The following is a 57385-nucleotide window of genomic DNA, read 5'->3' as shown; positions in this document are numbered from 1 at the left end:
ATGGCTGATTCGTGTAATATATGTGACTTGTGCACGGAAGCCAAGTCTTCCGGTGGGAACATTCCTGCGTAGCTCAGTTGGCAGAGCATCCGACTGTTAATCGGACGGTCACTGGTTCAAGCCCAGTCGCAGGAGCGCAGTTTCGGGTACCCCGGAACATATTCCTGCGTAGCTCAGTTGGCAGAGCATTCGACTGTTAATCGAACGGTCACTGGTTCAAGCCCAGTCGCAGGAGCTTCTTAGCCCTTGGTTTTCCAAGGGCTTCTTTGTTTCCGTAAGAACTTTTCGCTGCTATTCCAACGAATCGAGCACGTCGTCAATGAGTGTGCGGTCGTGTGCCGCATCAGCCTTGAGTCGAGGGAAGCGACGTATGACGTTGTCGGGACTTGCGTTGGCCGCACGTGCCACATTCGATTTTGACTCGCCATGCGCCACGGCGATTTCCGCGAGCCGATCCACTAGCGAATCCGAAACCTGCCGTATTTGCTCGCCAACCCATAACTGGGACAATTCGGGTGAAAGCGTGTAATCGTCCTGCAGCTCGCTTGAAGCCTCCTGAATGGCGGCCCATAGCACCATGAATGGCTTGCGGTAGTAGGCGATGCGTTCCTCGGACGGCTCGCTCTCCAACTGCTGCAATGCCTTGCGTTGCGTAGTGTTGTCACTCATGCGTCCCATCGTATGCCACGTTCGGTGGCGTTTTGGCATGTCATGGCGCGACACGCCCGGCATCTGTGGATAAGTGTTGTTCTCCGACCACAAGGTCGTTCCAAGTCGACGGGCGGTCTTCGAACGTGCCATGATATCGATTCCCGGATAGAGACGCGGACCACAGGAGGCCTCATGAACAAATGGGAATACCGTCGGCGTGTTCGACACAATAAGATGTCCGATGACATTGACAAGCGCAACCGGCACCGGTGCGCCGCGGCGATGGCCGTATGCGTATTGGCGAACATCGCGTTCACGATATGCTGCGCGCAACCTACGGCGTCGGCATACGCGCAATCGGCTGATGACGTGGCGCATGAAGTCGCACAAGAGGCATGCCGCACATCAATGCAGTGGCCTTTGGATCACGCGCAAATAATCGGCGAATATGATGCGCCGGCTAAACAATGGTTGCCTGGGCATCGCGGTTTGGATTTGCGTGCACGGCCGCAAGACGCCATCATCGCGCCCGCGGATGGTGTGGTCGCCTTCAGTGGCAAAGTGGCGGGCAAATCCGTGGTAACGCTTCGCCACGGTGCGGAAACGGGAAGCCTGACGTCGACGTTTGAACCCGCGGTCACTACGCGACCGGTCGGGGCCGTCATCGCCAAGGGGGAGCGTTTCGCTCGTGTTGAAGGTGGCTCGGAACATTGCGCCGATGGATGCCTGCATTGGGGCCTCAAGAGCGGAGGACGTGATTATGCGGATCCGTCGGGCAGAGTGAGGCCGATGCGGGTTGAACTGAAACCGTTGTAACGGCCATATCCACGGGTGTTGTCGTTGTCCTGGGGTCGTGGCCTTAAAGAAAAAGTGCGGTATTCCGGCTATGATGCTGTCTGTACATTAGATTTCGAGAAGCGAGAAGCTTATGATCAAGGAATACACGCGCCCTTTGGAACAGGGAATTGACTCGGACAAAAACATCTTCTCAGTACTTGAGGAGCGTGTGGAACGCACTCCTGACGACAATCTTGTCGAATACAAGAACGCTCAGGGCGAATGGGTGGCGTTCACCGCTGCGGAGTTCAAAAACAAGGTCGTCGCCCTCGCCAAAGGACTTATCGCTCGTGGCGTAATGCCTGGAGATTCGGTATCCATTATCGCGCATACCTGCTGGCAGTGGACCGCGCTTGATGTGGCCATCATGTCCATCGGCGCCCTTACCGTTCCGGTCTATGAAACGAATTCGCCGGCGCAGGTGAAGATGATTTTCAATGATGCCAATGTCAAGATGGCGTTCGCTGAGGATGATTTCCAGCGCGACAAAATCGAATCCGTCCGTGATCAGTGCCCGGATCTTGGCGACGTGTACGTCATCGGACTTGGTGCAATTGACACGATCATCGAATACGGCCGCGCGGTCTCCGACGCCGAATTCCTTGAACGTGAACAAGCGGTCAAAGGCTCCGATCTAGCCACCATCGTATATACGTCGGGATCCACTGGCACCCCGAAGGGCGTTGAACTGACGCATGCCAATTTCGTGTTCATCACCTATTCCGGCGTCAACTCCATGCCGGACATCGCCATGAAACCGAATCGTCGACTGCTGCTGTTCCTGCCGCTCGCCCATGTATTCGCCCGATATATGCAGTTCTTCTGCTTTGCCGGAAACGTTTCACTCGGTCTGTCCAGCAATCTGAAGACCATTCTCGCCGATTTCAAGGCGTTCAAACCGACGTTCATCCTCGCCGTGCCGCGGATTTTCGAAAAGATCTACAATGCGGCCTCGCAGAAGGCCGGAGCCGGTTTCAAGGGACGTGTTTTCGCTGACGCCACCCAGACGGCATACGATTGGTCGCATGCTCAGCAGTCCGGTGGGAGCATTCCACTCGCGCTGAACGCAAAACATGCCCTGTACAACAAGCTGGTGTATTCGTCAATCATGGAAGTGTTCGGCGGCCACGTCGAGTATGCGGTCTCCGGCGGAGCGCCGCTTGATTCCTCTATCGCGCATTTCTTCAACGGTGTCGGTCTGCCGCTATTGGAAGGCTACGGCATGACCGAAACGTGCGCCCCCTCGAGCGTCAATCCGACCGAAGGCTACAAGATCGGCACCATCGGCTTGCCTCTGCAAGGCGTGACCATGGGGGTCGACGAAGAAGGGGAGCTGTGCATAAAGAGCCCTGCCGTATGCGCCGGATACCACAACAATCCTGACGTTACCAAGCAGCAAATTGTCGATGGATGGCTGCATACCGGTGATCTCGGCTCCATTGATGATGACGGCTTCGTTTCCATCGTCGGGCGTAAGAAGGATCTCATCATCACCGCAGGCGGCAAGAACGTCTCCCCATGCGAGATGGAAGCATCCATCATGACTTCGCCGGTGGTGAGCCAATGCGTCATGATCGGCGATCGCAAGCCATTCATCGCCGCAATCATCTCCCTTGATTTGGCGGAGACGAACCTATGGCTGGAATCCAAGGGAGCGGAACAGGTCGCTGATTTGGATGAAGCCTCGAAGAACCCCATTGTGCGTGCGGAAGTGGAGCGTGCCGTCAACAAAGCCAATGAGCTCGCCTCACGTGCCGAATCAATCCGCAAGTTCGAAATCGTTCCCGACGAGTTCACTGAGGAGAACGGTTTGGTCACGCCGAGCATGAAGGCCCGCAGGCAGGCAGTGGTTGAACATTACCGGACGTTGATCGACAAGGTCATCTACGTGCCGAGGAAGCCGGAGGCTCACGCCGAATGATGTTCGAAATATGGTGGGGGCCGGTGACATCCGAGTGATGCCATCGGCCCCCACCATATCCGGAAGAATCCCGGAAGAATCATAGGCCCGCATCCGCCAGCGAAATGTAGCCGGGTTCAATCAGCGTTTTCTTGAGATTGTCGGCGCTGATCGCCAATGTCTCCTCATGGATGGTCGTAATTTTCTTCCCCTCGACCGTTGCGGAACGGATGAAACCGAGTTTGGAAAGTTTGCCCGAAGTGTTCAGTCGCACGCATGTCTGCGCGATGTCATCGGCCAACGCCTTGCGGTTCTCCATGGCGGTCATCCATTGCTTGCCGTTGACGATGTTCGGCATGGAACTGATATAGGCCCCATAGCCGGTGATGATCGGCCATTTTGCGTTTTCCTTGTTATCGGAATCGCTGTCGTCATCCGATGACGACGTCTTCGCAGGGTCAGGCACTGCCTGCCGTTTCAGGTCTTTTTTGCCCGTGATGCTGTCCACGATGCCGGAAATTGAGATGGAAGGGTTGTTATCGGCTGAGGAACCTGTGTAGCCGAGTTTGTCCAACTCGTCGGCGATGTTCTTCGCCACATAGTCGTTGCAGGAGATGACGCCATCAAGGTGGACAGGGTGCGAATCGTCCTTGTCTGCGTCGAGACGTTCGGCAAGCACCGATTTGATTTGTTCGGCTTTTGACGAATCGAATGCCACGGACCGCCAGTCATCCTTGGTGGTCGAAACGGTGAGCGTCTCGGAAGGAGATGCCGCTTTGCCGTCCTTGAAATACGGTTCGAGCACTTTCCAGATGCCTTTGAACATGTTCTGGGCGAAGGACGTGTCCGTTTTGGCATCATGTCCGTCGGCCGCGTCGTAGGGGAGTAGTACCTCGATTTGCTTGGGGGCATCGGACGATGCCTTGTCGAGCTCGAGCTTGTTGACGAGCTCTTTGGCTTGCAGTTCTCCAATCTGCTCGGCCGTGGTCATCGGCACGTACACGTCCGGCGCATACCCTTGAAGCGTATTGGAGATCAGAACGACCTTCATTCCTTCATTCTGCGCAAGCTGCAACGCCGAAACCAGCCGTTGCGCTGATTGCGCATAATCCTGTTCGTCCTCATCCGACGCGTCGGAGTTCCACGTGATATCATGCCGTGCATAGTCGCCGTATTGCCTGTCGGATTCCGGCATCTCGGCGACAGGCGCCACCACCAAGGTGGTTTTGGCTTTCGTGGACGAATGCTCGGTTCCGTTGATGTGATTCACCACATAGTCTTGGACGCTTTGACTTTGTTTGTCGAGGTTCGAAGCGGTTTTCACGGTGATGTCGCCGCTTTTGACACCGGTCCGTTTCAACGAGGACACGATTTCGGGAACGAGTTTTTCCCATTTGCTCAATGGCGTCTGTTGAGAGATGGTGATGCTGTCTGTCGGAGCGAAAATCGCCACATTGCCGGCATCGGCTGTTGCGCTGGATTGTGATGACGGCTGTTGCTGCGATTGCGAATCACCGTTGGGCGAGCAGGCCCCCATGGCTGTTGCCATGCAGACCGATGCCAGCAGAGCGAGCAGACGTTTCGCCGGGATTGTGCGATGCAGAATCATGCCATGTCCTTTGCTGAAGAATAGACGTTCCTTATACTGACCATTGATTGTAATATCCGGACGTCAAAAAGCCCGTACGCGTGTGTGATTGCGCATACGGGCTTTCGACAGCTCAGATAGATTACTCTGCCAGAGCCTTTGCCAGATTCTCGTCGAGGGCGTTCATGAAACCCTCGGTATCGAGCCAAGGCTGGTCCGGTCCGATGAGCATGGCCAGATCCTTGGTCATCTGTCCGCCTTCGACGGTGGAGATGATGACTTTCTCCAAAGTTTCGGCGAAATGCTTGACTTCCGGAGTGTTGTCAAGGTCGGCGCGATGCTTCAGACCGCCGGTCCATGCGAAGATGGAGGCGATCGGATTGGTCGAGGTCTTTTCACCCTTCTGCCAACGGCGATAATGGCGGGTCACGGTGCCGTGCGCGGCTTCGGCTTCGACGGTCTGCCCGTCGGGAGTCATCAGCACGGAGGTCATTAGGCCAAGGGAGCCGAATCCCTGTGCGACGGAATCCGACTGCACGTCGCCATCGTAGTTCTTGCAAGCCCAGATATAGCCGCCATGCCACTTGAGGGAGCTTGCCACCATGTCATCAATGAGTCGGTGCTCGTAGGTCAGGCCAGCCGCCTCGTACTTGTCCTTGTATTCGTTTTCGAACACCTCGGCGAACGTATCCTTGAACTGGCCGTCGTACGCCTTGAGAATCGTGTTCTTGGTGGACAGGTACACCGGATAGCCGCGCATCAGACCATAGTTGAAGCAGGCGCGTGCGAAACCTCGGATGGAATCGTTCACGTTGTATTGCACCTGGGCAACTCCGCCGTCAGGGCCATAATTGTAAACGACGTGCTCAATCGGCTCGGAGCCGTCTTCCGGAGTGAAGGTTACGGTGAGGGTGCCGGCTCCCGGAACCTTGAAATCAGTGGCTTTGTACTGGTCTCCGAAGGCGTGACGTGCCACGACGATCGGCTTGGTCCATCCCGGGACCAGGCGAGGCACATTGCTCATGACGATCGGCTCGCGGAAGATGGTGCCGCCGAGAATGTTGCGGATGGTACCATTGGGGGACTTCCACATCTTCTTGAGGCCGAACTCCTTGACGCGCGCCTCGTCCGGGGTGATGGTGGCGCATTTGACGCCGACATGTTCGCGCTGGATGGCCTTCGCCGCGTCGACGGTCACCTGATCGTCGGTGGCGTCGCGGTTTTCGATGCCCAGATCGTAATAATCCAAATCCACGTCGAGGTACGGCAGGATCAGACGGTTCTTGATGTCTTTCCAGATGACACGGGTCATCTCGTCGCCGTCGAGTTCGACGACTTTGCCTTCGACCTTGATTTTGGCCATGGTTTGTCCTCCCTGTCGGAATTGAAGGTGATGGGTTCCGTCTTATTACATGTGTGTTAATTCCGTATGGAAATGTCCAAAACCGTGGGGACACGCGCGAAGGCACTGTCATAGCTGAGCATTAGCCTTGAAACCATGTCTCAGGAAATTGAAATCGGTTTGGGCAAGAAGGGCCGTCTGGCCTATTCGCTGGACGATGTCTCCATCGTTCCCTCCCGTCGTACCCGTGATCCTCAGGATGTGTCCACCTCTTGGCAGGTCGACGCCTATGAATTCGACGTGCCGGTCATCGGCGCCCCGATGGATTCCGTGACCAGCCCGGCCACGGCCATCGCCATGGGCAAGATGGGCGCGCTTGGCGTGCTTGACCTAGAAGGATTGTGGACCCGCTATGACGATCCCCAGCCGCTGCTGGACGAAATCGCGCAGCTGCCTGCGGACAAGGCCACCGAACGCATCCAGCAGATTTACGCTGAGCCGATCAAGCCGGAACTCATCGTCGAACGTCTGCATGAGATTCGTGATGCCGGCGTCACCGTAGCCGGCGCGCTGTCTCCGCAGCGTACGCAGGATTATTATTCCACCGTGCTTGAGGCCGGTGTCGATCTGTTTGTCATTCGTGGCACCGTGGTGTCGGCGGAGCATGTCTCCAAGGACCATGAGCCCCTGAACCTTAAGAAATTCATCTATGACCTGGATGTCCCCGTCATTGTTGGCGGCGCGGCCAACTACACGGCTGCGTTGCATTTGATGCGCACGGGAGCCGCTGGCGTGCTTGTCGGCTTCGGTGGCGGTGCGGTATCCGCCAACCGCAACACGATTGGAGTGCACGCGCCGATGGCCACAGCCATCGCCGATGTCGCCGAGGCCCGCCGCGATTACATGGACGAATCGGGCGGACGCTATGTGCAGGTGATTGCCGACGGCGGTATGGGTGATTCCGGCAGCTTCGTCAAGGCATTCGCGCTGGGCGCCGATGCGGTGATGCTGGGCTCGCCTCTGGCACGCGCCTCCGAGGCTCCTGGCAAAGGCATGCATTGGGGCGCCGAGGCCCGCCACCAGACGTTGCCGCGCGGATTCCGCACTAACGTGGGCACCGTAGGTTCCTTGCAGGAGGTCATGTTCGGCCCGAGCCATAACGCCGACGGAACCACCAATTTTGTTGGGGCGCTTCGCAGAGCCATGGCCACGACCGGTTATGTCGATTTGAAGAGCTTCCAACGTTGTCCGGTTACGGTCGCTTCGAGCCACTGATCAGATAGCTTCGTCCTGTGGATAAAAAAAGTTATCCACAATCCCTCCGTCGACTTGACGGGGGGATTGTCTTTATGTATTAATGTTTTTGGTCCTTCTCAGTGAAGAGAGTTGGATGACATTAAATAGGTAAAGAAATGAGGGATCCATGGCAATGGACGACTTATCTGACGATGGCGTTTCACCTCCGGAATGGCAGTCCGGCTCTGAGCGGGAGCCGGAAGACGACAAGGAGATAGAAGGCAATGAGCCTGACGAAATCCCACCGTCAGACCCTGATTCGTATGTCGGTCTTAAAGAAGCGGAAAACAATGGCCAATGGCTGCAGTGCATAGGAAAATCCGTCGAGAAGCTTCCTTCATATGATGGGTTTTTGGAAACACAATTATCCGGCATGCGGGTGCCCTTCCATGTTATCCGGTCCGATTCCACACCGTGGGACGCGAAGCAAGCCTATTCCTTGGCGTTATTGGGCGCGCGCATGTCGTGCGATGCCATCGACATCTTCCGTGGTCGGCAAAAGCCGGCGCATGTAGAGCGTATTCTAACGGAGGACTGTATGCGTAGGCTTAAAATCGCAGCTTCCATAATAGGCCATTATATGAAGGAAGACGCAAATCTATATGCCAAGATTGGTCTGCTTCCCATCAACGTGTCCGCCATTAACGGCTGGTTGACTTCGACCACGAAATTCGAATGTGCGGCTTTGCTCAACATCGGCGAAACGCGGTTGAGATGCAACACCGCATTCAGGCTCAAAGGCTCCACGTGGAAGTGCGTCTTGGCTGATTTCGGGTGATCGCATTGATGCGATGATACGGTAGGAATCTGCAAAAAGCCCTTGGCGTCGATGTTCGCAGTCGATGCCAAGGGCTTTCAGCGTGCCTTAAGCATACGGGAACTACTATAGAGAACCATGTTGAGAGAATTTGTACCAGAGCCGGCCTACAGCACCACGGATGATGACACGGTATATGCGTTGCTGTCGCGTCGTGCGCAGAAGAATCCGGATGATCTTATCGCACAATGGCAGGATGATGAGACTCGGCAATGGCATGATGTGACGGCAGGCCAGATGCTCGCTCGTGTGCGCGCCGTGGCGAAGGGCCTTATCGGTCTTGGAGTCAAGGCCGGAAGCATGGTGGTCATTTACTCTCCCACCTGTTACGAGTGGGGTGTGGTCGATTTCGCATGCGCGGCCATCGGCGCGGTAAGCGTTCCGATTTATGAAACCGATTCGGCCAAGCAGGCCGCTTCCATCGTGGAAGAGGTGGAGCCGGTTATTGCCTTCGCTGGAGATTCCGTCCACACGCAGACGCTCGAACAGATTCGTGACATGCATGAAGGGCTGCGTTACGTGTTCAATTTCAAAGCGGACGGTCTTGACGCAGTCGCCGATTTCGGAGAGGGCGTCGATGACGATACCCTTGATCAGGTCATTGCCCGGATCAAGGCGGACGACATGCTCACCATCGTTTACACATCGGGCTCCACGGGACGTCCGAAGGGTGCGATGCTGTCCCATCGCAACTTCACGCATATCGTGCTCAATGGCTACATCATTCTTGACGAGATGCTGTACCAGCCCAACAGGTTGATGCTGTTCCTGCCGTTGGCGCACTGCTTCGCCCGCTATATCCAATACGTGGCGATTGGCGGACAAGGCGTGGTCGGCTATCTGCCTGGAGCCAAGCATCTGCTCGCCGATCTGCGCAGTTTCAAACCGACGTATTTGCTTGGCGTGCCACGTGTGTTCGAAAAAGTGTACAACGCTGCCTCGCAGAAGGCCGGTGCGGGTATTCGCGGCAGGGTCTTCGCCAAGGCGTTCGATCATTTCGTGCAATGGTCCAAGGACGAGCAGGACGGGGGACATCATTCGATGGTGGCCCGAGCCGAGCATTCCTTCTTCATGTCCGTCGTCGGCAAGTCCATTCGTTCTGCGCTTGGTCCGAACCTGAAATATCTGGCATGCGGCGGCGCCCCGCTGAACGTCGACCTTGCCCACTTCTTCAATGGCATGGATGGCATCACGTTCATTCAGGGGTACGGTATGACGGAAACCGCGGCTCCGATGATCGTCAACTGGCAAAATGCGAATCGCGTCGGTTCCGTTGGTAAGCCCGGGCCGGGTATGGGTGTGCGCACCGATGATGATGGCGAGCTGCAGGTCATGGGCCCCAATGTTTTTCTTGGCTACTATAAGAATCCTGAGAAGACCGCTGAAGTCAAAATGCCTGATGGTTGGCTGAGGACCGGCGATCTGGGGGCCATCGACGATGATGGATTCGTGTATATCACCGGCCGCAAGAAGGACATCATCATCACAGCCGGAGGCAAGAACGTCAGCCCCGCCCCGATGGAGGACATCATCGACACCTGTCCTATCGTGTCCCATGCTGTGGTCATTGGCGATGGCAAGCCGTTCATCAGCGCTTTGATTGAACTGGATTCTGATATGACTCGTTCTTGGCTTTCCCAGCAGGGTCTTGATGCCGATATGTCCATGAAGCAGGTAGCGGAAAACGATGCCGTGCGCGCTTTCGTGCAGCAGTATGTCGAAAAGGCCAACGCGAACGTTTCCCGTGCGGAATCCGTACGAAAATTCGAGATTCTCGATGAGGAATTCAACCAACAGGACGGCACCTTGACGGCAAGCCTGAAAGTTGTTCGTCCCAAGGTGCTGCAGCGCTACGCAGACGTCATCGAAAACGTGATTTACGCGCCAAAACCCTCCAACAGGCCGTTGCCGAAGACCGTCCAGATTCTCGACCGCACCACCGAAACCGTCAAGCAGGCGTCGGAAAGCATGCGGCAGGCTTCTGAATCCGTCAGCCCGAAGGTTCGGCAGGCATTTGATACCATGCAGGAGAGAATCAAGAAGCAGTCCGATGAACCGGATGACGAGACGGCACCGTCCGTCGAGCCTTCCGCAACCAAGAACAACGAGGAGCGTTAATTTTGGCAATCCGTGAGATTCGAGTCGTACCTGATCCAGTGCTGCGCACCCCATGCGATCCCATCAAGGAGATCACGCCCGCGGTGCGCCATCTGGTGCAGGATTTGTTGGATACCGTTGATGACCCGGGACGCGCCGGGTTGTCCGCCAACCAAATCGGTGTGAGTCTGCGTGCGTTTTCCTACAATATCGACGGCAAAATCGGCTATGTGCTTAACCCGGTGTTGGAGGAGACCAGCGGAGAGCAATATGGCGATGAAGGCTGCCTTTCCGTTCCAGGATTGTGGTACAAGACTCGTCGCGCCGATTATGCTCGCGTGCGGGGCATTGATTTGGACGGCAAGCCGGTAGTGTTGGAAGGTCATGGCATCATGGGCCGCATGCTGCAGCACGAGACTGATCATTTGGACGGTCACGTCTATCTTGATCGTCTGGAAAAGGAAGAACGCCGCGAGGCGATGCGTTACATGCGCACCCATCGCAAGTGATCGAAACAGCGAACGACGATTCAACCATGGGGCCACGTCAGAAAGACGTGGCCCCATGGTATTTTTAATATTTGTGCGCCAATTTGGTGAGAAGCGCTGCCGCGAGTGCTTCAAACCGCCCAATTATTGTCAACCGGTGCGCAACCAATTCGCGTCATGCTCGCGACGACCTGTGTCGGTCGGCTGATGCCTGCAAGGCATTGGCTGCACGCAGGAACGCATGACCAGGCAAGAACCGACAAAGAAAGAGGTAGCAATACCATGGCTCAGATCACTATGAGCGACATGCTGAAGGCAGGCCTGCACTTCGGCCACCAGACCCGTCGTTGGAACCCGAAGATGAAGCAGTTCATCCTCACCCAGCGCAACGGCATCCACATCATCAACCTGTTCAAGTCGCTCGACATGATCGACAAGGCCTACGACTTCATCAAGGCCACTGTTGCCCACAACGGCACCGTGCTGTTCGTCGGCACCAAGAAGCAGGCTCAGGAAGCTGTTTCCGCTCAGGCCACCCGCGTGAACATGCCGTATGTCTCCGAGCGTTGGCTCGGCGGCATGCTGACCAACTTCCAGACCGTGTCCAAGCGCGTCTCCCGCCTCAAGGAACTTGAGGAAATGGACTTCACCGACGTGCACGGCTCCGGTCTGACCAAGAAGGAGCTGCTGCTCCTCGAGCGTGAGAAGGACAAGCTGGCTAAGCAGCTGGGCGGTATCCGCAACATGAACCGCACCCCGTCCGCCATGTTCGTGGTCGATGTGAACAAGGAAGCTCTGGCCGTCGAGGAAGCCCACAAGCTGGGCATTCCGGTTGTCGCCATCGTCGACACCAACGCCGATCCGGAATCCGTTGAGTATCCGATCGCCGCCAACGATGACGCCATCCGCGGCATCGAACTGCTGACCAGCCTCATGGCTGACGCAGTGGCCGAAGGTCTGCTGGAGCGTTCCGGCAAGGCCGCCAAGGCCGAAGGCGAAGCCGAGCAGCCGATGGCTGCTTGGGAAAAGGAGCTCCTCACCGAGGGCGCTCCGGCAGCTGAAGCCCCGGCTGAGGCTGAAGGCGAAACCAAGGCCGAGTGAGACCATGCTCTATGATGGGAGGTGCTATGCCTCCCATCATCGGGGCATCACCAAATTTTCAGAGGAGACAAATCAATGGCAGCAATCACTGCAGCTCTGATCAAGCAGGTGCGCGAGGAAACCGGCGCCGGCATGATGGACGTCAAGAAGGCCCTGACCGAAGCCGAAGGCGATGTGGCTCGCGCCAAGGAAATCATCCGCGCCAAGGGCATCCAGGCCGCTGGCAAGCGTGAAGGCCGCAAGGCTCAGGAAGGCACCATCGCCTCCACCGTTGTCGAATCCGCCAACGGCCAGACCGGCTATGCGGTCGAGCTGAACTCCGAGACCGACTTCGTGGCCAAGACCCCGAAGTTCGTGGAATTCGCCGGTAGCGTGCTCGATGACGCCGTCAAGGCCGAAGCATCCTCCGTGGATGAGGTTCTGGCAGCAGCCTCCGGTGACACCACCGTGAAGGAAGCCGTCGAGGAAGCCGCTGCTCTGTTCGGTGAGCACGTCAAGGTAGGCCAGTTCGCCAAGGTCGAGGGCCCGCATGTCGAGGTCTACGCCCACAAGAAGTCCGCTGAGATGCCGCCGAGCATCGTGGCCATGATTGCCACCGATGAAGCCGGCGCTGCTGTGGCTCATGAGGCCGCTCTGCAGATTTCCGCGATGGGCGCCCAGTGGCTGACCCGCGAGGATGTTCCGGCTGATGTGCTGGAATCCGAGCGTCGCGTGGCCACCGAGAAGACCACGGAGGAGCTCAAGAGCAAGGGCAAGCCGGAGGCCGTGATCGAGAAGATCGCTCCGAAGATCGTGGAAGGCCGTCTCGGCGCATTCTACAAGGAGACCGTGCTGCTTGAGCAGGCGTACGTCAAGGATCCGTCCAAGACCGTCGGCGACCTGTTCAAGGAAGTCGGGGGAACCGCGCTTTCCTTCGCTCGTGTGGAGGTCGGCAAGGGCGACGCCGAGTGAATCTGATGTGAATTGAGCTCACGCTTTCGAACGTGGGCTTGGCATATCTCCAATGTCCGCAATCCAACAGGATTGCGGACATTTTTTTGCACTAAACCCCATCGTGTTTTTGGTGTCTGTGTTTGCCGATAGTCTTGAAAACGGTAAATTTCATGGGTTTTCGGGTAAGAAAGGCATTTCATGACTGGCGAAAACACTGGCGACAATCCCCGCAGGGTACTGCTCAAGCTGTCCGGAGAGGCATTCGGCGGAGGCAAAGTCGGCATCGACACCACCGTCGTTCGTCGTATTGCGGAGGAAATCGTTCCCGCGGTCAAGCAAGGTGTGCAGGTCGCCATCGTTGTTGGTGGCGGCAACTTCTTCCGTGGCGCCGAACTGCAGCAGGCCGGCATCGATCGTTCCCGCGGCGACTATATGGGCATGCTGGGAACGGTGATGAACTGCCTCGCTCTGCAGGATTTCCTCGAGCAGGAGGGACAGGCCACGCGCGTGCAAACCGCCATCACCATGGGACAGGTCGCCGAGCCGTACATTCCGCTTAAGGCCATTCGTCATCTGGAAAAGGGACGCGTGGTGATTTTCGGCGCCGGAGCAGGCATGCCGTATTTCTCCACTGACACCGTGTCCATCCAGCGTTCTCTGGAAATCCACTGCGATGAGGTGCTGATGGGCAAGAACGGCGTGGACGGCGTATACACTGCCGATCCGCGCAAAGACGAGAACGCCAAGCGCTTCGCCACGCTGAGCTATAACCGTGCATTGGTCGACAATCTTGCGGTCATGGATGCTGCGGCGCTTTCCATGGCGCGGGACAACAAGCAGCGCATCCGCGTCTTCGGACTCGAGGGCGCCGGCAATGTGACCCAGGCTTTGCTGGGCGAGGAGATCGGCACCATGGTTTCCACCGCGGAATCCGCCCTCGCCGAGTGACGACATTCAAAGCCGAATATCGATTAAACCAACAATATTAAAGGAGCAAACAATGGCAACTATCGTCGATCAGGCCAAGGCGCAGATGGCCAAGTCCGTGGAATCCACCAAGGAGAACTTCTCCGGTATTCGCACCGGTCGTGCGAATCCGGCGCTGCTTAACGGCATCACCGTTGACTATTACGGCGCACCGACCCCGCTGAAGGCCGTTGCCACCATCGGTGTTCCGGAGCCGCGCACCTTGGCGGTCACTCCTTTCGATGCGTCCCAGGCCAACGCCGTGGAGAAGGCGCTTCGTGATTCCGATCTCGGAGCCAGCCCCCGTCGCGACGGCAACGTCATTCGCCTGACCATGCCGGAGCTGACCGAAGAGCGTCGCAAGGAATACGTCAAGATTGCCAAGGGCAAGGCTGAAGACGGCAAGGTCGCGGTGCGCAACATTCGTCGCAAGGCCAAGGAATCCCTTGACAAGGCCATCAAAGACGGCGACATGGGCGAGGACGAAGGCGATCGTCTGCTCAAGGAACTCGACAAGGTCACCAAGCAGACCACCGACGAGCTTGACGCTCTGCTGGAAACCAAGCAGAAGGAGATCATGGAGGTCTGATTCCTTCGAATCTCCATAATCATCAATCGACGCACGGTACCACAGGAGAGACCACGATGGAAAAACAGGAGCAACGCGAAAAAGAAGCCGAAGAGGCCATTAACGCCATCAACAAGAAAACCGGACGCAACATGCCGCAGGCCATCGCCACGGCGGTCGTCCTGATCGCCATCATCTTGGCATGCCTGTTGATCAGCGTTGATTTGTTCGTCTATCTTGTCGTGCTGTTCATGGTGCTCGCATTGTGGGAGCTGCGCGTCGATTTCGCCACCGCGGGATTGCATATTCCCGTGGTGGCGCTGTGGGCATGTTCCGCGGTGACTTTGCTGGCCACCTACTACAGCAAGCATCATATTGTGGCTATGACGGTCTGTGTACTGGCCTCCTTGCTGCTTGTAGCGATCGCCGCAAGTGCCAAGGTGACGTTCGGCAGTCGGCTTTCCCTGGCCGTGGCGGACAAACTGTCGCACACCGATGCAGGTGCTCGTCTCGAATCGTCGTTCAATCATGAACAGGGTGAAGTGCGCCACAGCCGACTGAGCCATGTGGCAGTCTCCATGTTCACCGTTTTGTACATTCCGCTGCTTGCCTCCTGCCTGATCATGCCGTTGACGTTCAACGGTCATCCGGTGGCACATGCCATCATGCTTGTCTTCATGCCCGCGCTGAGTGACACCGGTGGTCTGTTTGCAGGTGCATGGCTTGGCAAACATAAACTCAGTCCCCGTATCTCACCGAAGAAATCATGGGAGGGCCTGGCAGGATCCATCTTGTTCGCCATGGCCGGTTCTTTTGTGGTGATGTTTTGCACTTACGAGCCATCCGTTTGGACGGTTCGATGGTGGGTGCCTATTGTCGCTGGTTTCATGATCGGTATAGCCGGAACCTTCGGCGACCTATGCGCTTCCATGCTGAAGCGTGACATTGGTATTAAGGATATGGGCCATCTGCTTAAAGGTCATGGCGGAGTGATGGATCGTGTCGACTCCATCCTCCTGTGCGCTCCTTTCGTGTGCGTGCTCCTGTGGGCCACCGGAATGTGAGAAAGGGCCAATAACCGTGAATTCCATGAATGATCAGCCGGAAACAGGCATCACTCCTGGAGGCACTTCGGGCGCCTTCCGGGATGTGCTGTCGAAAGACCATGCCCGCCGTGGCAAGCCGCCACTGCATTTCGCCGATATGTCCGAAGAGGAACGTATCGGTAAGGCCAAGGAACTTGGATTGCCGAAATTCAGGGTCAAACAGCTGGCTAATCATTACTATGGCCATTTCGATGTCAATGCGGAAGAATTTTCCGATTTTCCGGCGGCAAGACGCTCCGACGCGGCTGAAGCTTTCTTCCCGGAACTCATCCATGAGGTGACACGCCAAGTCGCCGATGGAGGCACCACCATCAAAACGTTGTGGCGCCTGTTTGATGGGTCGCTGATCGAATCCGTATTGATGCGTTATCCCACCAGAACCACGCTTTGCATTTCCAGCCAGGTCGGCTGCGGCATGGGTTGCCCATTCTGCGCCACTGGACAACTGGGACTGACCAGGAACATGTCCGCAGGTGAAATCGTTGAGCAGGTTCGTGTGGCCGCGAAGGCCATGCGTGACGGTGAAGTGGCCGGAGGCTCCGGACGACTGAGCAACATCGTGTTCATGGGCATGGGCGAACCAATGGGCAACTATAAATCCGTCTTGAGTGCAGTCCGCCAAATTAGTTCCATGCCTCCCGAAGGCTTCGGCATCTCCGCACGTAACATCACGGTTTCCACCGTTGGCGTGGTGCCTGGCATCAGGAAACTGGCCGAAGAAGGCATCCCAGTACGTCTCGCAGTATCCCTGCACGCGCCGAGCGATGAATTGCGCGATGAACTTGTGCCCATGAACAAGCGTTTCAACACCAAACAGGTGCTCGACGCTGCGCATGATTATTATCTGGCTTCCAAACGGCGAGTCAGCATCGAATACGCCTTGATGCGCGGCATCAACGACCAGGCGGAACATGCCAAATTGCTGGCGAAGCGTCTGAACCACTATGGAGATGATTGGGCGCATGTCAATCCGATTCCGCTCAATCCGATCGAGGGATCGAAGTGGACCGCGTCCAAACCAGAAGACGAGCGTAGATTCCTTGAGATTCTCCATAACGCTGGCATCACAGCCACGCTGCGTGATACCAGAGGACAGGACATTGATGGCGCATGCGGACAGCTTGCAGCCAAAGAACGTGACTGATTCCTCCGAAAGGCCCGGTTCTGTCCGCTACTCGGAATCCGCATGAACCGACGTAACGTATTGCGGTTACTCTTGCAATCATTGCAACCGTTATGCGTGAAGGAGTAGAGCAGCATGTCACTGGCGGTCCGAGTCATTCCATGTCTTGATGTCGATGCGGGACGAGTGGTCAAAGGCGTGCATTTCGAGAATCTTCGCGATGCAGGAGACCCGGTCGAACTCGCCGCGGAATACTACCGCCAGGGCGCGGACGAACTGACGTTCCTTGATGTGACGGCGTCAAGCTCCCATAGGCAGACCATGGTCGATGTGGTGAGCCGCACCGCCGAACAGATTTTTATTCCACTGACTGTCGGCGGCGGCGTACGTACCCCTGAAGACGTCGATTCCCTGCTTCGTTGCGGTGCGGATAAGGTCGGCGTCAACACCGCGGCCATCAATGGCCCTACCCTCATCAGTCGTGTCGCCGAACGATTCGGCAATCAGGTGCTTGTGCTGTCCGTCGATGCACGTCGCGAACAGGGAGAACGACATACGCAGTCAGGTTTCGAAGTCACCACCATGGGCGGGCGCAAATCCACTGGCATTGACGCCATTTGGTGGGTCAAGCGCGCCCAAGAACTTGGTGCGGGGGAGATTCTCCTTAATTCAATGGATGCCGATGGCACCCAACAAGGCTTCGATCTGGAGATGATCAAAGCTGTCCGCAAGGAAGTCAAAATCCCGATTATCGCTTCTGGCGGCGCCGGCAAAGCCTCGGATTTTCCGCCGGCAATCGAGGCGGGCGCCGATGCCGTGCTCGCTGCCTCGATTTTCCATTACGGCAAAGTCACCATCGGTGAAGTCAAAGACGCCATCAAGGCAGCCGGATACACCGTACGCTGAATAGAACCACGGAAACTACGCAAACCAACCCTGTAGTACTGAACAACGAATCGCAATACCATCATGACCAACGAAGCATACGACAACACCACCACTCTCGACCCGCGCATCGCACAGCGTCTCAAGCACGATGACAAAGGCTTGGTCGCGGCCGTCATCCAGCAGTTCGATACCAAAGAGGTACTGATGGTCGGCTATATGAACGACGAAGCCATCAGACGTACCCTCACCACCGGACGCGTCACATTCTGGTCGAGGTCCAGGCAGGAGTATTGGCGTAAGGGCGATACGTCGGGACATGCCCAGTATGTGAAGTCCTTCGCGCTGGATTGCGATGGAGATGCCATTCTGGTAGAAGTTGACCAAGTGGGAGCGGCTTGCCATACCGGCAAACGTTCCTGCTTTGAAGAAGGCGGACAGCTGCCTGTGGTCGTGGGCCATCGAACCAAAGAACAGGAGGGTCAGCGGTGAGCGAATGCAGCGTACAGACCCTCAAGTGGGGTGCTACATGGCCAAGCCGTGAGCAGTTCCATGAATTGGCCGACCAAGGCTACCGTGTCATCCCCATCGTACGCCGTTTGCTGGCTGATTCATTGACCCCAGTCGGCTTCTACGAGCGTCTCGCAGGAGGCCGTTCCGGTACGTTCATCCTCGAATCGGCTGAATTTGGCGGAGCGTGGAGTCGATACAGCTTCATCGGCGTGAATTCCATGGCGCAGCTGCGTTCGAACAACGGCAAAGCCGATTGGCTGGGACAGGTGCCTGTCGGAGTGCCCACCGACGGTGATGTTGTCGAAGTGGCACATGCCGCGCTGAAGACATTGAAGGCTCCGCACGTCGAGGGATTGCCGAATCTGACCAGTGGCCTCGTTGGTACTGTCGGATGGGATTCCATCCGACATTGGGAACCGACGCTCCGTGCCGAAGCCCCGAATGAGACCGGACAGCCGGAAACCGTTCTGGCTCTCGCCACGGACATCGCAGTAGTCGACCACGTGTCTGGCTCGGTATGGCTGATTGCCAATGCCGTGAATGTCGATGACCGTCCGACTCGTGCCGATGCCGCCTACGATGAAGCGCTGGCACGTCTGGATGATATGCAGCGCAAGGCTGCCGCACCCGTCGAAAACGAAGCCCGGGTCAATGTGCTCGACGAGTCGGTCGGCCAGCCCCAACTGCGATTCCGCACGGAGAAAAGCGATTACGAACGTTCCGTTGAAGAGGCCAAACGCCATATCATCGATGGCGATGTGTTCCAAGTGGTCATTTCGCAGCGACTGGATATTGATTCTCCCGCCGATCCGTTTGATGTGTATCGTGTGCTGCGTACCCTCAATCCGAGCCCGTACATGTATTTCATGGCACTCACCGATGCTCAAGGACGTGATTTCAACGTCATCGGTTCCAGCCCGGAAACACTGATCAAGGTGGACAACGGCCATGCCATGTCTTTCCCAATCGCCGGTTCCAGACCACGAGGCGCCACTCCTGAAGAAGATGAACGTCTCGCCAAGGAACTATTGGCAGACCCGAAGGAACGCAGCGAGCATATCATGCTGGTCGATCTGGCCCGCAACGATCTGAGCCGCGTGTGCCGTCCGGAAAGCGTCGAAGTCGTTTCCTTGATGGACATCAAACGGTTCAGCCATATCATGCACATCTGCTCAACCGTTACCGGGCAGGTCGATCCGCATATGACGGCGTTCGACGTGTTCACTTCCGCCTTCCCCGCGGGGACGCTGTCCGGAGCGCCGAAGCCGCGCGCCATCGAGATTATCGATGAACTTGAGCCGGCCGACCGTGGTATTTACGGCGGCACCGTCGGTTATTTTGATTTTTCAGGCAACCTCGATATGGCCATCGCCATTCGAACTGCATTCATTCGCGACCATGAAGCGAGCGTGCAGGCCGGAGCTGGAATCGTCCTCGATTCCGTGCCGGCCAGTGAGTGGCAGGAGACTCGCAACAAGGCCGAAGCCAGCGTTGAAGCGGTACAGATCGCCGCGCAGCTTCGCCAGTTGTGAGTCACATTCTGACCGTTCAATTGTGTTGTGAAAGGAAGCAGTAATGTCTGTGCTCGATGAATTGGTGGCGGGAGCCGTCGAGGATCAGCGATCAAGAGAAAACAACGTGCCGCTCGCTGAGGTCAAGCGGATGGCGTTCGAGGCTTCAGCGCCAATCGATGCGCGCCAGTGGCTGAAAAAGGCGGATGGCATTCCGGTCATCGCCGAGATCAAGCGTGCCTCCCCATCCAAAGGCCATTTGAGCGATATTCCGGATCCGGCCGCTTTGGCCCGCGAATACGAGCAGGGAGGTGCAAGCGCGATTTCCGTGCTGACTGAAGGCCGTCGGTTCCTTGGCTCTCTTGAAGATTTCGACAAGGTGCGCGCCGCAGTGAGGATTCCCGTGCTGCGCAAGGATTTCATCGTTACCGAATATCAGATTTGGGAAGCACGTGCGCATGGTGCCGATCTGGTGCTGCTCATCGTCGCCGCATTGGACGACGTCAAGCTCAAGTCGCTGCTCGATCTCGCGCATAGCCTCAATATGACGGTGCTGGTGGAAACACACACCCGTGAGGAGATTCAACGGGCCATCAATGCCGGGGCCAAGGTCATTGGCATCAACGCCCGCAATCTTAAAGACCTCAAGGTGGATGTGAACAAGTACAACGAACTGGCCGCGGATTTGCCGGACGATGTGATTCGCGTGGCGGAATCCGGTGTGTTCGGTTCGGTTGAGCTTGAGGATTACGCCCGTGCCGGCGCGGATGCGGTGCTGGTGGGAGAAGGCGTGGCCACCGCGGCCAACCATGAGCAGGCAGTGGAACGATTAGTAAAGGCAGGAGCAAGAGTGAAGGCATCCGAACAGACCCCGTTGGCAAGCCATGAAGGACCATATTTCGGACAGTTTGGCGGACGCTATGTTCCGGAAGCGCTGATCACGGCGCTCGACGAGCTTGAACGCGTGTATACGGAAGCCAAGGCCGATCCGGAATTCCATAAGGAATTGGCGCGGTTGAACCAGCAGTATGTTGGACGTCCGTCCCCATTGACTGAAGCGCCTCGTTTCGCGCAGAGGCTCAAGGAGAAAACCGGTCTTGATGCCCGTGTGTTCCTCAAGCGTGAAGACCTGAACCACACCGGCGCCCACAAGATCAACAACGCGCTTGGACAGGCCCTACTGGTCAAGCGCATGGGCAAAACCCGTGTGATCGCCGAAACCGGTGCAGGCCAGCATGGTGTGGCCACTGCCACGGTCTGTGCCATGTTGGGACTCAAGTGCCGCATCTACATGGGACAGATCGATGCCCGCCGTCAGGCGCTGAACGTTGCCCGCATGCGCATGCTTGGCGCGGAGGTCGTCGAAGTCACCTTGGGTGATCGCATCCTCAAGGACGCCATCAACGAGGCGCTGCGCGACTGGGTCACCAACGTCAAAGACACCCATTATCTGCTCGGCACGGTCGCAGGACCTCATCCGTTCCCATCCATGGTGCGCGACTTCCAAAAGATCATCGGAGAGGAAGCGAAACAGCAGCTGCAGGATTGGTATGGCATCGACCATCCCGATGCTATTTGCGCATGCGTCGGCGGCGGCTCCAACGCCATCGGCATCATGAACGCCTTCCTCGATGACGAACGAGTAAACCTGTACGGTTACGAGGCCGGCGGTAACGGGCCCGAATCCGGTCGCCATGCCATTCGATTCGCGCCAGGTACCGGTGAACTGGGCATGTTCCAAGGAGCCAAGAGCTATCTGTTGGAAAACCCCGAAGGCCAGACCCTTGACACGTACTCCATCTCCGCAGGCTTGGATTACGCCTCCGTCGGCCCCGAACATGCATGGCTCAAGGATATCGGCCGCGTCAACTATTCCTGGGCCACTGATCGGGAAGCCATGAGCGCGTTCAAGGATCTGTGCGAAACCGAAGGCATCATCCCTGCCATCGAAAGCTCCCACGCAGTGGCCGGCGCGTACAAGGCAGCTGCAGACCTCAAGGCCAAAGGGTATGAGCATCCGGTCATGATCATCAACATCTCTGGCCGTGGAGACAAGGACATGAACACCGCCGGCAAATGGTTCGGATACCTGACCGACGAGCAGGCCAAAGCCTTGGAATCCAACGGCGCGCAAGGCAACAACGCGGACGGCGAGTGAGAAAAGGAGCAACCATCATGACGAACGCAACATCATCCACGCCGTCCGGCCAGCCACTCGGCATCAGCCACAAGCCAAGCCCGACGGAAACCATGTTCGATGAATTCAAAGCCGCCGACAAGCCGGCATTCATCGGATATCTGCCATACGGATTCCCTGATCCGGATTATTCGCTCAAAGCTTTCCGCACCATGGTCGAACACGGCGTGAACGCGGTCGAAATCGGGCTGCCGTATTCCGACCCCGTCATGGACGGTCCCGTCATCCAGGCGGCATCGCAAATCGCCATCGACAATGGTGAAAAAATCGCCAACGTATTCAAAGCGGTGGAAACAGTGGCGAACGCCGGGGGAGTGCCATTGGTCATGAGCTATTGGAACCTCATCTTCCATTACGGCGTCGAACGATTCGCACGTGATTTCGAAAACGCCGGTGGAGCCGGTCTCATCACCCCGGATCTCATTCCGGACGAGGCCGGCGAGTGGATCGAAGCCTCCGACCGTCACGGACTCGACCGCATCTTCCTGGTATCTCCGGATTCCACCGAAGACCGTCTGAAAGTCGTTGCGGACAATGCGCGGGGTTTCGTCTATGCTGCCGCCCGCATGGGCGTCACCGGAGAACGCTCCACCATCGATGCGTCCCCGAAGGAACTGGTCGCCCGTACCCGCAAGGCCGGTGCGAAAAACGTGTGCGTAGGCATCGGCGTGTCCACCGCGGAACAGGGGGCTCGTGTCGGATCGTATGCGGACGGTGTCATCGTAGGCTCGGCTCTGGTGCATACCATGCTTGACGAATCCGGCAAGCATGCAGTCGACGAAGCCACCGGTCTCAAGGCCTTGGCGGAGAAGACTGAGGAGCTTGCCGAAGGCATCCACAACGCCCGCAACTGAACCAGTCCAAAGACAACATACTGGTAGTCCACGTACCATATCGTATACGTGGACTACCATCAGGAAACTATGACACTTGCTTACATTCCGTCACCCACCATTTCGCAGTTTTCCATCGGGCCGGTGACCATCCATTTCTACGCGCTGTGCATTCTGCTCGGCATCGTGCTGGCGGTATGGATGACAACCGTTCATTGGAAACGATATGGCGGTAATTTCGATCAGATTCTCGACATCACGCTTGTCGCGGTGCCGAGCGGCATCATCGGTGCGCGTATATACCACATCATCACCACTCCGGAACGTTTCTTCGGACCGACCGGCGATTGGGTGGAGATGTTCCGCATCTGGAATGGCGGACTGGGCATCTGGGGCGGCGTCCTGCTTGGAGCGCTTGCCGCTTGGGCATGGTGTCGTCACAAGCATTATCCAATGGCTCTGCTCGGTGACGCCGTCGCGCCAGGATTGCTCGTGGCGCAGGCCGTGGGACGTCTGGGCAACTGGTTCAACCAAGAGCTCTACGGCGCGCCGACGACCTTGCCTTGGGGTTTGAAGTTGAATATGGAGGGAAGCGCCATCGGTCACAGCGAACAATGCTATGACGGAGCGACCTGCCCGACAGGCACGCTGTTCCACCCCACCTTCCTGTATGAGATGATTTGGAATCTCATCGGTGCTGCGCTCATCGTTTTCCTTGGTTCCAAAATCATGAAAAAACTCAAGGCCGGGTCCTTGTTCGCCATATACATCATGTGGTACACGGCGGGACGCACTTGGATCGAGGCTCTGCGCATTGATTTCGCGCACGAGTTCCTTGGCGTGCGCATCAACGTATGGGTGTCCATGGCGGTGTTCGTGCTTGGCGTGGTGGCTTTCATCGTTATTCAGCAGATGGGAAAGTCCACCGAGCTGCTTGCCGAGAAGTTGCGCACCGTCACCGAGATTGAGCTAAGCCTCGTCGAGGATGGAGAAACCGGTCTCCCGACCGCGAAGGCCAACCTTACGAAAACCAAGGATGAAATCACGGCAAACGATGGCTCATCCGTCTCATATGCCGATGACCAGTCCGACAACAAGTAGCATCAAGTCGATTACCTTCCATAGAATGAGAACCATGACTATTCAAATCGCACCTAGCATCCTGTCCGCTGACTTCTGCAATCTGGAACGTGACCTTAAGGCCATTTCCAACGCCGATCTCGTTCACGTGGACGTGATGGACCATCATTTCGTTCCGAATCTGACGTTGGGTGAGCCGATTGTGGCTCGCATCTGCCAAGTCACTGACCTTCCGGTCGACGTGCATCTGATGATCGAGGATCCGGACCGTTGGGCTCCGGAATACGCCAAGCTTGGTGCGGCTTCCGTCAGCTTCCATATGGGAGCGACGCATGCTCCGGTTCGTCTTGCGCGTCAGCTGCGCGACATGGGCTGCAAGGCTTGCTTTGCGGTCCGTCCGGCCGAACCGGTCGAGCCGATCTTCGACATCCTTGACGAATTCGACATGGTGCTTATCATGACGGTCGAACCGGGCTTCGGCGGTCAGAAGTTCCTTGACAACCAGATGGCCAAGGTTCGTCGTCTGCGTGACGAAATCACCCGCCGTGGCCTGAAGACGAAGATCCAGGTCGATGGTGGCGTGAGCCCCAAGACCGCCCATATCGTTGCCGAAGCCGGTGCCGATGTGCTGGTCGCCGGTTCCGCCGTGTACGGTGCCGAGAATCCGGCCGAGGCTATCGACTCCATCCGCGAGAAGGCCGAAGCAGCCTTCAAGGCGTGAACGCCCACCATACAAGGAAGCATACGAATATGAAGACTTTTGAATCGCTGTTCGCGGAATTGAGCGAGAAAGCCGCCGCCAAGCAGGCCGGTTCCCTGACCGTCGATGAGCTTGCCAAAGGCACGCACTTCATCGGCAAGAAGATTGTCGAAGAGGCTGGAGAGACCTGGATCGCCGCCGAATATGAGGGTGCTGATCGCACGGCCGAAGAAATGAGCCAGCTCATCTACCATCTGCAGGTCATGATGATCGATCGTGGCATCACACTCGAGGACATCTACAAGAACCTGTGAGAAACCCGGGGCCATGCCAGTTGAAGGTGTGGCCTTTTTTAGAGGAGAAACATGCTAAGAATCGCTGTGCCTAATAAGGGCATGCTGTCCGAACCCGCTTGGAACATGCTGGCGGAAGCCGGCTACCGTTTGAGGAGCAACCCTCGCCAGTTGGTCGTGGAGGATCCCGACAATGATGTTGAGTTGTTCTACCTGCGTCCCCTCGACATTGCGGTCTATGTCGGTCGCGGCACCATCGACGTTGGAATCACCGGGCATGATTTGCTCGTGAACTCCGGCACCGATGCGGAGGAGCATATGCAGCTTGGCTTCGGAGCCTCCACGTTCCGTTTCGCAGCCCCGAACGATTCGCCGATTACCAAGCTTGAGGATATTGAAGGCAAGCGAGTCGCCACCACATTCGACAAGCTCGTACATGACTATCTGGTCGAGCATGGCATCAACGCGGAAACCGTGCACCTTGACGGCGCCGTCGAATCGTCCGTCCAGCTTGGCGTCGCCGATCTGATCGCCGATGTGGTTTCCACAGGGACCACTCTGCGTAATGCGGGACTGCGCATTTTCGCTGAACCGCTGATGCACTCTGAAGCCGTATTGATTCGTTCCCCTCGTCTTGAGGCGGATGACGAGCGTCTGACGATTCTGAGCAGGCGTCTGCAAGGCGTGCTCACTGCCCAGCGTAATGTGCTTATGGACTACGACATTCCGGTCGAGAAGGTGTCCGCCGCAGTGGATATCACTCCGGGTTTCGAAAGCCCGACGATTTCGCCTCTGCATGATAAGCAGTGGGCGGCTGTGCGTGTGGTGGTTCCGAAGGCGAAGGTGAACCAGCTTATGGACCAGTTGTATGAAGTTGGTGCCCGTGGCATAATAGTCACCGCGTTGCAGGCTTCGAGAATGTAGTGTAGCTCGTAATATGAGCAAACTGATTATTAAGAAGCAATACAGTCCGGAACCGCGAGACATCTATTTCACGGTTCCGAACTTCATCAGCCTGCTGAGAATCATTTCGATTCCTTTTATCGCGATGCTGGTCTCTCATCACAGGATGGTGACCGCCTTGGTCGTGCTTGCGCTATCGGCGATATCCGATGGTTTGGACGGACTGATCGCCAGATCATTCAATCAGGTGAGCAAAATCGGGCAAATTCTCGATCCGATTGCCGATCGTCTGCTGATCTTCTGCAGCATTCTTGCTTTGGGTGTGGCGAACATCATTCCATGGTGGATGCTGATCGTCGTCGGTCTGCGAGATTTGATCATGGCTGTTCTGATACTGGTTTTGGCGCAGCACGATTATGGCCCATTGCCTGTTCATTTCGTAGGCAAGGCCGGTACCGCGATGCTGCTTATCGCCATCGTCGCGTTGATCTTCGCCGACATCTGGTCCAACTCCGCTGCGGATACACTGCATCTATGCGGTCTTGCCACCGGAATCTGGGGCGTTGGACTGTATTGGCTTGCAGGGTACATCTACATGCGCCAAGGCATCCAACTGTTGAAGAACGATACAAACAGCAAGGATTGACGCATATATGAAGTCCGATGCTCCACGTTTCGCGTCGTTCCCCGTTTCCCCGGAGAACGTACCCACAAAGCATCGTGCCATTTTTTCGTCATCCTTCGCCGGCCTGTCATCCCATCATGTGCAACCGGCCTCCATGCCCGCCATGCCGCAACGCCATAGACATGTCGATGACGATTCGCTTCGGCTTATTGACGATTTGACCAATCGTCCGATGGACGTCCTGTATTCGGACTCCCGCCTGGCCACTAAAAAACGTTCGGCGGTTTCGATTTGGGCCACCAGGATTCTGGTGTTCCTCATCTGCATCGCTGTGGGTGCCGCGGGAAGCGTTTTCGTGCGCCAGCTGAGCACTGACCCACGCAAAGAAGTACGCAAGCAGTTGGCAAGCCAGCTGACCGAACAAACGAAGCGGGTCGGCGACCTCACCAAGGACGTCAACGACTTGCGGTCGCAAATCGAATCTGAATCGGAATCCTTGGCAAGCTGGTCCCTAAACCAGACGATGCAGGATGATGAAATGGTCAATGGAACGCTTCCGGTGCAAGGGGAAGGCATTGTCCTGACCGTAGCCAACCCGCTTTCCGTCAGCGGTGACAATGCCGACTCCTCACTGCCAAGAGAAAATGGCAGCCAGGTTCGAGTCGTCACCGATTCCGATTTGCAGCTGCTTGTCTCCTTGCTATGGCAATCCGGAGCGGAGGCGATCGCGATCAACGGCAACCGCCTTGGCGTGCAAACCTCGATTCGAACCGCCGGATCGACGATTCTCATCGGAGTCAATTCGGTGCAAAGCCCATATCGAATCGAGGCGATAGGCAATCAGGCGACCTTGGCGAAATCGGTAAGCAAGACAACGCAGAAACAACTGTATGACGATTTCAAAAAGGCCGGCATCTATCCGCAGATAAGCAAAAGCAAATCGATTACACTTGATGCTGCAGTGGCTGGCGACACGACGCATGTGAGGAAGGACAAGTAATGGCAGCTGTCTTGGGACTTATCATCGGCGTGGTAATCGGTGTATTCGTTCGTCCGGACATCCCCATCGAGCTCCAACCGTATCTGCCGATTATGGTATTGGCCGCGTTGGATGCGTTGCTAGGCGCCGCACGCGCGTATTTCCAACGCAGCTTTTCCGATAAAGTGTTCGTGATCTCCTTCTTCTCGAATGTCATCACCGCAACGCTGCTGGTGTTCCTCGGCAACCAGTTGGGAGTCGGCTCCCAGCTGCAGACCGCAGTGATCGTAGTGCTCGGCATACGAATCTTTACCAATGTGTCCTCCATTCGACGCTTCATCTTTAAAGGTTGATGCGGTATGAGCGGACAAGACGCGAACAGCAAGGACATGCTGTCCAGAATCCATGAGCAGAGGGTCAAGGACCAGAACAATGACAGCACCCAAACCGGTGCGTTCCCCATGGTCAAGGCCAAGAAGCGAATCTCACTTGATGCGAAGGTCACACGAACCCGACTGTATTCCAGCATTCTGGTCACGATATTGTGCGCCTTGCTTGGCTTCGGCTATGTGATCCAGATAAACAACACGACATCCACCTATGAGACGATGAGCGAAGATGAATTAACCAAGCTCATCAGCGAGACCAACGCTCAGGTCCAAAAGCTCGAACAGCGTAAGAACGAACTCTCCAGCCAGCTGAACGCTTTGAAAGACACCGCGGACAAAAATGAGAAGGCCGCGGAAATCGCCAAGCAGAACGCGCAGACCAACGGCATCCTATCCGGCCGTCTCGCGGCTACGGGAGAAGGCGTGGTCATCCGCATATCGCAGGGTTCCAAACAGAGGATTGACTCCGCGATATTGTTCACGTTGCTTGAGGAATTGCGCAACAGTGGTGCCGAGGTCATTGAGATCAACAATGTCCGCGTGGTAACCAGTACTTACATCAGTGGCACGGCCGGCAGTCTCGTCTGCGATGGCACCAAACTGAAATCCCCATTCACCATTCGCGCGATCGGCGACAGCGACAATCTGCAGAACGCGGTCAATCTGGCCGGTGGCGTCGGGTCGCGGCTCAAAGTGAAGTATGGCGCTACGGTATCGGTCAGCCCCTCTGACAAAGTGATGATCAAGTCCACACGTCAGGCTCCGCAGTATACATATGCGCACGTCATCGGACAGTAAACGGTAAAGGACCTTTCCTTTCGCGACATTCAATCAGCGTTGTTCTTCCGTTCACCGAAATGGCGTGCCGTTGTCTGCGCTTGACCCTATCTTGTTCATCGTTGATATATAGTCCAGGCCTGCACATTGGTAACGCGGACCCCGATAGCAAAGGACAACTCATGGCTGAACAGACCATCTCCATCACACTCAACGGCGAAAAGAAGGAGGTGGCGGCAGACCAGACCGGCGTCCAGCTCTTCTCCGACGACAAGAACATCATCGCGGTGCGTTTGAACGGCGAACCCCGCGATCTCTATACCGAGCTGCACGACGGCGACGTTGTGGAACCCATCGCGCTCGATAGCGAGGACGGTGTGGCCATCATGCGCCATTCCGCAACCCATGTCATGGCCCAGGCCGTGCAGGAGATTCGCCCTGACGCCAAGCTTGGTGTTGGACCGGTCATCAAAGACGGCTTCTACTACGATTTCGATGTCGAGACCCCTTTCACTCCGGAGGACCTCAAGGAAATCGAAAAGCGCATGCAGCGCATTATCAAGTCCTCCCAGTCCTTCCGCCGCCGCGTGGTGACCGAGGAAGAGGCTCTTGCCGAGGAAGCCGACCAGCCCTACAAGCTTGAACTTATCAAGGATAAGGAAGCGCATCTTGACCCGGAAGCCGCCACCGAAATCAGCGGCAAGGAACTGAGCTTCTACGATAACGTCGACCGTGAAGGCAATGTGGTTTGGAAGGACCTGTGCCGTGGTCCGCACCTGCCGAACACCCGTTACATCAAGGCGTTCAAGATAGAGCGTTCCGCCGCCGCATACTGGCGCGGCAGCGAGGCCAATCCGATGCTGCAGCGCATTTACGGCGCCGCCTTCGCCACCAAGGAGGACCTGAAGGCATACCAGACCCGTCTGGAGGAGGCCGCCAAGCGCGACCACCGCAAGCTCGGCGCGGAAATGGACCTGTTCTCCTTCCCGGATGAGATCGGTCCGGGCCTTGCCGTCTTCCATCCGAAGGGCGCGGCCGTCATCAACGCCATGGAGGACTACTCCCGTGAGATGCACCGCAAGCACCACTACAGCTTCGTGCAGACCCCGCACATCACCAAGGGCGGCCTGTATGAGACCTCCGGCCACCTGCAGTGGTACAAGGACAGCATGTATCCGCCGATGCGTCTGGACGAGGAGAAGGACGAGAACGGCAACGTCATCAAGCAAGGCTTCGATTACTACCTGAAGCCGATGAACTGCCCGATGCACAACCTGATCTTCAAGTCCCGCCAGCGTTCCTACCGTGAGCTGCCGCTGCGCCTGTTCGAATTCGGCACCGTGTACCGTTATGAGAAGTCCGGCGAAGTGCATGGCCTGACCCGCGTGCGCGGCTTGACTCAGGATGATTCCCACATCTACTGCACCCGCGAGCAGATGAAGGACGAGCTTAAGAGCCTGCTTACCTTCGTGCTCGGCCTGTTGAAGGACTTCGGTCTGGATGACTTCTATCTGGAGCTGTCCACCAAGGATCCGCACAAGTACGTCGGTTCCGACGAGATTTGGGAGGAAGCCACCAACACGCTGGCCGAGGTCGCCAAGGAATCCGGTTTGGACTTGGTCGACGATCCGTGCGGCGCAGCCTTCTACGGTCCGAAGATCTCCGTGCAGGCCCGTGACGCCATCGGACGTACCTGGCAGGTGTCCACCATCCAGCTCGACTTCAACCTTCCGGAACGTTTCAAGCTCGAATACATCGCCGCCGATGGCACGCACCAGCGTCCGGTGATGATCCACCGCGCGCTGTTCGGCTCCATCGAACGCTTCTTCGCGGTGCTGCTTGAGCATTACGCGGGCGCCTTCCCGGCGTGGCTCGCCCCGGTCCAGGTGCTTGGCGTGCCGGTCGCGGACGAGTTCGCCCCGCACCTGCAGAAGTTCATCGCCAGCTTGGAAGAGGAGACCGTCCGTTGCGAGATCGACCTGTCCGACGATCGCTTCGGCAAGAAGATCCGCAACGCATCCAAGTCCAAGGCGCCGTTCATCCTCATCGTCGGCGAAGAGGATATGAACAACAACGCGGTCAGCTTCCGCTTCCGCGACGGCAGCCAGTTGAACGGCGTGCCGGTCGATGAGGCGAAGGCGAACATTCTGGCCGTAATCAAGAAGCGCGTCCAGGTCAACACCGCAGACGACTTCAAGGCCGCCCTCGCCGACTGAGCGAGACCGGTGGCAACAAGTCGCACGCGACCATGAACCGTGAAACGGCGCACGAATCTCGACAAGAGGTTTGTGCGCCGTTTCTCATTTTCTCATCGAGAAGGAAGTAACACATGCTTGAGCATCTTCGTGCGCCGTTCAAAAAACTCATCGAGCCAATAGCCAAAGCGTTGATCGCCATAGGACTGACCGCCAATGCGGTGACGGTGATTGGTGCTGTCGGCACCATCGTCGTGGCCATCGCCACCGGTGTGACCGGATGGCTATTTGGGGGAGCGGTTGTTCTGACTCTGCTTGTGCTTGCCGATTCGTTGGATGGCTCGATCGCCGCGCTTACCACGGGTGGGACCGAATTCGGGGCTTTTCTCGACTCCACGCTCGATCGCATCGCTGATTGGGCGATGCTCGTAGGCGTGATCATCTTCTTTCTTATGCATCGTGACTGGTGGCATACGGCCATCGACAACACGCCTGACTATACGAGCATGATCGGTATCGCCGCCGCCGCGGTGGCCGTGATGACATCGTTCGTCACTTCATATGCCCGTGCTCGTGCCGAATCAGTCGGCTATGAGGTGAAAAACGGCATCGCCACTCGTGCCGATCGCTTGACCATCATTCTGGTGGGCATGGCCATCACCGGATTGACGCGTCAGGGATTGTGGCTCGCCATCGCCATGATACTGTTGGCCGGATTGGGATTAGTCACCGTATTCCAACGCATCTTCGAAGCCAAGCGCCAAATGGTCATAGGGGAGAAAACATATCGGCGGTAGTCACAGCCGGGGCAGACCCCATCCAAAAGTTCGAAAAGCGAAATGCCACAGGTTCGTATTCGGCATTTTGTCGGCGAACCGCTTTAGAATCATTTCGTTTGAAACATCCGCAACCTGCCTAGGAGCATTATGTCAGGTCATTCCAAGTGGGCGACCACCAAGCACAAGAAGGCCGCCATCGACGCGAAGCGCGGCAAGCTGTTCGCCAAGCTGATCAAGAACATCGAGATCGCAGCACGTATGGGTGGCGGCGATCCCGACGGCAACCCGTCCCTGTATGACGCCATCTACAAGGCCAAGAAGGCCTCCATGCCGGCCGACAACATCAAGCGCGCCGTCAAGCGTGGTTCCGGTGAGGAAGCCGGCGGCGCCAACTATGAAGACATCGTGTACGAGGGTTACGCCCCGGCAGGTGTTGGCCTGATCATCGAATGCCTCACCGACAACCGCAACCGTGCGGCCGCCGACGTGCGTTCCACCCTGACCAAGGGCAATGGCTCCCTGGCCACCACTGGTTCCGTGAGCTTCAACTTCGAACGCAAGGGACAGATCGTTGTTCCGGCCGAAGGCGTTGACTTCGACAACCTGTTCGAGAAGGCCGCCGAAGCCGGTGCCGAAGACGTGACCGACGATGGTGAGGTATTCACCGTCATCACCGATCCGTCCGACATGATCGACGTGCGCAAGGCTCTCCAGGACGCCGGTTTCGATTACGATTCCGCTGATCTGGTCATGATGCCGAAGAACGAGGTCGAGCTGAGCCTTGAGGATGCCCAGAAGGTCTCCAAGCTCATCGACAACCTCGATGATCTGGACGATGTCCAGAACATCTACTCCAACTGGACCGCCTCCGACGAGGTCATGGCCCAGCTTGACGAGGAGTAATCCAGCGTGATTATTCTTGGCGTCGACCCCGGGCTGACTCGCTGCGGGGTCGGCGTGATTGAAGCCGGCGCATACCGCCGGCTTTCTTTTATCCACGTGGATGTGGTGCGTTCCGATCCAAAAACCTCCCAGGATCTGCGTCTGCTGGCCATCTACAACGGCTTGGTGGAAAAAATCGAACGATTTGCTCCCGATGCGGTGTCCATCGAACGAGTGTTTGCGCAAGAAAACCGTAACACGGTGCTGGGAACCGCACAGGCGGCAGGGTTGGCGATGCTCGCTGCGGCGCAACGCGGCATTCCTGTAGCGTTGCATACGCCGACGGAATCAAAGCTTGCAATCACCGGCAACGGCAAAGCAGAGAAAATCCAGATGGAACGTATGGTGGCGCGGATATTGGGCTTGAACACGCTGCCAAAGCCGGCTGATGCGGCTGACGCGCTGGCTATTGCGATCTGTCACGCGTTGCGTCCGGCTGGTGCGCTGCAAGGCGGCGAACGCGAACAGCATCTCACGGCGGCGCAACGACAGTGGGCGCAGGCTTCGCAAAAAGCAGCGCGCAGACAAGGCGTCCGCAGAGGCATGTAAGCTGTATCGAACAGATGTTCTAGACCTGTGCGAAGGAGACGTCCATAATGATTGGCATGCTACGTGGCCATGTGGAGTCGGTAGACGCCGTATCGGCCATTATCGAGGTCGGGGGAGTCGGCTACGAGGTCAGGATGCCATCCGCCGACTTGGCTTCCATGCACGCCGGCCAGGAAATCAAGGTCTACACTTCGTTGAATGTGTCCCAGGACGCCATCACTTTATTCGGCTTCGGCACGCTGGCCTCGAAACGCATGTTCCTGCAATTGCAGAAGGTCAGTGGCATCGGACCGAAAGTCGCGCTATCGTTGCTGTCCACTTTGCCTCCCGATCGACTTGCGAGGGCTGTGGCGGATGGTGATGCCACTGCGTTGGCCAAGGCTCCGGGATTAGGCAAGAAAGGCGCGCAGAAAATCATCCTCGAACTGAAAGGTTCCATTGATCTGAGCCAGATCGAGGGTTCTTCCGCAACCGCTTCGACTCCTGAAGACACTGGGGCCGAACAGGTCGTCGAAGGTCTGATGTCTTTGGGATGGCACCAGCAGGACGCTGTCCATGCGGTGCAGACGGTCTGCGCCGATAATCAAATCGAGACGCCGTTGAACGCCGAGGATGTTCCACGCGTGCTGAAGCTCGCGCTGACATCGTTGGATAGAGGTAGATGAAACGGACCATTATGACGAACACTGATACATTCGAACAGCCGAACACCGGGGCGAACGAGGAATCCCTCCGTATGGTTTCCGCCGCACCCGTCGGCAACGAACCGGTCAGCGACGAGGAGCTTCGTCCTCATATCCTCGAGGGATTCATCGGACAGCCAAGACTCAAAGCGCAGTTGCAGCTTTTCCTCGATGCTGCTCGAAAACGTGACGTTCCTCCGGACCATATCCTGCTTGCGGGGCCTCCGGGACTTGGCAAAACCACTTTGGCCATGATTGTGGCCAATGAATTGGAAGTTCCAATCCGCGTCACTTCCGGTCCCGCCATCCAACATGCTGGTGATTTGGCTTCGATTCTGAGTTCGCTGGACGCCGGCGAGGTGCTCTTTATCGATGAGATCCACCGTCTGCCCCGTGCCGCCGAGGAACTGCTGTACATCGCCATGGAGGATTTCCGTGTTGATGTGATGGTCGGCAAAGGCCCTGGAGCTTCATCCATTCCGCTGACATTGCCTCGGTTTACGGTTATCGGTGCCACCACGCGAGAGGGCATGCTTCCCTCGCCGCTGCGTGCGCGGTTCGGTTTCACGGCGCATCTGGATTTCTACCCGCATGAGGAGCTTGAAAAGCTGATTGAGCGTTCCTCCGCAGTGTTGGGAATCCAGTTGGAGGACGGGGCCGCTCGCCAACTGGCCATGCGTTCCCGCGGCACGCCGAGAATTGCCAACCGCCTGCTTCGTCGTGTTAGGGATTGGGCCATCGTGCACGATCTCGAATCGGTGCGTCCCGATGATGTCAAGGAGGCGTTGGCGCTTTATCAGATCGATACCGAAGGTCTTGACCGTCTGGATATAGCAGTGCTTAAGGCCATCGTCACCAATTTCAACGGAGGCCCCGTCGGCTTGAACAATCTGGCGGCCATGGTGGGCGAGGAGTCGGAAACTGTGGAAACGGTATGCGAACCGTATCTGGTACGTGAGGGCTTCCTCATCCGCACGCCGAAAGGCCGCGTGGCCACGCGCAAGGCATGGGAGCATCTTGGTATCACTCCCGACGAATCCGCATATGATGTCAATAAGATGTCATAGACTTCACATCTTGAGTAATGTGTTCCGGTTGAGACCCTGACTCCGAGGAGTTTATTTTGGATATCCTTTTTCTCGTTGTTCTTATCGTTGTAATGTTCGGCATGATGTTCTGGCAGTCCAAGAAAGCCAAGCAGCAGCAAGCTGAACGTCAGAATTTCCGTTCTAGTCTGCAGCCCGGCACTGAAGTGATCACCATCGGTGGCATCATCGGCAAGGTCGTTTCCGTCGATACGGAATACGAGGAGATCGTCGTTGATTCCGAAGGATCGCAACTGCGTTTCGGCTTCAACGCCATCAGCCGTGAATATGTCCGTCCGGCATACGTGCATGATGATGAGGTCGATGAGAACGGCAATCCGCTATCCAAGGAAGACGAGCCCGACCAGAAGCCTGTCGTCGACGCGACTGAAGAGCCCGCACAGGATACCGATGTTATTCAGCAGCCCATTGACGAGCAGAAGAACGATTGATTTCTTTGATTTTTAGACGGCGAAAATCTCATTTTTGAGGTTTTCGCCGTTCTTTTTCGCACGGGAAACCTATAATTCAAAGTGCCGTAAACCAAGGTAGAAGGAAACCACTGTCATGGCAGCATCGGATATCACCGTTTCGGGCTTGAACAAAGTTGGAGCCGAAGACGCAGCATATCTTGTATCGAAAATACGTACTATTCCGGGCTTTCCGAAGGAGGGCATCCTATTCCGCGATTTCATGCCGGTGTTGGCTGATGCGCGCGCGTTCGGTATTTTGATGGGGGCCCTTGAAGCGGCATTGCCAGTAGACGTCGATGATTTCGACATGGTCGCCGGCCTTGAAGCCCGTGGATTCCTGTTCGGTCCAGCGTTGGCCGCCCATCTCGGAAAGGGGTTTATCGCGGTCCGTAAAGCCGGCAAATTGCCTCCAGAAACCATGTCGCAAAGCTATGACCTCGAATATGGTCAGGCGTCAATGGAAATCGAAACCAACGTTGTCCATGAGGGAGTGCGCGTATTGATCGTCGACGATCTGATCGCCACCGGTGGAACCGCCAATGCGGCGCGTAGCCTCATCGAGAAGTGCGGAGGCGTCGTTGCTGGATTCAGCTTCGTCATGGAACTTACCGGTATTGACGGCATGAAATCGCTAGGCGATTATCCGACAAGCTCGCTGGTGTGCATGCCTGCCTGATAACTCCGTTTTCGTCAACCATTCAGAACAAACAACCAAAGGGAATGATCCATGGATCTCTATGAGTATCAAGCCAGGGAATTGCTCGAAGAACAGGGTATCCCGACTCCTAAGGCAATATTCGCCCAGAACTCCCATGAAGTCGCCGAAGCGGCCGACCAGATTGGATATCCCAATGTGATTAAGGCGCAGGTGAAGATTGGACACCGTGGCCAGGCCGGCGGAGTCAAGCTCGCCAAGACCCGTGACGAGTCCATTCTCGCGTCGGAAGACATTCTGCCGATGACCATTCACAAGCACAAGGTCAGCGGCGTGCTGGTGGCCGAGGCGAAGAACATCCTTCACGAGTATTACGTCTCCATCTCAGTGGACCGGTCCTCTCGTGATTTCGACGTGCTCGCCACTGCGAATGGCGGTACTGAGGTTGAGGAAATCGCCAAAGAGCATCCGGAATCCGTGAAGCGTCTGCATATCGATGCTCTTGACGATTTCGATTTGGAAGCGGCCACCAAGATGGCTGAAAGCATCGGCTTCTATCATGCCGATGTTGATCAGGCCGCGCAGATTCTGCTGAAAATGTGGCGTTGCTTCAAGGAGAACGACGCCACGCTTGTGGAAATCAACCCGCTTGCAAAGATCGGCGATCCGGATGACGAATCTTCCAAGTCGTTGTGCGCGCTGGACGCCAAGATCTCCCTTGATGACAATGCATCGTTCCGCCATGATGGTTGGAAACGTTTCACCGATCCGATTCATGTCGATCCATATGAGCAAAAAGCCCGCGAACATGGACTGCATTATGTGCATCTCAAGGGTTCCGTCGGTGTGATCGGCAATGGTGCGGGACTCGTCATGAGCTCTCTTGACGCGGTGTCAGGCGCAGGCGAGGATCAGGGCACGAATGTCAAGCCCGCAAACTTCCTCGACATCGGCGGAGGCGCTTCCGCCGAAGTGATGTCGAATAGTCTTGAAATCGTGCTGTCCGACCCGCAGGTCGAATCCGTGCTCATCAATGTGTACGGTGGCATCACCTCGTGTGAACAGGTCGCGAAGGGCATTCTCGAGGCGCTTGACGAACTTGGCAGCAGCAAGCCTATCGTCGTGCGATTCGATGGCAATGCGGCGGCGGAAGGTCTGAACATTTTGGCCCAAGCCGGCCGCGCCAACCTGCACGTCGCTCAGACCATGGAGGAAGCCGCACAGCAGGCCGCACGTTTCGCGGCCAAGGAGGTTCGCTGAAATGACGCTTTTCATTGAAGATGGCGCTCCGGTCATCGTCCAGGGCATGACCGGGCATCAGGGTATGACCCACACGGCCCGCATGCTCAAGGCCGGCACCAACATCGTCGGTGGCGTGAACGCCCGCAAGGCTGGGCTGGACGTCACCTTCCCTGAAGCCAAAAATGGCGAGGATGCCACCATTCACGTGTTCGCCAACTGCTCTGAAGCCATCGAAGCCACTGGAGCCAAAGCAAGCGTCGTGTTCGTGCCGCCGCGCTTCGCCAAGGACGCCGTCGTTGAGGCCATTGAAGCCGGCATCGAACTGATTGTCGTCATCACCGAAAGCATTCCGGTGGCGGACAGCGCGTATTTCGTCGAGTTGGCCTTGCGTAAGGGCGTGCGCATCGTTGGGCCGAATTGTCCTGGTCTGTTGACGCTGCCATCTTCTAAGGACGCCAAGGGCTGCAACCTCGGCATTATTCCAGATGGCATCGTGTCCCGCGGCCCGTTGGGTTTGGTGTCCAAGTCCGGAACGTTGACCTATCAGCTGATGGGGGAGCTGTCTGACATCGGTTTCACCGCATGCCTTGGCGCGGGCGGCGATCCGATCGTCGGCACGACCTTGCAGGAGGCTTTGGAAGCCTTTGAGAACGATGAAGCCACCAAAGCCGTTGTCATGATCGGCGAAATCGGTGGCAGCGCCGAACAGGACGCTGCCAAGTGGGCTTCCGAACATATGACCAAGCCCGTCGTGGCCTACATCGCGGGATTCACCGCGCCGGAAGGCAAGCAGATGGGCCATGCCGGCGCCATCGTTTCCGGCGGCAAGGGCACCGCGCAGGATAAGAAAGAAGCCCTTGAGGCCGTTGGCATCCGTGTCGGTCGTACTCCCGGACAGACCGCTGAAATCATGCGAGAGGTGCTCGCTTCCCAATCGCTATGATGACGAACCTGAAGTATTGGCTGAAAGGGCTTGCCGTCGCGGCAGTGTCCATGATTATTTACGCCGTTGCCTTGGGCTGCTATATGGCCCTAATGCTTCTGGTCATATCCATGGAAGAAGGCGGGGACAATCTCTCCGCCTTCTCGGTGCCTCTTACCGAGGCGTTGGTGCTGCTCAGCCAAGGTATCGGGTTCAAGACTGATGCCATCACGTTGACGATTGTGCCGTTGCTTTTGACGGTACTGCTTATCGCCCTTATCGCGCAGCTCGCCAGAAGATTCGGCACGAGTCTGCGTGGATTCGCGGCCGGTCTGGTCTTTTGGGAAGCCGTAAACATCTTCTTCGCCAGAAGCATAAATATCGAAATCGTTGATTCGATGACGATGATCGCCATCAAAACGGCGCTTGTTTTCATCCTCGGATATGCGGTCGCGGCGATTCCGAATGCGTCATGGACCCAAGCCTGTACCGAATGGATTCGATCTCATGTGTCATCGCCGGTGCGAAAGACCATGGTCATCGGTTCCGTCCTAGGGCTGCTGCTGGAGGCGGCGTATCTGCTGGTCGGTCTGATCGTCGTTGTTTTTTGGGCAATAAGCAATCAATCATCGATAGCGAAGCTATATGAACTTTCGGGCATGCAGAACGGGTCTCGTATTCTTACCACGATCAGTATGCTCGCATGGCTTCCGAATCTGATGATTTGGGCTGTCTCATGGACTTTCGGCGCCGGCTTCTCAATCGGCGATTTAGCCGAATTCACATTATGGACCGGACAGGGCGACGGGCTCCCCGCCTTGCCGCTTTTCGGTATGATGCCACAGGCGGTTGAGACGGATTGGGTGAGAATCGCGCTGATGTGCATACCATTGGCATCCGCTTTTGCTACCGGCATGGTCGTCATGTTGTTTAATAAGGGATTCCATATCAGAGTAGGTGAATCAGGACGGAACATCGACGTCAAACGCGTTGTGCTGAGTTTTGCCTATCCGATTGCTGCTTTTTCGATTACCAGCGCCGTCGTGTCCGTGGCTTCCAGCTTGCTGTTCGCCCTGGGAAACGGAGGTTTGGGGTCGAAACATCTTGCGCACGTCGGCGTAGACGTGATCGCGTCAACCCGTAAGGTGGGACAACCCACCGCCATGGGTTTGTTCTCCGCATGGCTACTGACTTTGGTGGCCGTGAGCATATTTTTCGCCATACGCTGGATGATGAAGCGTATACGCGAACGTGGAAAGAGGGAGACCGCCCCCGAATCCACGGAAAACAGCCGTGAGGAAACACGTGCGCTTCGCACGGTCGCCTCGAACAACAATAACAAGGAGGATCATGGTGACAACAACGAATCGAACGATACGACGGGCTCTGGTATCAGTCTTCCATAAGGAAGGCATCGAGGTGCTTGCCGAAGCGTTCATCAAGGCGGGCACCGAGGTGGTTTCCACCGGTTCCACCGCGAAGCGTCTGGCTGAGCTGGGTGTCAAAGTGACCGAGGTCTCCGAAGTCACTGGTTTCCCGGAATGCCTTGATGGCCGCGTCAAGACCCTTGACCCGCATATCCATGCCGGTATCCTCGCCGACATGACCAACCCCGACCATGCCTCCCAGCTCGAGAAGTTTAGCATCAAACCGTTCGATCTGGTGGTCGTCAATCTGTATCCATTCGCCGACACGGTCCGCTCCGGAGCTGACGAAGCCGCCACCATCGAAAAGATCGATATCGGCGGTCCGTCCATGGTGCGTGGCGCAGCCAAGAACAGCGCCACCGTCGCCATCATCACCGATCCGAACGATTATGCACTCGTCGCCTCCCGCATCGAGAACGGCGAGGGCTTCTCCCTTGATGAGCGTCGCTGGCTCGCAGGAAAGGCGTTCGCCCATACGGCCGCCTACGACGCCACCATCAACGAGTGGACCGCGAAGCATTGGCCGAAGCCGGCGTCCATCGAACAGCCGGTTTCCGAAGGCGAGACCGAAGTGAATGAGGCCAAGTTCCCGGCCACGTTCACCCGTACGTGGGACCGCGCGCACGTGCTGCGTTACGGCGAGAACCCTCACCAGCAGGCTTCGCTGTATCTGGATCCGCTCAACCAGAACGGCTTCGCACACGCTGAACAGCTTGGCGGCAAGCCGATGAGCTACAACAATTACGTCGATGCCGACGCCGCATGGCGTGCCGTGTGGGATTTCGCGCCTCAGATCGCCGTCGCAGTGGTCAAGCACAACAATCCATGCGGTCTGGCCATCGGCGCTACCGTGGCAGAGGCGCACAAGAAGGCGCACGCATGCGATCCGATGAGCGCCTATGGCGGTGTGATTGCTGCGAACAGCAAGGTCACCATGGAAATGGCCGAAAGTGTTCGTCCAATCTTCACCGAAGTCATCGTCGCGCCCGATTACGACGCCGATGCGCTTGAACTGCTCCAGACCAAGAAGAAGAACCTGCGTATCCTGAAGGTGTCTGAGCCTCCGAAGACCAAGACCCAGTTCCGTCAGATTGACGGCGGTCTGCTCGTGCAGTCCACCGATCTGATTGACGCTCCAGGCGACGATCCGAACGCGTGGAAGCTGGTTTCCGGCGAGCCGGCCGACGCTGAAACCGTCAGGGATCTGGTGTTCGCATGGCGTGCCATCCGGTGCGTCAAATCCAACGCCATACTTATCGCTCACGATCAGGCAACCGTAGGCATCGGCATGGGCCAGGTCAATCGTGTGGATTCCGCCAATCTGTCCGTCGAGCGTGCCAACACGCTGGCTGACGGAGCCAACCGCACCAAGGGAGCGGTGGCCGCGTCCGACGCGTTCTTCCCGTTCGCCGACGGTGCCGAGATTCTGATCAACGCCGGTGTCAAGGCCATCGTCCAGCCTGGTGGGTCCATTCGTGATGAGGAAGTGTTCGAGGCGGCCCGCAAGGCCGGCGTCACCATGTATGTGACCGGTACCCGACACTTCTTCCACTGAGTTCAGTGGAAGCGTCGACCGGCAAGCTGGGAGCGTCGCGGCGCGATAAATGACGTGGCGTCCGAAACCATTCGCTGGTTTCGGACGCCACGTTTTATTATTATGATTGCGTTCCGTGCGCGGACGCGCGTTGACATATAACGAAAGGCCTGCGATATGAGTCATCCCTACGTTTCCGAAGACCATGAAGGCAAGCCGTGGTTTGAATGGATCGTTGCGGCAATGGTGGTTATAGCCACAGTGCTTGCGGTCTTAGGCCATGTAAAAGCCGCCACCACGGTAATCGCGGTGACGGCCATCATAACAGGACTAATCAGACTCGTAATGCGCGAGCGTAGTCCTTGGAAAGTCCGTTCAGTTGGCTTCGACGCTTTCATCGGCATCGGTCTGGGCGTCGGACTGTTCATCCTGCTCGCCCTCGTGCCCGTCGGCATCGTCTGACGCGTCGTCGGCTATGGTCTCCAGCGTTTCGGAATCCTGCTCGGCTTCCGAAACGTTTTTCTTGGTGCCGATCATGGACGCGACTATGGCCACAAGCGAGACGATGGCGGCTGCGAGAATCGGGCAGATCCAGAACACCCACAGCTGCTGCAGAGGCTCTTGGGAAAGGCCCTGATTCTGGGCGAAGATGGCGATGCCAGTGGCACGAGCCGGATTCAGAGCGGCGCCTGTTACCGGATAGGAGATTGCGGCACCGACACCGTAGGCGAGACCCATGGCGATGGCATGGCTGGTATTGGTCTTTCCGGATTCACTGGTGGTGTTGAGCGCGGTGGCGACGATGATGATGCCCGCGACGAGTTCAACGGCGATGGCCAGAGTGATGCTGAAGGACACGCCGTAGTTGCCGAGCGTGGCATAGGAGACGGAATTCTTGTCAAAACCGTTAATGACCGGCGTCAGCCAGATTTTCAGCGTTACCTGCTCGGATGTCGGCAGCAGGAAGCGGATGGCGGCGCCTGCGCCGATACCACCCAGCACCTGAGCGATAATATAGAGCACTCCGTCAAGCACATGGGTTTTGCCGGACAGCATCGCCGCAACGGAGACCGCCGGATTGAACTGGGCGCCGGAAATCGTGCCGAATATCAGGGTGGCGGCGGCGTACACCAAACCTGTCAGCAGGGCGATGAACGCCATATTCACGCCGTAGATCGCGGAACCAAGCGTGCAAATCGAGTAGATGGCGAAGCAGATGATGAAGCTTCCCACCAGCTCCGCGCCTACGCGAAGGGCCAATGGCTTGCTCTGTTCTTCCTCTGTTACGGACGTTGCTTCAACAGCAGTCATAGTCTTTCCTCTGTCATATAGTGGACAAGTTGCGGTTTTTATGAAAGCCGCCAAACGACTGCCATACTACCAGCAGTCCCTGTAAGTATTATCCGGCCACGTTGGGAGAACGATGCCAAACGCATATTCTCGCGCCGCCAAGGCGCACAATCATGACAATGAAGGCATTCGCCTGCAGAAACTTCTCGCTCAGGCGGGCTTCGGCTCGCGCCGTAAATGCGAGGAAATCATCACCGATGGTCGCGTTGAGATCGATGGCGAGCTGATTACCGAACTTGGCACCCGAGTCGATCCGAAACGTCAGGAGGTCCGTGTCGACGGTTCTCGCGTGCGCGTGAACCCGAACCATGTCACGCTTGCGTTGAACAAGCCGAAACGCGTGCTGAGCGCCATGGAGGATCCCAAGGGACGCTACACTTTGCGCGACATCGTCGGAGACAAGTACGAGCGTATTTTCCACATGGGCCGTCTGGATTATGATTCGGAAGGCCTGATCCTCATGACGAACGACGGCGAACTGAGCCAGCACGTCATGCACCCCAAATATGAGGTCGAAAAGACCTACATCGCCACGCTGGAAGGACGCATCAGCGGTCAGGTGTGCCGCAGGCTCGTCACCACGGGCGTGAAGCTCGACGATGGGTGGATCAAACTCGACCGCTGCGCTATTCTCGACTCCAGCCGCGAAAGCACGTTGGTCAAGGTCGTGCTGCATTCGGGCAAGAACCGCATCGTGCGCCGTATTTTCGGCTCGATCGGTTTTCCCGTCAGGCGTCTGGTACGCACGCAGATCGGTCCGATCAAACTCGGCGACCTGAAAAGCGGCACGTATCGCGTGTTGTCGCAGGCTGAGGTCCGTTCTCTATCCAAGGCGGTGGGACTGTGATCCGTGTAGCTATTGATGGGCCTGCGGGCGTCGGCAAATCATCCACGTCCAAGGCACTGGCCAAATATTATGGTTTCGCATACCTCGACACAGGCGCGATGTACCGTGCCTGCGCTTGGTGGTGCATGCACAAAGGCATCGATTTGGATGCCGAAACCATCGATGAGCAGCTCGTCACCGAAACCATCGGCGAATTCTTCACCGACGGCCATTTCGACATCAGCGTCGATCCGGACGATCCGAAGGTGTACGCCGATGGCGAGGACATCAGCGAGGCCATCCGTTCTTCCGAGGTCTCTTCGCACGTGTCCAAGGTGTCCAACATCATCCCCGTGCGTCACGTGTTGATCGCCGCGCAACGTGCCTACATCGCACGAGAGGCTTCGGTCGATTCCTTCTCCGAAGGCGCCGGTATTGTTGCTGAGGGCCGTGATATCACCACCGTCGTCGCTCCCGACGCCGAAGTGCGCATCCTGCTTACCGCGCGTGAAGAGGTCCGTCAGGCCCGACGTAGCGGACAGGCCGTCTCGGGTGTGGGTGCGGAGAATGTCGCGGCACGCGACAAGGCCGATTCGAAAGTCACCAACTTCACATCCGCCGCGGAAGGCGTGTTGACCGTCGACAACTCCGATCTCAACTTCGGCGAGACCCTTGACGTGCTCGTCCGTATCGTTGACGACGCCATCGAGGAACAGGAATACCGCCAGTACGTTTCCAACCTCGAAGGCTATGAGCTGGATGAAGGCGATGAGGAGCTGATCGATGGAACGGCGTTCTCTGGTGGCGAAAGCAAGAATGGTCCGAAACCGGTCGGCGTACTTGCCGTGGTCGGACGTCCGAACGTCGGCAAATCCACTCTGGTGAACCGTATTCTCGGCCGTCGCGCAGCCGTGGTGGAGGACACCCCCGGCGTGACTCGCGACCGTGTGAGCTACGACGCCGAATGGTGCGGCACCGATTTCAAACTGGTCGACACGGGCGGCTGGGAAGCCGACGTGGAAGGCATCGAATCCGCCATCGCATCCCAAGCGCAAATCGCCGTGCAGCTTGCCGATGCCGTGATTCTCGTGGTGGACGGTCTGGTCGGTCTCACCGACACGGACGAACGCATCGTCAAAATGCTCCGTGCCGCCGGCAAGCCGGTGACGCTTGCGGTGAACAAGGTCGATGATCGCGAAAGCGAATACCTGACCGCCGAATTCTGGAAGATGGGTCTGGGGGAGCCGTATGGCATTTCCGCCATGCACGGTCGTGGCATCGGCGAACTGCTTGACGCCGCACTCGACTCGTTGAAGAAAGCGGAAAGGACATCCGGCTTCCTTACGCCGTCGCATCTGCGCCGCGTGGCTCTGGTCGGACGTCCGAACGTCGGCAAATCCTCCCTGCTCAATCAGCTGGCCCACGAGGAACGCACCGTCGTCAACGATCTTGCGGGCACCACGCGAGATCCGGTCGATGAGGTCGTCACCGTCGATGGCGAGGATTGGCTGTTCATCGATACCGCAGGTATCAAACGTCGTCTGCACAAGCTGTCCGGCGCGGAATACTTCTCCTCGTTGCGTACGCAGGCCGCGATCGAACGTTCCGAGCTTGCCTTGGTGCTGTTCGATGCCTCCCAGCCGATTTCCGACCAAGACCTGAAGGTCATGAGCCAGGCCGTGGACGCGGGCCGTTGCATCGTGCTTGTGTTCAACAAGTGGGACCTGATGGACGAGTTCGACCGTCAGCGTATGGAACGCCTGTGGAAGACCGAGTTCAATCGCGTCACTTGGGCTCAGCGCGTCAATCTGTCGGCAAAGACCGGATGGCACACCAATCGTTTGGCCAATGCCATGCGTGGCGCCTTGGCATCATGGGACAAGCGCATCCCCACCGGCAAACTCAACGCGTTCCTTGGCAAGATCCAAGCTGCCCACCCGCATCCGCTGCGTGGCGGCAAGCAGCCGCGAATCCTGTTCGCGACGCAGGCGTCCACCAGACCGCCGCGCTTCGTGATCTTCGCCACCGGCTTCTTGGAGCATGGCTATCGCCGCTACATCGAACGGTGTCTGCGCGAGGAATTCGGCTTCGAAGGATCGCCGATTCAGATTTCGGTGAATGTCCGTGAGAAGAAGAAACGCAAGTAACCACCGGAACTGTTAGAAGATGGGCGTGCGCCTGGTTCAGACCATGGCGCACGCCCATCTGCCTTATTGAATCTGGGTCGTTGCCGGCTTTTGCTTTCCTTTACGCACAGCTTAGGCCGACAGCGTCAGAACAGAGGATGTTCATCCTGGTTGCGTGTTCTGAGATACCCCGTTATGGCTCTGCGCGCGAGCGAGCTTAATGAAATGCCGTCCTGCTTGGCCTTGGCCCGCGCCTTATGGCCTATGGCGTAGGGGAGTTTGATCTTCCATTCGTCGCCAAGCTGTTTGCGCCCGTCGCTGTTCTTTGGCATGCGCCCGATGCCGACCGCGTCTGAACAGCCATCGGAATCGTCGGACAAGAGTGCCCTGCGGGTCAATTCGGTAAGCGTGATGCCATCATGCCGAGCGCGTTCGCGGGCTTCCAAGCCAAGCTCGCGGGGCAATCGAATCTTCCATTCATCTTCGGGAAGCGTTGAATCGAACACATGGGCGAATTCGTCGACGTCGTCGAACTGTGGCTGCGTGTCGTTCTGCTGCAAACCGAATCACCTCTCTGAACCCATGCGTTAATCGCATTAAACGGCAAGAAACATGAAAAATATCGCAGGCTACATATTTGCATGCGCTCAAGACCGTCCTGACGTCCGGCTTCCGGCTCCGATAGATGCCATTCTGAGGGGCTGTATGCCGCAGTTCACTGCCCAAACCTGCCCAAACATAACGAAAAACCCGCCGTTTCGATGCCGTGGAAAACGGCGGAACGACGGGCTTTCTTGGTCGGACCAGCGGGATTTGAACCCGCGACCCCTTGACCCCCAGTCAAGTGCGCTACCAAACTGCGCTATGGTCCGAACGGTGCGAAAAGCACCGAATATGAAACATAGCATAATCTCTACGGTTTTTCAAACACATCGTGTCGGAAAGCGAGTCGCATCCATTCCGGAGAGTTTGGCTTCGGATATTTGAGGGTTTTCCGGCAATTGCTCCACCGGAAGTTCATGTTGGTTCTGTGTCTAAATGCCCCCGATTTTGGCGGAATGTCGTATTATGGCATAAGCGCATCGAATAACAACGCCCGTTCGAAAGGGAGAGACATTGACTGAGGACGTATTCGAATACTCTGCCGCGAAGATGCGGAAGCACGGAATGACCGACATGGCCATCGCCCAGTTCCGTCGTCTGTACGAGGTCTGGCGCAATGAGGAGGCCAGCAGTTGGATTCGTGAGGACGAGGTCGAACCGCTCGTCAGCGTTCCCAGCTTCCATGACGTGTATGAGACCATCAATCACGACAAGGCCGTTGACGCGTTCGCCAAAACGGCGTTCCTGAAGCTTAACGGCGGTCTTGGCACTTCGATGGGACTCGATTGCGCCAAGTCGCTGCTGCCGGTACGTCGCCACAAGGCACGGCAGATGCGTTTCATCGACATCATCATCGGACAGGTGTTGACCGCGCGGACCAGACTTGGCGTCGATCTGCCATTGACTCTGATGAACTCCTTCCGTACCTCCAAAGACACCATGAAGGTGCTGCAGACCAATAAGAAATTCCATCAGGAAGACATCCCGATGGAAATCATCCAGCATCAGGAGCCGAAGATCAGCGTGGAAACGGGAATGCCCGTCAGCTTCCCGGCCAATCCGGAACTCGAATGGTGCCCGCCGGGCCACGGCGACCTGTTCTCCACCATTTGGGAATCCGGTCTGCTTGACGCGCTTGAGGCGCAGGGGTTCAAATACCTTTTCATCTCCAATTCCGACAACCTGGGCGCGCGTCCCTCCCGTACGCTTGCGCAGCATTTCGAGAATACGGGCGCACCGTTCATGATCGAGGTCGCCAAACGCACCCCAGCCGATCGTAAGGGCGGCCACATCGTGCGAGACAAGGCCACGGGCCGTCTGATGCTGCGTGAGATGAGCCAGGTCCATCCAGACGACAAGGACGACGCGCAGAACATCGACAAGCATCCGTACTTCAACACGAACAGCATTTGGGTGCGTATCGATGCGCTGAAAGCGAAACTCGCATCCTATGACGGCGTGCTTCCCCTTCCGGTAATCCGCAATAAGAAGACGGTCGACCCGACCGATCCGACCAGCGAGCCGGTCATTCAGCTGGAGACCGCCATGGGAGCCGCGGTGTCGCTTTTCGATGGCGCGACCTGCGTATGCGTCGACCGTATGCGTTTCCTGCCGGTGAAGACCACTGACGATTTGTTCATCATGCGGTCCGACCGATTCCATCTGACGGACCAGTACGAGATGGAAGACGGCAACTACATCTTCCCCGACGTCCATTTGGACGCGCGCTATTACAAGAACATCCACGATTTCGATGCCCGTTTCCCATACGGTGTGCCTTCGCTCGCCGCGGCGAAATCCGTTGATATCGATGGCGATTGGACCTTCGGCAGGGATGTGATGCTGTTTAGCGACGCGCGACTGGAGGATCAAGGCGAACCAAGCTATGTGCCGAATGGCGAATATGTCGGCCCGCAGGGCGTGGAACCGGACGATTGGGTCTGATTTTGGACGGCCATGCAACACGAAAACGATGTTTTTTCGTGAAATAGGCACAAATCGCTTAAAAAACCTCTATCATAGAATGTTGTGTGCGGCTTACGAGGCCAAGCACTTAAAAAGAAACGTTAACGAGACGTGAGGACTAATGGCTGAGGGAAGTAACGGTAGGCGACGTTTTTCCGACAAATGGGGCAAGCATGAGCTTGATGTGTTGGCTGTGCTCTCCTCAGCCTTTCCGCAATGGCTTACCTCACGTCAGATCGCGCAACGTGTGAAGGCGTATGCCGATTCGTACGGAGAGCTCGCCGATCAAGCGGCGAAGGCCGCCTTCGCCAAGCAATTCCAGCGTGACCGCGCCAAGCTCGCCGCCATGGGCATCGCCATCGAATCAAGGCAGCCGGAATATTCCTCCAAGTCAGAAGGGCAGGATTTCGCTTCCTACCGTCTGCAGCTTGGCGATGAGCCGCGCGTGCGTCTGCTGTTCGGCGACGAGGATCTGCCGATTCTTGCCGCTGCGAATTACCTTGCGCGCTCCATGTCGATTTCCTCGGCTCCTGCGCACGAACCCCAGCACGCTTCCCGTACCGCGCCGCGCGTGCCGCAGACGCCGATTCCAGGACTTGGCTTGGATTCCATCGCGCCGGGTCTTGGCACGCAATCCATTCCCGACGAGCTGGTCAAAGTGGTCGATCAGCGACGTTTCGCCGCCACTGTGGATGTTGATGGCGAGCATCTCAATGTCGCCTACGCCGACTCCGATGATCTGGCCATGTTCGTGCTGTCTCATTCGGGTGCGTCCATAGTGAGCCCTCAGGAGGCTGTCGACGCGTTCAACCGCCGGCTGCATGCGGCCACGCAGTTCGTGCCGGCCGATGAATCCACCGGCACCGACAGCTCCACCGTGGTGTCTCCGGAAATCAACCGCAACAGCACTGATGAGGATGATACCGAGGAAGGCAAGGGCCGTCCGAAGAAGAACTCCGCGTTCCAGACCGGTAGTGAGGTCGATCGGCGTCTTCGCCTGATGCTGTTCCTGTCCGCCCACATGGGTGAGGAATACTCTCTTGAAGAACTTGCGGAACGATTCATCGGCAGGCCGAAGTCCGATGACGAATTGAAGAAGTTCGTCAACATCATTCATAAGGACATCAACACGTTGACCACGGTGTCCGATGATGGCGAGATGGCCGGAAGCCAGTTCTTCGATATCGATTGGTCCTTGCTTGACGCGGAAGGCATCGTCTCCGCCACGAATTCGCTGGGGCTTGAACGCCTTGCCGGCATTTCCCAGCAGTACCTGAGCATGCTGACCGCATCGGTGAGCTATCTCGCCCACTCCTCTTTGCTTCCGGACAAGCTGCGTGAGCAGGCGGAATCGCTGTACAGCCGACTGCGCCAGCACGTCAAGCCTGGCGACATGCCGTGGCTGAGCCTGACCGGATACGAGATGGAACCAAGGAACTTCTCCATCGTCAAGAGCGCCATCTCCAAAGGCATGCTGCTCGACATGGAATATACGGACGGTGCGGGCCGTATACAGCGCAAGCTAGTGGCGCCAGACAAGATTTTTGTCGACGAAGGCGTTTACTACGTGGCGGTATGGACCGACGTGTCCAACGCGGCGCCCGCGGACAAGATGAAGTTCGTCAAGACGGATACGACCATCAACAAGGCTACTGGCAAGCCTCGTATCTGGCAGGTGCTTCGCATCTCCCGCATCGAGCATGCGGAGCTGGTCGAGCCCACTGAAAAAGTGGACATTCCGGACGTGCCCGCATCCGAACTGCGCAAGTGGAGTTTCGACAATGGCACACCTGCCGTGTTCATAACCAATCAGGACGACCTGTCGTTCATCGACAGCCTGTCGGGAGCCACCGTCGAGAAATGCGGCGAAGGCGAGAAGGTGCATCTGATTGTGTCTTCCGATTCCTGGTATGTCGCGTTCTGCATCGCGCACGCCCGTCATATTACTGCCGTCGCGCCGGAGACGTTGCGCACGATGATCATCGCCCGAGCACAGCATGAGCTGAGCGTCGGCGACCGAGAGAACGAAGACTGACGGGGGAGGCGCTATGCCTTGGTGGATTTGGCTGGTACTCGTCCTGTTCATGCTGACGATGCTGGTCGGCGGCGGCGCATACGCATGCATCCGCGGATATCATGCGTTCAAAGATGCCATCAAAGTAGGCGGACGCATGTCCAAACGTTTCGAGGCCATGTCCGAGCCGTTGCCGCAACCAAAGGAGAACACGTCCCCGTTCTTCACACGTCCACTTGAGGACGCGGCCAATCGTTATATCGACGCTCATGCCGAAGTCATCAGCCGCCGTGAGGAAAAGCGCGTCCGTCATGCCCGGCAGTGGGCGCAGTGGAAACATTCCAACGACTGATTCGAAAAGGAACCATGACTCATCATCGTCGACATGGCAATAACGACACCGGCACATACGATGCCGAGATGACCACAGCCCTATCTCCCGCGCAACGCTATGCGGCGTTCAAACAGACGCAGGCCAAACGCCAATCGGTCTCGTCTCGTTTCGCACGGTCCATGCCATTCGAATTGGACGATTTCCAAGTCAAAGCCAATGATGCGTTGGAAGCCGGCGACAATGTGCTCGTCGCCGCGCCCACCGGAGCCGGCAAGACGGTCGTGGCTGATTTCGCGATCTATCTGGCCCAAGAGCGTAACGTCAAAGCGTTCTACACCACGCCAATCAAAGCGTTGAGCAATCAGAAATACCATGATCTGGTCGAAACGTACGGGCCGGACAGAGTCGGCCTGCTTACCGGCGACACGTCCATCAACTCCGAAGCCGACATCGTGGTCATGACCACCGAGGTCCTGCGCAACATGCTCTACGAGCATTCCATGACGCTTGACGCCTTGCGTTACGTGATTCTTGACGAGGTGCACTATCTCGCCGACCGTTTCCGCGGGCCGGTGTGGGAGGAAGTGATCATCCACCTGCCCCAAAGCGTGAGAATCATCGGCCTGTCCGCAACCGTGTCGAATGTCGAGGACTTCTCCAAATGGATTGAATCGGTCCGTGGCGACACCACGCTGGTGGTGTCCGAAAAACGGCCCGTGCCGTTGGAACAGCATGTGCTTGTTCAGGCGGACGACCACACCGAACCGGAACTCATCGACCTGTATCGACGTGATAAAGACGGCAATCAGACAGACAAGCTCAACGCCCAGCTGGTGAGCAGGCTCGATCAGCTCGACCGCAAGGCCGCGAAACGTAGGGGAGAGCAGCGCCCCGACAGACGAAAGGGCGGCAAGGGCGGCAAATGGAACGACCATTCCCGCAGACCCGAACGCCATACGCCACGTCGTTGGGCCGTGATTGATGAATTGAATTTCCTCGGCATCCTGCCGGGCATCTATTTCATCTTCTCCCGCAACGGATGCGATCAGGCCGTCGAACAATGCATCAACGCCGGACTCGAACTCACCACTGATGACGAGGTGCGTCGCATCCGCCGTATCGTCGATGAGATGGTCGAAGGCCAACTCAGTCAAGAGGATTTGAAGGCTTTGCATTTCTCGCAGTTCCGCTTCGCCTTGGAGGAAGGATTCGCGCCGCATCATGCTGGCATGGTGGCGCTCTTCCGCCAAATTGTCGAACGATTGTTCGAAGAGGGGCTGGTGAAGGTCGTCTTCGCCACGGAAACACTTGCCTTGGGCATCAACATGCCGGCACGGTGCGTGGTGGTGGAAAAACTTGAGAAATTCGATGGGACCGGGCATGTCGGATTGACGCCAGGGGAGTTCACCCAGCTTACCGGACGCGCTGGCCGACGTGGCATCGACACCATCGGCCATGCGGTGGTTGTGGACCATCATGGCTTCATTCCCGCCACTGCCGCCGCGCTGTCCAGCAAGCGCGTGTACCCGCTGCACTCCAGTTTCAAACCGACGTTCAACATGGCCGTCAACCTGCTTAATTCCAGCGATTACGAGACCGCTCGCATCACGCTTGACCATTCCTTCGCGCAATGGGAGGCCAACGAATCCGCCTGGCAGCTTGAAGCGCAGATGGATACGTTGCGCAAAGCGTTGGACGGATACGAACGGGCGTTCGATTGTGAGTTCGGCGACTTCAAGGAGTTCATGCGGCTGCGCATGCGCTTGAGCGACTTGGAAAAGAACGAACGACGCAAACTCAAGCACGAGGTGTTCCGCACGCAGAAGGCGCGAAGCGAAGCGTTCAAAGACCTTGACAGGCGTATCGCGGAGCTTCGCGAAAAAGACAGGGACCATCCCTGCCGCAAATGCCCCGATATTCAGAAGCATCTCAAATGGGGGCATCGGTGGGCGCGTGAAATGCGTGAATTGGAACGTGTGCAGCACCGCTACGATTCACGCACCGGCTCCGTGGCACGTCAATTCGACCGCATCTGCAATGTGCTGAACGAGCTCGGATACCTCGATCGGCTTGATGAAGGCGCAAAAGAACATATCGATTACCGGCTTACCGAACGTGGACAGCTGTTGCGGCACTTGTACAGCGAGCTTGATTTGGTGCTTGCCCAGGCGATCGATGATGGCGCGTTCGACGGACTCGATGCGACGGAGCTGGCCAGCGCCGTCATGTCGTTGATTTACGAGCCACGCAGAGGCAGCGGGGGAGAGCCGCGCCATTATCCCGGAGGAATGCAGGGGAACGTCGCCGTCTGTGCGGCGCAGCTCAAAGGCGTGCACGCGTCGATTGCCATGCTGTGTGAGGACTATGCCCTCGACGAGCCGCGCCAACTTGATTTCGGCATCACCGATGTCGTCTACGAATGGGCTCAGGGCGAAAGCCTGTCGCGTGTGCTGTACGGCACCGATTTGACCGGCGGCGATTTCGTACGCGGATGCAAACGTCTCGCCGACGTGTTGCAGCAGATCGCCGTGGCCGGACCATACCTGGGTAAACGCGCCGAAACGCTCGCTCCGATCGCGAAACAGGCGTACGAGAACGTCAACCGTGGCATCGTCGCCTATTCAGGTGTCGACTGAGCATGTGCGCAATCGGGAGATCGGTTTTCGCGGACGCCGGGAATAAGTGACACGTCCGAAGTGTTTTGTAGCTTAGAGTAAGCAGATAATCAAGGAGGCAAAAGCAATATGGCGGAACGTAGCCTGCGAGGCATGAGCATCGGTGCAAAGTCGCTTGAATCCGATGACAATGTGGATTTTGCGGCGCGAACCGACGTCGCATACGTGTGTCCGAAAGGCCATCGTACGATTCTGCCGTTCGCTGAGGGCGCAGAATTCCCAGATGAGTGGGAGTGCCGCTGCGGCGCCGTCGCGCACCGTGAAGGAGACAATGACGACGAGGCTGATGAAATCGCCAAGCCGACACGCACGCACTGGGACATGCTCATGGAACGTCGTACCGAAGACGAACTGAAGGCTTTGCTGGAGAAGCGTCTGCAAATGCATCGTGACGGATGGTTCCCGGACTACGAGTGACCTGCAGTTGAACGACACTTGAACGAATGCCCGGTCATTGAGACCGGGCATAATTGTTTCTGTCATCAATTCTTATAGCACACAGCCAAGGGGAGAATCAGATCCATGTCCGAACATCCGAAGAAAGTCGTTCTGCTTGACCTCGATGGCACACTGACGAAATCCGATCCAGGAATCATTGGCTGCGTTGTCAAGGCGTTCGAAGAGATGGGATATCCGGTGCCGGACGATGCCGAATTGCATCGTTTCATTGGACCGGCCATCAGCGAATCGATGCAACGCAACGGCATTCCGGATGACAAGCTTGACGAAGGCGTGAGGATTTACCGCAAGTATTACGCCGACGAGGCCGTGTTCGACGACCCGAACAATCCCGGACAGAAAGTCCCCGGCCGCCTGAACAACACGATTTACCAAGGTATTCCGGAGCAGCTCGCCAAACTGCGTGCCGACGGATACTATCTGGCGATTGCCAGCTGCAAGCCGCAATACCAATGCATTCCGATTTGCGAGCATTTCCACTTGGACACCATGGTCGACGGCATCTACGGTGCCAGCGAGGACAATTCCCGTCTTGACAAGGACCAAGTGATCCGTTGGGCTTTCCAGCACATCGATTTCGACGAGAACGCAGGAGATAAGGCACTGATGGTCGGCGACCGTTGGACCGATGCCGACGGCGCCAAGGCGTGCGGTTTGGACTGCCTCGGCTGTGGCTGGGGCTATGCGGAGCCCGGAGAGCTCAAAGCCCATGGCGCATACCGTATTCTGGATTCGGTAGATGAACTCGCGCAGGCCGTCGAGGAGTATTTCGCCTGAGTCCGTAAACGGAAACGCTGTAGGCCAGTTACGTGGTTGCTGTCGCAATATCGTGGCAGCAACCACGTTTTTATTTATTGAGTGACGGAGGCCGTTATGTCAGAACCGCGTGTTTGACGCTTCCTTAAGCCTGGAAAAACGTCATTTCTGAAAAGCCGATAATGTACGTTATGTCAGATTTCTATTTGACGGCCTGATTGAGCTTCCGCTCCATCTCTCTGTGCATGCCGTTTCGGGCCTGAAGATACATGAAAACAAGTTCCGCTGCGATCAGCATGACCATCACCGCAGCCGATGGCCATCCGACATGTTCGTAGAAACGCTGGAACCTCTCCGAGAAATCCGACCTGAACATCGCATATGCCGGATATGGCAACGCGCCAATGACCAATGAGGTGAAATGCAGCGCGATGATCGACCAACGCACCGGATGCACATCGCGGTGTTTTTTGGAAAACAGATTGCCTCGAATCGCAGTAATCAAACAAATGTTCACTGCGATGACGGCGGCTATGATCCACAACAGTGCCGGCAGAATATCAAGCATGCGCTACTCCCCTGCGGGTTATATCGTTCGAACGTTCCGGGCTGAATCGTACCAATTGTATGCGATCAGGCTGCTGCGCGGGATTTGCGTCGCGATTCCAGCTTCTTTCTCATACGTATCGCGGCAATGTCGTCGATTGGCCTATTGGTGTCTGTCGATGCCGGCGTCTTCGTCAAATCGACGTATTCCTCATGTTCTAGAGCCTCTTTGATCTGATGCCATAGCGATCCGACGGACACCCCGAACACAGCTCTGCCGCTTTGGAGCAGAGCCACCATCTGTTCGCTGTCCGTGCACTCATGCACATTCTGCCCATCGCACATGATGATGATGCCGGCCAACTGTTCGGGCGTGCGCTGCGCGAGGAAGCCGATGGCGGTGGTCACGTTCTGCAGATTGATTCCGGCATCCAGCAATCTTTTGGAAACGGCAAGAATCACCACATCTTTGAACGAATACAATCTGCGTGAGCCGGATCCGTGCGACGGGGTGATGGATGGTTCCACTATCTGTTTACGCGCCCAATAGTCAAGCTGGCGGTACGTGATACCCGCCACTTTTGACGCGACCGTACCACGATAGCCCCGTGTGACGGGCTGCGCGTCCGCGGAGGGGAACAACTCCCCCTGCACCGCGTGCGACACGTGCAGATGCAACCGCATTGTTGGTTCTGCCTCGCCGTCCATTGTCTTCTCCTACACGCCATAAAACAATCGCCTATGAGCTTCCATTCGGAGCCCATAGGCGATTGAAGGAAAACCGTTACTCACAGTTTATCCCGCATCGGGCGTTTCATTAGGCAATGACGGCCTTGTTGGTGAAATATACGAGACGGAACTTGCCCAGAATGATTTCGTCGCCGTTCTTCAGTTCCTGGCTATCCACTCGTTGACGGTTCACGTATGTGCCGTTCAGGCTGCCGGCGTCAATCACCGAATAATTTCCGTTAATCCTGCGGAACACCGCGTGCGTGCGGGAGACGGTGGAATCGTCCAGCAGGATATCGGAACTCGGGTCGCGTCCCACGGTGATCTCGTCCTCGTCGAGGAGATAACGCGAGCCGGACACCGCTCCCCTGGTGGAAATCAGGAGCGCCGTGCCGTCGGCCAGACGCATGATCGTATTGAGGTCCTCCTTCGTCAGAGGACGGTCTCCGGTGGAAGTAACCGGTACAGTGATAGCAGGAAGACCAATGATGGTCGTTTCGCCTGCGCTTGGAATCGGATCAGTCATAGCTGTCATTCTACCCTCTCCCCTTGCAATTGGCCGGTATTGTGGCCGGCATGGTCACGAATCATACACTGTGAACGGTATTTACCGTTCGTTCTTGTCGATGATGGATACGAATTCGTCCTTCGGCAGCATGTCATCGTAGCTGCGCCAGCGTCGTTCCAGTTCGCGGTTCGCCTCATCGTGTTGTTTCTGCCCCAGCTCGGCGTACGCTTTCAATTCGTTGGGGCCCATATCCTTAACCGCTTGGTTGAGGTTCAATTGTCTCTCGTTCACAATAGGCAATTGTAGCCGCTTGCCGGGGAACAAAAAGCCTGGAACGCTTTTTAATCGCGTTCCAGGCTTTTTCAAGAAGGATTCAGTGTGTGGTGTCCGAATCAGCGGCGGGTGTCGATGATTTCCTGCAGAGCGCCGTTGACGGAAGAGGAGCCGGCAGCCGAAGACAGAGCGTTGATGCCGCTGACTTCGAAGCCACGCATGATTGCGGAGAAGATCTTGTTCTTGTTCATGATGTTTCCTTTTCTTGCTGGTGTGCTGTGACGCACCTTGCGTCTTGTTTGTTTTCTTTTTTGTTTACGATACTCATTTTAGAAATGCGTTTGGCAAAAGTCATGCTTCTCTCGTTTGATTCTCTGTATTTTCATCGGCAATTCTTGTGTAATGTGGTGAATCGTTTTTCGTCGATCGCTGTTTTTGCCGGCGCGTCGATGCTTGCATTCTTATTTGACGAAGTAGCGTGAAAAGGAATGGAAACAAAAACCCGGCAAAACCGAGCTGTGATAACGGTGGGTGATATAGGAATCGAACCTATGACCCCTTCCGTGTGAAGGAAGTGCGCTAGCCGCTGCGCCAATCACCCAGTCTTAATTTGTACGGAGCAATGCTCCAGTGGGCGATACAAGATTCGAACTTGTGACCCCTTCCGTGTCAGGGAAGTGCGCTACCTCTGCGCCAACCGCCCGGGTCATGTCAACATGCGAAAACTAATCTCACATGATGCGAGGTGGGTACGAGAGTCGAACTCGTCTATACGGCTTTGCAGGCCGCTGCCTAACCGCTTGGCTAACCCACCATAAAGGTCGATAATCAATCGGAACCTTAGAGCGGACAACGGGACTCGAACCCGCGGTCTCAACCTTGGCAAGGTTGCGCTTTACCAACTAAGCTATGTCCGCATGTCTTCAGCAGATTCACTGCGTGAGCACGAGTATCTACTATAACCACATTCGTGTAATTTGCAAGTCAGCGTGTCGCGGTTTGGTTTATTCGTATTCACCGATGGCTGAAGCGCGTGTCACACCACCCGTTTTCGGTATACATTAAAAGCATGTGTGAGGAGAGCGCAATGCCCAAGACGATACTTATCGCCGCATTCGAAGGATGGAACGATGCAAGCCAAGCGGCCACGAACGTCGTCCGTCATTTGGTGTCCCGGTATGAGTCGCAGGAAGTGCGCCATATTGACAACGAAGGTTTCTACGACTATCAGGTGGCC

57 protein-coding genes and 7 tRNA genes (1 of these 64 cut by a window edge) are annotated in these 57385 nt (G+C 56.8%); 49 read left to right on the top strand and 15 right to left on the bottom strand.

The genetic code is table 11. The features are described 5' to 3' along the window. Positions 1–62 precede the first annotated feature (62 nt). Both KSX58_RS04775 and KSX58_RS04770 read left to right on the top strand, forming a co-directional pair. Positions 63–135 (top strand) — tRNA-Asn (locus tag KSX58_RS04775). Positions 136–162: 27 nt separating this feature from the next. Further along, positions 163–235: transfer RNA gene (locus tag KSX58_RS04770), tRNA-Asn, on the top strand. A gap of 56 nt (positions 236–291) precedes the next feature. Here KSX58_RS04770 and KSX58_RS04765 read toward each other — a convergent pair. Beyond that, positions 292–669, bottom strand: coding sequence for a hypothetical protein (locus tag KSX58_RS04765; protein WP_003809340.1), 378 nt, complete (start codon positions 667–669; stop codon positions 292–294). Positions 670–885: 216 nt separating this feature from the next. Here KSX58_RS04765 and KSX58_RS04760 point away from each other — a divergent pair, with 216 nt between their 5' ends. Next, entirely contained in the window at positions 886–1467 is a 582-nt protein-coding gene (locus tag KSX58_RS04760; protein WP_237976423.1) for a M23 family metallopeptidase, read from the top strand. A 112-nt stretch (positions 1468–1579) separates the two neighbouring features. Beyond that, positions 1580–3409 carry a long-chain fatty acid--CoA ligase gene (locus KSX58_RS04755; protein WP_003809337.1) on the top strand — a complete coding sequence of 610 codons (1830 nt, stop codon included), beginning with the start codon at positions 1580–1582 and terminating at the stop codon, positions 3407–3409. Between the two features lie 79 nt (positions 3410–3488). On the opposite strand, the gene KSX58_RS04750 is transcribed toward KSX58_RS04755, so the two are convergent. Together KSX58_RS04750 and KSX58_RS04745 are read right to left on the bottom strand one after the other, a co-directional pair. Next, on the bottom strand, positions 3489–4997 hold the full coding sequence (locus KSX58_RS04750; RefSeq protein ID WP_217735732.1) for a substrate-binding domain-containing protein: 1509 nt from the start codon (positions 4995–4997) through the stop codon (positions 3489–3491). 121 nt (positions 4998–5118) lie between these two features. Then, entirely contained in the window at positions 5119–6339 is a 1221-nt protein-coding gene (locus tag KSX58_RS04745; protein ID WP_003809335.1) for an NADP-dependent isocitrate dehydrogenase, read from the bottom strand. Between the two features lie 135 nt (positions 6340–6474). Here KSX58_RS04745 and KSX58_RS04740 point away from each other — a divergent pair, with 135 nt between their 5' ends. The 36 genes from KSX58_RS04740 (at position 6475) to KSX58_RS10415 (ending at position 41446) form a co-directional block, all read left to right on the top strand. Further along, entirely contained in the window at positions 6475–7593 is a 1119-nt protein-coding gene (locus KSX58_RS04740; protein ID WP_003809334.1) for a GuaB3 family IMP dehydrogenase-related protein, read from the top strand. A 148-nt stretch (positions 7594–7741) separates the two neighbouring features. Further along, on the top strand, positions 7742–8392 hold the full coding sequence (locus KSX58_RS04735; RefSeq protein WP_003809333.1) for a hypothetical protein: 651 nt from the start codon (positions 7742–7744) through the stop codon (positions 8390–8392). Between the two features lie 117 nt (positions 8393–8509). After that, positions 8510–10549, top strand: coding sequence for a long-chain fatty acid--CoA ligase (locus KSX58_RS04730; protein WP_033499457.1), 2040 nt, complete (start codon positions 8510–8512; stop codon positions 10547–10549). 2 nt (positions 10550–10551) lie between these two features. Then, on the top strand, positions 10552–11037 hold the full coding sequence (locus KSX58_RS04725; protein WP_003809330.1) for a peptide deformylase: 486 nt from the start codon (positions 10552–10554) through the stop codon (positions 11035–11037). A gap of 261 nt (positions 11038–11298) precedes the next feature. Continuing rightward, entirely contained in the window at positions 11299–12117 is an 819-nt protein-coding gene (rpsB, locus tag KSX58_RS04720; RefSeq protein ID WP_003809326.1) for a 30S ribosomal protein S2, read from the top strand. Positions 12118–12192: 75 nt separating this feature from the next. Then, positions 12193–13068 (top strand): translation elongation factor Ts, encoded by an 876-nt coding sequence (gene tsf / locus KSX58_RS04715; protein WP_003809325.1) that lies wholly within the window; start codon positions 12193–12195, stop codon positions 13066–13068. Between the two features lie 180 nt (positions 13069–13248). Then, the gene (gene pyrH, locus KSX58_RS04710) at positions 13249–13998 is read left to right on the top strand and encodes a UMP kinase (RefSeq protein WP_080863220.1); all 750 of its coding nucleotides are present in this window, start codon (positions 13249–13251) and stop codon (positions 13996–13998) included. Between the two features lie 52 nt (positions 13999–14050). Then, positions 14051–14605 carry a ribosome recycling factor gene (frr, locus tag KSX58_RS04705; protein ID WP_003809323.1) on the top strand — a complete coding sequence of 185 codons (555 nt, stop codon included), beginning with the start codon at positions 14051–14053 and terminating at the stop codon, positions 14603–14605. 56 nt (positions 14606–14661) lie between these two features. After that, positions 14662–15648 carry a phosphatidate cytidylyltransferase gene (locus KSX58_RS04700; protein ID WP_033499459.1) on the top strand — a complete coding sequence of 329 codons (987 nt, stop codon included), beginning with the start codon at positions 14662–14664 and terminating at the stop codon, positions 15646–15648. 25 nt (positions 15649–15673) lie between these two features. Next, the gene (gene rlmN, locus KSX58_RS04695) at positions 15674–16834 is read left to right on the top strand and encodes a 23S rRNA (adenine(2503)-C(2))-methyltransferase RlmN (protein WP_003809321.1); all 1161 of its coding nucleotides are present in this window, start codon (positions 15674–15676) and stop codon (positions 16832–16834) included. A 114-nt stretch (positions 16835–16948) separates the two neighbouring features. Continuing rightward, positions 16949–17719 (top strand): imidazole glycerol phosphate synthase subunit HisF, encoded by a 771-nt coding sequence (hisF, locus tag KSX58_RS04690; protein WP_021913298.1) that lies wholly within the window; start codon positions 16949–16951, stop codon positions 17717–17719. A gap of 63 nt (positions 17720–17782) precedes the next feature. Then, positions 17783–18190, top strand: coding sequence for a phosphoribosyl-AMP cyclohydrolase (hisI, locus tag KSX58_RS04685; protein ID WP_003809316.1), 408 nt, complete (start codon positions 17783–17785; stop codon positions 18188–18190). After that, on the top strand, positions 18187–19743 hold the full coding sequence (trpE, locus tag KSX58_RS04680; RefSeq protein WP_003809314.1) for an anthranilate synthase component I: 1557 nt from the start codon (positions 18187–18189) through the stop codon (positions 19741–19743). Before hisI ends, trpE begins: the two co-directional genes overlap by 4 nt. A 43-nt stretch (positions 19744–19786) precedes the next feature. Continuing rightward, positions 19787–21880, top strand: coding sequence for a bifunctional indole-3-glycerol phosphate synthase/tryptophan synthase subunit beta (locus tag KSX58_RS04675; protein WP_085380878.1), 2094 nt, complete (start codon positions 19787–19789; stop codon positions 21878–21880). 17 nt (positions 21881–21897) lie between these two features. After that, the gene (trpA, locus tag KSX58_RS04670) at positions 21898–22773 is read left to right on the top strand and encodes a tryptophan synthase subunit alpha (protein WP_033499461.1); all 876 of its coding nucleotides are present in this window, start codon (positions 21898–21900) and stop codon (positions 22771–22773) included. Between the two features lie 69 nt (positions 22774–22842). After that, positions 22843–23853: a prolipoprotein diacylglyceryl transferase gene (gene lgt, locus KSX58_RS04665; RefSeq protein ID WP_042990484.1), complete on the top strand. Its 1011-nt coding sequence runs from the start codon at positions 22843–22845 to the stop codon at positions 23851–23853. A gap of 34 nt (positions 23854–23887) precedes the next feature. Beyond that, complete coding sequence (gene rpe, locus KSX58_RS04660; RefSeq protein ID WP_033499463.1) at positions 23888–24553, top strand: ribulose-phosphate 3-epimerase; 666 nt, start codon at positions 23888–23890, stop codon at positions 24551–24553. Between the two features lie 29 nt (positions 24554–24582). Further along, positions 24583–24846 carry a phosphoribosyl-ATP diphosphatase gene (locus tag KSX58_RS04655; RefSeq protein ID WP_033499464.1) on the top strand — a complete coding sequence of 88 codons (264 nt, stop codon included), beginning with the start codon at positions 24583–24585 and terminating at the stop codon, positions 24844–24846. Between the two features lie 51 nt (positions 24847–24897). Then, the gene (gene hisG / locus KSX58_RS04650) at positions 24898–25749 is read left to right on the top strand and encodes an ATP phosphoribosyltransferase (RefSeq protein ID WP_003809302.1); all 852 of its coding nucleotides are present in this window, start codon (positions 24898–24900) and stop codon (positions 25747–25749) included. Between the two features lie 13 nt (positions 25750–25762). After that, positions 25763–26374 (top strand): CDP-alcohol phosphatidyltransferase family protein, encoded by a 612-nt coding sequence (locus KSX58_RS04645; protein WP_003809300.1) that lies wholly within the window; start codon positions 25763–25765, stop codon positions 26372–26374. 7 nt (positions 26375–26381) lie between these two features. Then, positions 26382–27353, top strand: a complete 972-nt coding sequence (locus KSX58_RS04640) for a DUF881 domain-containing protein (protein WP_011743176.1) — start codon at positions 26382–26384, stop codon at positions 27351–27353. After that, complete coding sequence (locus tag KSX58_RS04635) at positions 27353–27685, top strand: small basic family protein (protein WP_003809295.1); 333 nt, start codon at positions 27353–27355, stop codon at positions 27683–27685. The genes KSX58_RS04640 and KSX58_RS04635 overlap by 1 nt, the downstream gene beginning before the upstream one ends. Positions 27686–27691: 6 nt before the next feature. Continuing rightward, on the top strand, positions 27692–28519 hold the full coding sequence (locus tag KSX58_RS04630) for a DUF881 domain-containing protein (protein ID WP_080863216.1): 828 nt from the start codon (positions 27692–27694) through the stop codon (positions 28517–28519). 161 nt (positions 28520–28680) lie between these two features. Then, complete coding sequence (thrS, locus tag KSX58_RS04625) at positions 28681–30714, top strand: threonine--tRNA ligase (protein ID WP_038444446.1); 2034 nt, start codon at positions 28681–28683, stop codon at positions 30712–30714. Between the two features lie 113 nt (positions 30715–30827). Beyond that, positions 30828–31490 carry a phosphatidylinositol phosphate synthase gene (gene pgsA / locus KSX58_RS04620; protein WP_003809290.1) on the top strand — a complete coding sequence of 221 codons (663 nt, stop codon included), beginning with the start codon at positions 30828–30830 and terminating at the stop codon, positions 31488–31490. A gap of 129 nt (positions 31491–31619) precedes the next feature. Continuing rightward, complete coding sequence (locus tag KSX58_RS04615) at positions 31620–32375, top strand: YebC/PmpR family DNA-binding transcriptional regulator (RefSeq protein WP_003809285.1); 756 nt, start codon at positions 31620–31622, stop codon at positions 32373–32375. A gap of 6 nt (positions 32376–32381) precedes the next feature. Further along, a complete protein-coding gene (ruvC, locus tag KSX58_RS04610) occupies positions 32382–32963 on the top strand; it encodes a crossover junction endodeoxyribonuclease RuvC (RefSeq protein ID WP_003809282.1) in 582 nt (193 codons plus the stop codon). 47 nt (positions 32964–33010) lie between these two features. Further along, a complete protein-coding gene (gene ruvA / locus KSX58_RS04605) occupies positions 33011–33628 on the top strand; it encodes a Holliday junction branch migration protein RuvA (RefSeq protein WP_021913305.1) in 618 nt (205 codons plus the stop codon). A gap of 11 nt (positions 33629–33639) precedes the next feature. Further along, on the top strand, positions 33640–34713 hold the full coding sequence (gene ruvB, locus KSX58_RS04600) for a Holliday junction branch migration DNA helicase RuvB (RefSeq protein ID WP_033499467.1): 1074 nt from the start codon (positions 33640–33642) through the stop codon (positions 34711–34713). A 56-nt stretch (positions 34714–34769) separates the two neighbouring features. After that, a complete protein-coding gene (gene yajC, locus KSX58_RS04595; protein ID WP_217735733.1) occupies positions 34770–35183 on the top strand; it encodes a preprotein translocase subunit YajC in 414 nt (137 codons plus the stop codon). Positions 35184–35298: 115 nt separating this feature from the next. After that, positions 35299–35880, top strand: coding sequence for an adenine phosphoribosyltransferase (locus tag KSX58_RS04590; RefSeq protein WP_217735734.1), 582 nt, complete (start codon positions 35299–35301; stop codon positions 35878–35880). 51 nt (positions 35881–35931) lie between these two features. Continuing rightward, positions 35932–37119, top strand: a complete 1188-nt coding sequence (sucC, locus tag KSX58_RS04585; protein ID WP_003809275.1) for an ADP-forming succinate--CoA ligase subunit beta — start codon at positions 35932–35934, stop codon at positions 37117–37119. Between the two features lies 1 nt (position 37120). Then, complete coding sequence (gene sucD, locus KSX58_RS04580; protein WP_055680292.1) at positions 37121–38044, top strand: succinate--CoA ligase subunit alpha; 924 nt, start codon at positions 37121–37123, stop codon at positions 38042–38044. After that, positions 38041–39429 carry a DUF6350 family protein gene (locus KSX58_RS04575; RefSeq protein WP_046999700.1) on the top strand — a complete coding sequence of 463 codons (1389 nt, stop codon included), beginning with the start codon at positions 38041–38043 and terminating at the stop codon, positions 39427–39429. The genes sucD and KSX58_RS04575 overlap by 4 nt, the downstream gene beginning before the upstream one ends. Next, positions 39377–41005, top strand: coding sequence for a bifunctional phosphoribosylaminoimidazolecarboxamide formyltransferase/IMP cyclohydrolase (purH, locus tag KSX58_RS04570; protein WP_046999716.1), 1629 nt, complete (start codon positions 39377–39379; stop codon positions 41003–41005). The genes KSX58_RS04575 and purH overlap by 53 nt, the downstream gene beginning before the upstream one ends. 156 nt (positions 41006–41161) lie before the next feature. Then, on the top strand, positions 41162–41446 hold the full coding sequence (locus KSX58_RS10415) for a DUF3017 domain-containing protein (protein ID WP_080505085.1): 285 nt from the start codon (positions 41162–41164) through the stop codon (positions 41444–41446). Here the strand turns inward: KSX58_RS10415 and KSX58_RS04565 are convergent. Further along, positions 41360–42295, bottom strand: coding sequence for an MIP/aquaporin family protein (locus KSX58_RS04565; protein ID WP_003809270.1), 936 nt, complete (start codon positions 42293–42295; stop codon positions 41360–41362). The two genes, KSX58_RS10415 and KSX58_RS04565, sit on opposite strands and share 87 nt — an antisense overlap. Positions 42296–42407: 112 nt before the next feature. On the opposite strand from KSX58_RS04565, the gene KSX58_RS04560 reads away from it, so the two are divergent. Then, the gene (locus KSX58_RS04560; protein WP_038444456.1) at positions 42408–43181 is read left to right on the top strand and encodes a pseudouridine synthase; all 774 of its coding nucleotides are present in this window, start codon (positions 42408–42410) and stop codon (positions 43179–43181) included. After that, the gene (der, locus tag KSX58_RS04555) at positions 43178–45307 is read left to right on the top strand and encodes a bifunctional cytidylate kinase/GTPase Der (RefSeq protein ID WP_156567831.1); all 2130 of its coding nucleotides are present in this window, start codon (positions 43178–43180) and stop codon (positions 45305–45307) included. The genes KSX58_RS04560 and der overlap by 4 nt, the downstream gene beginning before the upstream one ends. A 125-nt stretch (positions 45308–45432) precedes the next feature. On the opposite strand, the gene KSX58_RS04550 is transcribed toward der, so the two are convergent. Beyond that, on the bottom strand, positions 45433–45846 hold the full coding sequence (locus KSX58_RS04550) for a hypothetical protein (protein ID WP_217735735.1): 414 nt from the start codon (positions 45844–45846) through the stop codon (positions 45433–45435). A gap of 235 nt (positions 45847–46081) precedes the next feature. Beyond that, a tRNA-Pro gene (locus KSX58_RS04545) sits at positions 46082–46158 on the bottom strand. A 280-nt stretch (positions 46159–46438) separates the two neighbouring features. On the opposite strand from KSX58_RS04545, the gene KSX58_RS04540 reads away from it, so the two are divergent. The 6 genes from KSX58_RS04540 to KSX58_RS04515 all read left to right on the top strand — a co-directional run bounded on the left by KSX58_RS04540 (position 46439) and on the right by KSX58_RS04515 (position 54113). Continuing rightward, a complete protein-coding gene (locus KSX58_RS04540) occupies positions 46439–47833 on the top strand; it encodes a UTP--glucose-1-phosphate uridylyltransferase (RefSeq protein ID WP_046999715.1) in 1395 nt (464 codons plus the stop codon). A 142-nt stretch (positions 47834–47975) separates the two neighbouring features. After that, complete coding sequence (locus tag KSX58_RS04535; protein ID WP_039775135.1) at positions 47976–49889, top strand: YafY family protein; 1914 nt, start codon at positions 47976–47978, stop codon at positions 49887–49889. A gap of 13 nt (positions 49890–49902) precedes the next feature. Further along, entirely contained in the window at positions 49903–50220 is a 318-nt protein-coding gene (locus tag KSX58_RS04530; RefSeq protein ID WP_003809260.1) for a hypothetical protein, read from the top strand. Positions 50221–50234: 14 nt separating this feature from the next. Then, positions 50235–52838, top strand: coding sequence for an RNA helicase (locus KSX58_RS04525; protein ID WP_034984390.1), 2604 nt, complete (start codon positions 50235–50237; stop codon positions 52836–52838). Positions 52839–52946: 108 nt separating this feature from the next. After that, positions 52947–53294 carry an RNA polymerase-binding protein RbpA gene (locus KSX58_RS04520; RefSeq protein ID WP_003809256.1) on the top strand — a complete coding sequence of 116 codons (348 nt, stop codon included), beginning with the start codon at positions 52947–52949 and terminating at the stop codon, positions 53292–53294. 105 nt (positions 53295–53399) lie between these two features. After that, positions 53400–54113 carry an HAD hydrolase-like protein gene (locus KSX58_RS04515; RefSeq protein ID WP_003809254.1) on the top strand — a complete coding sequence of 238 codons (714 nt, stop codon included), beginning with the start codon at positions 53400–53402 and terminating at the stop codon, positions 54111–54113. 181 nt (positions 54114–54294) lie between these two features. Here the strand turns inward: KSX58_RS04515 and KSX58_RS04510 are convergent, their stop codons facing one another. From KSX58_RS04510 to KSX58_RS04475, 9 genes are all read right to left on the bottom strand, one after another. Further along, the gene (locus tag KSX58_RS04510) at positions 54295–54660 is read right to left on the bottom strand and encodes a hypothetical protein (protein ID WP_217735736.1); all 366 of its coding nucleotides are present in this window, start codon (positions 54658–54660) and stop codon (positions 54295–54297) included. A 65-nt stretch (positions 54661–54725) separates the two neighbouring features. Further along, positions 54726–55346: a MerR family transcriptional regulator gene (locus KSX58_RS04505; protein ID WP_035010989.1), complete on the bottom strand. Its 621-nt coding sequence runs from the start codon at positions 55344–55346 to the stop codon at positions 54726–54728. Between the two features lie 109 nt (positions 55347–55455). Beyond that, complete coding sequence (locus KSX58_RS04500; RefSeq protein WP_003809247.1) at positions 55456–55893, bottom strand: FHA domain-containing protein; 438 nt, start codon at positions 55891–55893, stop codon at positions 55456–55458. A gap of 81 nt (positions 55894–55974) precedes the next feature. Continuing rightward, complete coding sequence (locus KSX58_RS04495; protein ID WP_035010987.1) at positions 55975–56166, bottom strand: hypothetical protein; 192 nt, start codon at positions 56164–56166, stop codon at positions 55975–55977. A 101-nt stretch (positions 56167–56267) separates the two neighbouring features. After that, positions 56268–56399, bottom strand: coding sequence for a hypothetical protein (locus tag KSX58_RS10545; protein ID WP_003809244.1), 132 nt, complete (start codon positions 56397–56399; stop codon positions 56268–56270). A gap of 277 nt (positions 56400–56676) precedes the next feature. Then, positions 56677–56749 (bottom strand) — tRNA-Val (locus tag KSX58_RS04490). 30 nt (positions 56750–56779) lie between these two features. Further along, positions 56780–56851: transfer RNA gene (locus KSX58_RS04485), tRNA-Val, on the bottom strand. Positions 56852–56891: 40 nt separating this feature from the next. Further along, positions 56892–56962: transfer RNA gene (locus KSX58_RS04480), tRNA-Cys, on the bottom strand. A gap of 30 nt (positions 56963–56992) precedes the next feature. Then, positions 56993–57065 (bottom strand) — tRNA-Gly (locus KSX58_RS04475). A gap of 152 nt (positions 57066–57217) precedes the next feature. Between KSX58_RS04475 and KSX58_RS04470 the strand changes: the two genes are divergently transcribed. Next, positions 57218–57385: the 5' end (the start) of a PAC2 family protein gene (locus KSX58_RS04470; protein WP_003809232.1), read on the top strand. It continues 660 nt past the right edge of the window; 168 of the gene's 828 nt are visible here — the first part of the coding sequence; it begins with the start codon at positions 57218–57220; the stop codon falls past the right edge of the window.

Origin of the sequence: Bifidobacterium sp. MSK.17.10, assembly GCF_019129655.1 — a bacterium.
In the GTDB taxonomy this organism is placed as follows: Bacteria; Actinomycetota; Actinomycetes; order Actinomycetales; family Bifidobacteriaceae; genus Bifidobacterium; species Bifidobacterium adolescentis.
This window is presented reverse-complemented; position numbering and strand designations above follow the sequence as displayed.

Coding starts and splice junctions, on each gene's coding strand:
- trpA (WP_033499461.1), top strand. CDS start 21,898: ATGACGAACGCAACATCATCCACGCCGTCCGGCCAGCCACTCGGCATC.
- KSX58_RS04730 (WP_033499457.1), top strand. CDS start 8,510: ATGTTGAGAGAATTTGTACCAGAGCCGGCCTACAGCACCACGGATGAT.
- KSX58_RS04765 (WP_003809340.1), bottom strand. CDS start 669: ATGAGTGACAACACTACGCAACGCAAGGCATTGCAGCAGTTGGAGAGC.
- rpsB (WP_003809326.1), top strand. CDS start 11,299: ATGGCTCAGATCACTATGAGCGACATGCTGAAGGCAGGCCTGCACTTC.
- ruvA (WP_021913305.1), top strand. CDS start 33,011: ATGATTGGCATGCTACGTGGCCATGTGGAGTCGGTAGACGCCGTATCG.
- thrS (WP_038444446.1), top strand. CDS start 28,681: ATGGCTGAACAGACCATCTCCATCACACTCAACGGCGAAAAGAAGGAG.
- KSX58_RS04700 (WP_033499459.1), top strand. CDS start 14,662: ATGGAAAAACAGGAGCAACGCGAAAAAGAAGCCGAAGAGGCCATTAAC.
- KSX58_RS10415 (WP_080505085.1), top strand. CDS start 41,162: ATGAGTCATCCCTACGTTTCCGAAGACCATGAAGGCAAGCCGTGGTTT.
- KSX58_RS04760 (WP_237976423.1), top strand. CDS start 886: ATGTCCGATGACATTGACAAGCGCAACCGGCACCGGTGCGCCGCGGCG.
- tsf (WP_003809325.1), top strand. CDS start 12,193: ATGGCAGCAATCACTGCAGCTCTGATCAAGCAGGTGCGCGAGGAAACC.
- KSX58_RS04615 (WP_003809285.1), top strand. CDS start 31,620: ATGTCAGGTCATTCCAAGTGGGCGACCACCAAGCACAAGAAGGCCGCC.
- KSX58_RS04560 (WP_038444456.1), top strand. CDS start 42,408: ATGCCAAACGCATATTCTCGCGCCGCCAAGGCGCACAATCATGACAAT.
- KSX58_RS04750 (WP_217735732.1), bottom strand. CDS start 4,997: ATGATTCTGCATCGCACAATCCCGGCGAAACGTCTGCTCGCTCTGCTG.
- KSX58_RS04515 (WP_003809254.1), top strand. CDS start 53,400: ATGTCCGAACATCCGAAGAAAGTCGTTCTGCTTGACCTCGATGGCACA.
- KSX58_RS04635 (WP_003809295.1), top strand. CDS start 27,353: ATGGCAGCTGTCTTGGGACTTATCATCGGCGTGGTAATCGGTGTATTC.
- KSX58_RS04575 (WP_046999700.1), top strand. CDS start 38,041: ATGATGACGAACCTGAAGTATTGGCTGAAAGGGCTTGCCGTCGCGGCA.
- KSX58_RS04590 (WP_217735734.1), top strand. CDS start 35,299: ATGGCAGCATCGGATATCACCGTTTCGGGCTTGAACAAAGTTGGAGCC.
- KSX58_RS04510 (WP_217735736.1), bottom strand. CDS start 54,660: ATGCTTGATATTCTGCCGGCACTGTTGTGGATCATAGCCGCCGTCATC.
- pyrH (WP_080863220.1), top strand. CDS start 13,249: ATGACTGGCGAAAACACTGGCGACAATCCCCGCAGGGTACTGCTCAAG.
- KSX58_RS04505 (WP_035010989.1), bottom strand. CDS start 55,346: ATGGACGGCGAGGCAGAACCAACAATGCGGTTGCATCTGCACGTGTCG.
- KSX58_RS04535 (WP_039775135.1), top strand. CDS start 47,976: ATGGCTGAGGGAAGTAACGGTAGGCGACGTTTTTCCGACAAATGGGGC.
- KSX58_RS04500 (WP_003809247.1), bottom strand. CDS start 55,893: ATGACTGATCCGATTCCAAGCGCAGGCGAAACGACCATCATTGGTCTT.
- KSX58_RS04735 (WP_003809333.1), top strand. CDS start 7,742: ATGGCAATGGACGACTTATCTGACGATGGCGTTTCACCTCCGGAATGG.
- hisI (WP_003809316.1), top strand. CDS start 17,783: ATGACCAACGAAGCATACGACAACACCACCACTCTCGACCCGCGCATC.
- KSX58_RS10545 (WP_003809244.1), bottom strand. CDS start 56,399: ATGAACAAGAACAAGATCTTCTCCGCAATCATGCGTGGCTTCGAAGTC.
- KSX58_RS04565 (WP_003809270.1), bottom strand. CDS start 42,295: ATGACTGCTGTTGAAGCAACGTCCGTAACAGAGGAAGAACAGAGCAAG.
- rlmN (WP_003809321.1), top strand. CDS start 15,674: ATGAATGATCAGCCGGAAACAGGCATCACTCCTGGAGGCACTTCGGGC.
- rpe (WP_033499463.1), top strand. CDS start 23,888: ATGACTATTCAAATCGCACCTAGCATCCTGTCCGCTGACTTCTGCAAT.
- KSX58_RS04630 (WP_080863216.1), top strand. CDS start 27,692: ATGAGCGGACAAGACGCGAACAGCAAGGACATGCTGTCCAGAATCCAT.
- KSX58_RS04540 (WP_046999715.1), top strand. CDS start 46,439: ATGCGGAAGCACGGAATGACCGACATGGCCATCGCCCAGTTCCGTCGT.
- sucC (WP_003809275.1), top strand. CDS start 35,932: ATGGATCTCTATGAGTATCAAGCCAGGGAATTGCTCGAAGAACAGGGT.
- ruvB (WP_033499467.1), top strand. CDS start 33,640: ATGACGAACACTGATACATTCGAACAGCCGAACACCGGGGCGAACGAG.
- KSX58_RS04755 (WP_003809337.1), top strand. CDS start 1,580: ATGATCAAGGAATACACGCGCCCTTTGGAACAGGGAATTGACTCGGAC.
- pgsA (WP_003809290.1), top strand. CDS start 30,828: ATGCTTGAGCATCTTCGTGCGCCGTTCAAAAAACTCATCGAGCCAATA.
- KSX58_RS04530 (WP_003809260.1), top strand. CDS start 49,903: ATGCCTTGGTGGATTTGGCTGGTACTCGTCCTGTTCATGCTGACGATG.
- lgt (WP_042990484.1), top strand. CDS start 22,843: ATGACACTTGCTTACATTCCGTCACCCACCATTTCGCAGTTTTCCATC.
- KSX58_RS04655 (WP_033499464.1), top strand. CDS start 24,583: ATGAAGACTTTTGAATCGCTGTTCGCGGAATTGAGCGAGAAAGCCGCC.
- sucD (WP_055680292.1), top strand. CDS start 37,121: ATGACGCTTTTCATTGAAGATGGCGCTCCGGTCATCGTCCAGGGCATG.
- KSX58_RS04520 (WP_003809256.1), top strand. CDS start 52,947: ATGGCGGAACGTAGCCTGCGAGGCATGAGCATCGGTGCAAAGTCGCTT.
- frr (WP_003809323.1), top strand. CDS start 14,051: ATGGCAACTATCGTCGATCAGGCCAAGGCGCAGATGGCCAAGTCCGTG.
- hisF (WP_021913298.1), top strand. CDS start 16,949: ATGTCACTGGCGGTCCGAGTCATTCCATGTCTTGATGTCGATGCGGGA.
- hisG (WP_003809302.1), top strand. CDS start 24,898: ATGCTAAGAATCGCTGTGCCTAATAAGGGCATGCTGTCCGAACCCGCT.
- KSX58_RS04640 (WP_011743176.1), top strand. CDS start 26,382: ATGAAGTCCGATGCTCCACGTTTCGCGTCGTTCCCCGTTTCCCCGGAG.
- KSX58_RS04675 (WP_085380878.1), top strand. CDS start 19,787: ATGTCTGTGCTCGATGAATTGGTGGCGGGAGCCGTCGAGGATCAGCGA.
- KSX58_RS04745 (WP_003809335.1), bottom strand. CDS start 6,339: ATGGCCAAAATCAAGGTCGAAGGCAAAGTCGTCGAACTCGACGGCGAC.
- KSX58_RS04645 (WP_003809300.1), top strand. CDS start 25,763: ATGAGCAAACTGATTATTAAGAAGCAATACAGTCCGGAACCGCGAGAC.
- KSX58_RS04525 (WP_034984390.1), top strand. CDS start 50,235: ATGACTCATCATCGTCGACATGGCAATAACGACACCGGCACATACGAT.
- KSX58_RS04740 (WP_003809334.1), top strand. CDS start 6,475: ATGTCTCAGGAAATTGAAATCGGTTTGGGCAAGAAGGGCCGTCTGGCC.